The organism is Mycobacterium bohemicum DSM 44277, from assembly GCF_001053185.1.
GTDB classification, from domain to species: Bacteria; Actinomycetota; Actinomycetes; order Mycobacteriales; family Mycobacteriaceae; genus Mycobacterium; species Mycobacterium bohemicum.
Genome location: NZ_CSTD01000002.1, coordinates 294,830 through 351,547, shown reverse-complemented (window position 1 = coordinate 351,547; position 56,718 = coordinate 294,830). Strand labels below are relative to the sequence as shown.

Here is a 56,718-nt window from a genome sequence, read left to right as displayed (position 1 = left end):
GCATGCAGGCCGACACCGTGCACCCGTTCTTCGCGATCGCCAAAGAGATCAACGTGCAGTTCGTGCTGGCCTACAACCCGGAGGAGTTCGGCGAGTCGCTGCGCGCGCTGGCCGAGGGCGACATCGACGTCACCCCGCTGATCACCGGGGAGGTCGGGCTGGAGGGAGTCGGGCAGGCATTCGACGACCTCGCCGACCCCGAGCGGCACTGCAAGATCCTCGTCACGCCCTAGGCCGGCTGCGCGTGACCGCAATCCGTGGCGGGCGACGGGCCCTTGTCGGGTGGTCCGTTTCTTGTCGGTGGTCGGTGTGATGATGCGGGCATGTCTTCGTCGACCGCATCTACTGCCGCTGTGGGGGTGAGCCCCAGCGAGCGTCTGGAGGTGTTGTTTCAGGAGTTGGCGCAGTTGTGCGGTCAGCGCAATGCGATTGACGGGCGCATCGTGGAGATCGTGGCCGAGATCGACCGCGACCAACTGTGCGGGATGACCGGGGCCCGGTCGGTGCCGGCGCTGGTGGCGTGGAAGACCGGCTGTTCACCGGCCAACGCCCACACGATCACCGCCGTCGCCGGCCGGCGCGAGGAGTTCCCGCGCTGCATCGACCTTCTGCGGGAGGGCCGGGTGTCGCTGGATCAGCTCGGGGTGATCGCCGCGCGCGCCGGGCAGGGCTCCGATGAGCATTACGCGCAGCTGGCCCCCTATGCGACGGTCACGCAGTTGCGCACCGCGGTCAACCTCGAACCGCGATCCGAACCCGACCCTTCGCCAAAACCACAGCCGTCGCTGACCAAGACCAGCACCCAGGCGGGCAGCTGCTATCGGATCACCCTGGACCCCCTGGACGCCGCGACATTCGACGCCGCGCTGGCCTCGCATCGCGAGGCGCTGATCGCCGACTGGAAGCGCGATCACGGTGACGGTGCGGACCCCTGCGATCAGCGGCCCCCGTATCCGGGCAGCCTCGAGGCCTTCGTGCGCCTGATCGAGGCCGGATGGGACGCCGAGGCCGCGCGCCGGCCCCACGGGCAGCACACCACCGTGGTGGTGCACCTCGACGTCGAGCAGCGCGCCGCCGCCCTGCATCTGGGTCCACTGCTCACCGACGCCGAACGCCGCTACCTGACCTGTGATGCCACCGCCGAGGTCTGGCTTGAACGTCACGGCCAGCCCATTGGCGCCGGGCGGACCACCCGGCTGATCAACCGCCGCCTTCGCCGCGCCCTGGAACACCGCGACCGCGCGTGCGTCGTCCCCGGGTGCGGCGCCACCCGGGGGCTGCACGCCCATCACCTGCGGCACTGGGAAGACGGCGGCCCCACCGAACTAGCCAACCTCGTCCTGGTCTGCCCCCCCCACCATCGGCTGCACCCCCGCGGCCTGCTCACCCTCACCGGACCCGCCGACGCCCTCACCGTCACCGACGGCGCCGGCCAACCGCTGCGCCCGGGATCGTTGGCCCGCCCACCCAGCGAACCCCCGCCCGCCGTGCCGCCCTGCCCGGGACCCACCGGCGAACGCGCCCAATGGTGATGGTACCAACCCTTCCAACCCCAACCACCGCCGCCACCCAACTAGCTCCGGTGACCGGTGCCGGTGACGGCCGACACCGGATCGAACCCGAACCACGCTGCGGCATAAGGAAATTCGACTACAGGCCCTTCGCAGCCGGGGTGGTCGGGGCACCCGGGGACCAGCGCGCTACTGCTGATAGACCCTGGGGTCCAGGGTGCCGATGTACGACAGGTCGCGGTAGCGCTCGTCGTAGTCCAGGCCGTAGCCCACGACGAAGTCGTTGGGAATGTCGAAGCCCACGAAGGCGATGTCGACGTTGGCGCCCCTCGCGTCGGGCTTGCGCAGCAGCGTGCATACCCGCAAAGAGCGGGGGTGCCGGCTGGTCAGGTTCCGCAGCAACCACGACAAGGTCAGGCCGGAGTCGACGACGTCCTCGACGATCAGCACGTCGCGTCCCTCGATGTCGCGGTCGAGGTCCTTCAGGATCCGGACGACGCCGGACGACGACGTTGACGTGCCGTAGGAGCTGACGGCCATGAACTCGAACTGCGTCGGCAGCGGTATGGCGCGGGCCAGGTCGGTGACGAAGATCACGGCGCCCTTGAGCACCGTGATCAGCAGCAGGTCCTGACCGGTCTCGACCGCGGAGTCGTGGTAGTGGGTGCCGATTTCCTCGCCCAGCTCGGCGATGCGGGCCTGGATCCGCTCCTCGGTGAGCAGCACCGACTTGATGTCACCCGGGTACAGCTCCACGGCTCTAGCGGAACCGGTCGCCGACGGGATCTGGGCCACGCCCACAGCGTGCCACGCCGACGGGCGAAGAACCAACGGCAGCCCCGAAATTGACGCTATCCGCCCGCACCGCGAACCGGCTCCCGCCACAGCGTGAGGACGCCGTCGCGCCGGCCCGCGATCAACCGCTCGGCGCGCAACGGCGACCCGACCGCCACCCCGCCCTGCCCACGCCACGCGGTCACCAGCGCGTCGACGCCGCGGATCTGCTTGTCGGTCAGGCCCGTCGCGCCACCGGCCAGCAGCCAGCCGCGAATCACGCGGCGACGAACCGGGCCTGCCAGCGCCGCCAGCGCGTCGGCTTGCAGCCCCGAGTCGACCCTGATCCCGGGCAGCGCCCGCGCGGCCAGCGCGTCGATCAGCTCGGTGTCCTCGCGCAGCGCGGTCGCGGTGCGGGCCAGCGCCTCGGCCACCCCGCCGCCCAGGACGTCCTCCAGCAGCGGCAGCACCTCCAGGCGCAGCCGCGCCCGGGTGAAACGGCGGTCGGAATTGTGCGGGTCGGACCACGCGGTCAGCCCGAGTTCCTGGCAGGCGGCGTGGGTGACGGCGCGTCGCACGCCCAACAGCGGCCGGCACCACGGCGAATCGTGCGGCCGCATCCCGGCGATCGAACGCACCCCGGACCCGCGGCCCAGACCCAGCAACACGGTCTCGGCCTGGTCGTCGAGCGTATGGCCCAGCAGCACCGGGCCGTCGCGGTAGGCGCCCAGGGCGGCATAGCGGGCGGCGCGCGCCGCCGCCTCGGGGCCGCCCTCATTGCCCACCCGCACGCAAACCACCCGAGCGTCGACGCAGCCCAGGGAAATCGCTTGGCCCCGTGCGGTTTCGGCGACCGCGGACGAATCGGGCTGCAGGCCGTGGTCCACGATCAGCGCGGTGGTGGGCCGCAGCCCGGCCGCGACCGCGGTGAGCGCCAGCGAATCCGGGCCGCCGGACAGCGCCACGCACCACCGTTCGGCGGAGGGGACGTGGGTCGTGGCGAACGACTCGACAGCTTTGCGCAGCTGCCCTACAGCACCCTGTCGATCCATCGCTGGGGTTCTTCGATCTCGGCGGGCAGCGGCAGCGTCTCGGGACCCGACCAGACAGTGTTGAACCGCTGCATCCCGACCCGGCCGACGACGTGGTCGACGAACGCCTTGCCGCGGGTGTACTGGCTCAGCTTGGCGTCCAGCCCCAGCAGGGCGCGCAGCAGCCGCTGCAGCGGGGGTTGCTTGCGGTGACGACGCTCGTCGAACCGCCGGCGGATGGTGGCCACCGACGGCACCACCCTGGGCCCGACCGCGTCCATGACGTGGTCGGCGTGGCCCTCGAGCAGCGTGCCGAGCACCAGCAGCCGGTCCAGGGCGTGGCGCTGCGGCTCGGACTGCACCGCGCGCACCAGGCCCAGGATTCCCGACGAGCTGCCGTCCTCCGCGGGCGGCTGGGCGCCGCGGCTGCGGACGTACTCCGCGAGCCGGGTCGCGACCTTGCCGACGTCCTCCCCCGCGTCACGGGTCAGCAGCCCCAGCGCCTCCGACATGTAGCCGGTCAGCCACCGGTTGGCGGTGAACTGCACCCGGTGCGTCACCTCGTGCAGGCACACCCACAACCGGAAGTCGGACGGGTCCACCCGGAGCTGGCGCTCGACGGCGATCACGTTGGGATAGACCAGCAGCAGGCAGCCCTCCCTCGCGGCGGCGAAGGGGTCGTACTGGCCGAGGATGCCCGAGGACACGAAGGCCAGCACGGCTCCCGTCTGCGCTCCGGTCAGGCGGCCGGTCAGGTACCCCTTGGGCTTTTCACTTCCGTTCATCATCAGCCGCATCGACTCGGCCGCCGCGCCGATCCACTCCGGGCGATCGACGATGCGGGCCGCGGGCACCGCACCCTCGGTGACCAGCCCGGTGACGTCGCGCACCGGGGGTTCGGCCTGGGCGGACGCGGCCGTCAGCTCGTCGATCGCCTGGCGGCGGGTGTAGTCGCTGGACGGCGGTCCGGGGCGGGCCAGCCGCTGGCCTACGGTGGCGGCGAAGCGCCAGTCGACGGCGGTCCCCAGGGTCAACTCCGACGGCGGCGTCATGCGCACCCGCATGACCACAGCCTGGTGGCCAGGGCGTCCATGGCGTTGCGGCCGTTCGGACCGGCGTCGTTGGACAGGAACGCGAAGGTGAGCACCCGGCCGCTGCGGTCGGTGAGCACACCCGCCAGGGCGTTCGTGGCGGTCAGCGAGCCCGTCTTGGCGCGCAACCAGCCCGCCGGGCCCTGATTGGTGGCCGCATCGAGGAAGCGGTCGGCCAGGGTGCCGCTGCCGCCGGCGATCGGCAGCAGGTCGAGCAGCGCCCGCAGCGCCGGCTGGTCCGGGCCCGCGGCCGCCTGCACCACGCCGTCGAGCGTCTTGGCGGTCAGGCGGTCGTCCACCGAGAGCCCACTGGAGTCCAGCAGCGCGGCGCCGGTGAGGTCGACGTGTGCGGTGGACAACCGGTTGGCGACCGCGTCGGCCGCGCCGGCGAAGCTCTGCGGCCGGTTGATCGCCGCCGCCACCTCGCGGGCGATGCACTCGGCCATCACGTTGTCGGAGTGGTCCATCATCTCGCCCAGCCGCTGCACCAGCGGCGCCGACTGCACGACCGCCAGCTGCCGCGCGCCCGACGGCGCCTTGGCGATGGTCACCGCGCCGGGATCGAGCCCCAGCGCCTTGGCCAGCTCCCGTCCGGCGTCCAGCGCCGGCGTACGGGACCGCCGCGAGTTGACCGTGGACGGCTGGATGCGCCCGGCGTCGATCATCACCGACTCGATCGGCGCGATGTCACCGTTGTCGACGTCGGCCGGATCCCAGCCCTGGGCCATCGTGGGACCGCTGAACGCGGACGTGTCCACCTGCACGGCGGTCGGCGTCATACCGCTGCGGCGGACCTGTTCGACGAGGTCGCTGATCCGCGCCGAACCCTTGTACCAGGTGTCCACGCCCGGCGGCGCCGCCGACAACGCCGGGTCGCCCGCGCCGACCAGCACGACCGGGCCCTGGGCGTTCTGGCTGCCGGCCACCACCCGCGTGCTGATCCGGGCCTGGTGGTCGAGGGTCAACAGGGCCGCGGCGGCGGTCAGCACCTTGTTGGTCGACGCCGGGATCTGTGGCAGGTCGTCCGCGACCTGCCACAGCTCTTTGCCGGTCATCGCGTCGGTCACGCGACCGCCCAGCCGGCCCAGGTTGGGATCGGCCGCCACGGCCGCCAGCGCGGCCGCCACGCCACCGGGGCTAGCCATTTCGGCGGTGTCGCTGACCGGCACGACTCCCGGCTTGAGCGTCGGCGCGTGCGGCGGCGGTATCGGCGCCCGGGCACCACCGGAGTTATGGCCACCGGTGGTGAAGAACACCGCCGCCGCCACCACCGCAGCCACGAACGCCAGAACGGCCAACCCGATGAACACCTGGGTGGATTTCCGCCGGCGAGTAGGACCCATCACTCTCCTGAATGTTTGAACCCCATTCTGCCGAAGGATCCACGATGCGCTTGACTAGGGTGTAACAGAGCAAAGTTGACCTAGCTAACCCGAAAAGGAGCCGACGCGGTGGAATTCGACGTGACCATCGAGATCCCGAAAGGCCAGCGGAACAAGTACGAGGTCGATCACGAGACCGGGCGCCTGCGCCTGGACCGCTACCTGTACACCGCGATGGCCTACCCCACTGACTACGGGTTCATCGAGGACACCCTCGGTGAGGACGGCGACCCGCTGGACGCGATGGTCCTGCTGCCGCAGTCGGTGTTCCCCGGCGTCATCGTGGAAGCGCGCCCGGTGGGCATGTTCCGGATGACCGACGAGAAGGGCGGCGACGACAAGGTGCTGTGCGTACCGGCCGGCGACCATCGCTGGGACCACATCCAGGACATCGGCGACGTTCCGGAGTACGAACTGGAAGCGATCAAGCACTTCTTCGTGCACTACAAGGACCTCGAGCCCGGCAAGTTCGTCAAGGCGGCCGACTGGGTAGGCAGGGCGGACGCCGAAGCCGAGATTCAGCGCTCGGTGGACCGGTTCAAGGCCGGGGCGCACTAGCGGCGGCCGCGGCGCGCCGGTTGCGCAGCACGCTCCAGCCCAGCGCCGCCGCGATGAAAACCACCCCGACGGACGCAGTGACGGCCTCGGGGACCTGGTAACGCGGTTCGATGGAAACCAGCATGATCACCGCCAGCACGCCGATCGCCCAGTGCGCCCCGTGCTCCAGGTACACGTACCGGTCCAGCGCCTCCTGCTGCACCAGGTAGATCGTGATCGACCGGACGAACATCGAGCCGATGAGCCCGAGGCCGAGCGCGATGAGGATCGGGTCCGAGGTGATCGCGAAGGCGCCGGTGACCCCGTCGAAGGAGAAGGCGGCGTCGAGCACCTCGAGATAGAGGAACAGCATCAGCCCGGCCTTGCCGACGGCCTGGCCCGCCCCGTTCCCCGACGCCTGAGCGACGTCCGACGGCCGAAACGCGCGGCTCAACCCGTTGACCACAAGGTAGGTGACCAGCCCCAGCAGGCCGGCGGTGAGCACCGTCGCGCGCTCCTCGGTGGAATGCGTCAGCCGCGTCGCGACCACCATGAGCACCACGCCGACCACGGCCACCGACACGTGACCCAGCCGGCCGATGCGCGCGAACGGGATCTCGATCCACTTGAGCCACTTGATGTCTCGGTCGTAGAAGACGAAGTCGAGGAACAGCATCAGCAGGAAGACCCCGCCGAACGCAGCGATCTGCGGGTGCGCGGCCACGAGCAGCTTCTCGTAGCTGGGCGACCCGTCCGGGAATTCGGCGGCGCCGTTCGGCGGCGGGTGCAGCGCCAAATCCATCGCGCGCAGCGGGGCCAGCCCCGCGGTCACCCACACGATGACCAACGGGAACAGCAACCGCATCCCGAATACCGCGACGAGGATCCCCACGGTCAGGAACATCTGCCGCCAGAACGGGCTCATCCGCTGCAGCACCGCGGCATTGATGATGGCGTTGTCGAACGACAGCGAAACCTCGAGCACGGCCAGGACCACCAACAGGAAGAGGTCCTTGACGCCGCCCAGGGCGTACCCGGCGGCGAGGGCGCCGGCGGTGACGATCAGCGACACCCCGAAGGTGCGAAACGCAGCCATGGATCCTTCCCCGACAGCCGCCGACGATAGCGAACCGACCCGCGTGCGCGGGGCCTCGGAGCCGACGCACCTACTATTTTCAAATGTGACGACGCTGGCGGTGCACCGGGGCAGTCGGACGGAAGCGCCGTCCGGGTGACCGAGGTCGGAGCCTCCAGGGGGCCGGTCGCCCGCGGCAGCATGGCCCGGGTCGGCGCCGCGACCGCGTTGACCGCCCTGTGCGGCTACGCGGTGATCTACCTGGCGGCCCGGGACCTGGCCCCGAGCGGCTTTTCCATCTTCGGGGTTTTCTGGGGCGCTTTCGGTCTGGTCACCGGCGCCGCCAACGGCCTGTTGCAGGAAACCACCCGGGAGGTCCGCTCGACGCGGTATGTCACCGACGTGGCGGCCACGGGACGCACCCAGCCCATGCGGGTGGCCGCGCTGATCGGCGTGGCGGCCGCGGTCGCGATCGGCGGCAGCTCGCCGCTGTGGAGCGGCCGGGTGTTCGTCGAGTCGCGCTGGTTGTCGGTGGCGCTGCTCAGCGTCGGGCTGGCCGGCTTCTGCCTGCACGCCACCCTGCTGGGCATGCTGGCCGGCACCGACCAGTGGTCGAGGTACGGCGGGTTGATGGTGACCGACGCGGTGACCCGGGTGGCGGTCGCGGCGGCGACGTTCGTCCTCGGCTGGGGCCTGGTCGGATTCCTGTGGGCCACGGTCGGCGGGGCGGCGGCCTGGCTGATCATGCTGGTGGCCTCGCCCGCCGCGCGGGCCACCGCCCGCCTGCCGACACCCGGCGGACCCGCGACGTTCCTGCGCGGCGCCGCCCACTCGGTCACCGCCGCCGGCGCCAGCGCGATCCTGGTGATGGGCTTTCCGGTGCTGCTGAAGCTGACCAGCGCGCAACTGGGCGCCGAGGGCGGCGTCGTCATCCTGGCCGTCACCCTGACCCGCGCGCCGCTGCTGGTGCCGCTGACGGCCATGCAGGGCAACCTCATCGCCCACTTCGTCGACGCGCGCGGCGACCGGGTCCGGGCGCTGCTGGCGCCCGCGGGAATCATCGCCGGCATCGGCGCGATCGGCGTGCTGGCGGCCGGCCTGGTGGGCCCGTGGCTGCTGCGGGTGGCGTTCGGGCCGCAGTACCAGGCCGGCGGCGCCCTGCTGGCGTGGCTGACGGCGGCCGCGCTGGCGATCGCGATGCTGACCCTGACCGGCGCCGCCGCCGTCGCCGCCGCGCTGCACCGCGCGTACTCGCTGGGGTGGGTGGGCGCCACCGTCGCCTCGGGCCTGTTGCTGGCGTTGCCGCTGCCGCTGCAGACGCGCACCGTCATCGCGCTGCTGTGCGGTCCCCTGGTGGGTATCGGCGTCCATCTGCTGGCGCTGTCGCGCGCCGGGCGCCTATCCGGCCGATCCTGACTAACCTGGTGGGCTAAATGGCCACAGACATTGATCACCGCGGGGTCTGGATCGTCATTCCCGCCTACAACGAAGCCTCCGTCATCGGCGAGGTGATCGCCGACCTGCGGGCGGCCTTCGACCACGTCGTCTGCGTGGACGACGGCAGCACCGACGGCACCGGCGAGATCGCCCGGCGGGCCGGCGCGCACCTGGTGCGCCATCCGGTCAACCTCGGCCAGGGCGCGGCCATCCAGACCGGGGTCGAGTACGCGCGCAGGCAGCCCGGCGCGCGGGTGTTCGCCACGTTCGACGCCGACGGCCAGCACCGCGTCAAGGACGTGGCCGCGATGATCGAGCGGCTCGCCGCCGGCGACGTGGACATCGTCATCGGGACCCGGTTCGGCGGCGGGGAGACCAGCCGCCCGCCGCTGGTGAAGCGGCTCGTGCTGCAGACGGCCGCGCGCCTGAGCCCGCGCGGCCGCCGACTCGGCCTGACCGACACCAACAACGGCCTGCGGGTCTTCAACAAGAAGGTCGCCGACGGCCTCAACATCACCATGAGCGGCATGAGCCACGCCAACGAATTCATCGCGCTGATCGCCGAAAACGATTGGCGGGTGGCCGAATACCCGGTCGAGGTGCTCTACACCGAATACTCGAGGTCCAAGGGCCAGCCACTGCTCAACGGCGTCAACATCATCTTCGACGGGCTGCTGCGAGGAAGGATTCACCGATGAACTGGATCCAGGTGCTGCTGATCGCCTCGATCGTCGCCCTGCTCGTCTATCTGCTGCGCTCCCGCCGGAACGCGCGGTCGCGGGCCTGGGTGAAGGTGGGCTACATCGTGTTCGTGCTGGCCGGCGTCTATGCCGTGCTGCGGCCCGACGACACCACCGTGGTCGCGCACTGGTTCGGCGTGCGCCGCGGCACCGACCTGATGCTCTACGCGCTGATCATGGCGTTCAGTTTCACCACGCTGAGCACCTACATGCGGTTCAAGGACCTGGAGCTGCGCTATGCGAGGCTCGCGCGGGCCGTGGCGCTGGAGACCGCGCTGGCGCCCGAGGGGCCCTAGCCCGTCCGGGCGTGCCGGAAGTACTCGACGGTGCGCCGTATCCCCTCGTCCAGCTGCACTCGCGGGTTCCAACCCAAAACCCTTGCGGCCAAACGGATGTCGAGGCAGGAACGTTTGAGGTCGCCCAGGCGATCCGGATGGAACTCGGGGTCGTCGGGGCCCCCGACGGCCGCGGCGACCGCCGAATGCAGCTGCCGGTCCGAGGTTTCGACCCCCGTGCCGATGTTGAACCGCATCCCGCCGCCGGCGTCGCCCGCGGCCCTGACGAACGCGTCGACGACGTCGTCGACGAAGACGTAGTCGCGCGTCTTGGTGCCGTCGCCGAACACCTTCGTCGGCTTACCGGCCAGCAGCGCCTGCGCGAAGATCGCCACCACACCGGCCTCACCGTGCGGGTCCTGGCGCGGGCCGTAGACGTTGGCGGGCGCGATGTGCGAGCAGTCCAGCCCGTAGAGGTGGCGGAACGTGTTGAGGTAGATCTCGCCCGCGACCTTGCCCGCCGCATACGGCGACGCCGGGTCGGTCCGCACGGTTTCGGGGGTCGGGTAGTGCGGCGGGGTGCCGTAGATCGAGCCGCCCGACGACGTGTGCACGACCTTGCGGACCTGGGCGCGGCGGGCCGCCTCGGCCAGCCGCACGGTGCCGATGACGTTGACCGACGCGTCGAACTGGGGGTCGGCCACGGACTGCCGGACATCGATCTGCGCGGCGAGGTGGAACACCACCTCCGGCCGGTGCTCGGCGAGGATTCCGCCCAGGTCGGCATCGACGATGTCGGCCTCGACGAAGACGAGCGACGGGTCGTCGGCCAGGTGCTCGAGGTTGGTCGCGCGCCCGGTGGCGAAGTTGTCCAGGCCCACCACCGTGTGGCCGTCGGCCACCAGGCGGTCGACTAGCGTCGAGCCGATGAATCCGGCTGCCCCGGTTACCAGTGCGCGCACCGGCCCACCATACCTAGCCGTGGCCGCGGCCCTGCTCGTCGCGGCGCAGCTGGGGGTGCGCGCGGCGCTCGCCTTCGGCGGCTACTTCTATTGGGACGACCTGATTCTCATCGGCAAGGCCGGCACCCACCCCCTGCTGTCGCCGTCGTACCTGTTCGACGATCACGACGGGCACGTGATGCCCGGCGCCTTCCTGCTCGCCGGCGCCATCATCCGGCTGGCGCCGCTGGACTGGACGTGGCCCGCGATCAGCCTGCTGGTGCTGCAGCTGCCAGCGTCGCTGGCCCTGCTGCGCGCGTTGCACGTCATCCTGGGCTGGCGGCCGGTGATGCTGATTCCCCTGACGTTCGCGCTGTTCACCCCGCTTGCCGTGCCGGGGTTCGCGTGGTGGGCGGCGGCGCTGAACTCGCTGCCGATGCTGGCGGCGCTGGCCTGGGTCTGCGCCGACGCGGTACTTCTGCTGCGCACGGGGAACCGGCGCTACGCGGTGACCGGCACGCTGGCGTACCTCGGGGGGCTGCTGTTCTTCGAGAAGGCCGCGGTGATTCCGTTCGTCGCCTTCGCGATGGCCGCCCTGCTGGGGCACGTGCGGGGGGATCGCGCCGCCGTGGCGACCGCGTGGCGGGACGGCAGGCGGCTGTGGATTCCGGCGCTGGCGCTGACCCTCGGCTGGGTCGCGGTCTACCTAGCGGTGGTCAATCAGCGGCGGTGGAGCTTCGACCTGGCGATGACCGGCGACCTGCTCTGGCGATCGATCACGCACGGCATCGTGCCGGCTCTGGCCGGCGGGCCGTGGCACTGGGACCGCTGGGCTCCGGCGTCGCCGTGGGCCACGCCCCCGCCCGCGGTGATGGCGCTCGGCTGGCTGGTGCTCGCCGGTGCGCTGGCGGTGTCGTTGGCGCGCAAGGAACGCATCGGTGCGGTGTGGCTGACCGCGGCCGGTTACGCCGTCGCCTGCCAGGTGCCGATCTACCTCATGCGCTCGTCGAAGCAGACCGCGCTGGAACTCGCCCAGACCCTGCGGTATCTGCCCGACCTGGCCATCGTGCTGGCGCTATTGGCCGCCGTCGCGTTGAGCGCCCCGAACCGCCCGGCCGGCCCGCGGTGGCTGTCGGCCTCGCCGAAGCGCGGCGCGACGACGCTCGCCCTGGCGGCGCTGTTCGTGGCCAGCAGCCTGTACTCGACGGCGACCTTCCTGACCAGTTGGCGCGACGACCCCGCCCGGGCCTACCTGCACAACGCCCGGGCCGCTCTGGCCGCCGCGCGCGCGGCGTCGAGCGCCCCGCTGCTGGACCAGGAGGTGGACCCGCTGGTGTTGCAGCGGGTGGCCGCGCCGGAGAACCTGGCCAGCCACATGTTCGGCCTGCTCCGCGACCGTCCCGAATTCGCCTCGGCGACAACGCAATTGCGGATGTTCGACAGCTCGGGGCGGTTGATCCCCGCGCGGGTGACGTGGCTCCGCACCATCGTGCCCGGTCCGATGCCGCGCTGCGGGTACTTCGCGCAGCCCGACCACCCGGCGCGGTTGATCCTCGACGGTCCGCTGCTGCCCGCCGACTGGACCGTCGAACTGAACTACCTGGCCAACAGCGACGGGTCGATGACGTTGTCGCTGACTCAGGGGCCCGAGGTCAAGGTGCCGGTGCGGCCGGGCCTCAACCGCGTCTTCGTCCGATTGCCGGGCGCCGGCGACGCGATCACCGTCCGCGCCAACACGATTGCGCTGTCGTTGTGCCTGGCGTCGGGGCCGGTAGGGCTGCTGGCGCCGGCTTGACCGTCCGGCGCCCGCCGAGTGTGCGGCTGGCTTCACGCTCGGCGGAGGGAATTGGAGCCGCCTGGGGGAATCGAACCCCCGACCTATTCATTACGAGTGAATCGCTCTACCGACTGAGCTAAGGCGGCACGGCGGCACGAGTCTACGGCAGGCGGACCGGGTCACCCAAGTTCCTGCCCGATGGTCGCGACCATCGCATCGACGGCGAACTTGGGCTTGACGTTGATCGCCAGCGCGTCGCGGCACTCGAGCACCGCCTCCATGCAGCGCAGCAGCCGATCGGGCGAGCCGTGGGCCGCCAGGGCGGCCACCCGCTCGGCCATGTCGGGGTGGTTGGCGCGCACCCCGGCGCCGGCCGACACCACCAGCGCGTCCCGGAAATAGGTGGCCAGGTCGATCAGCGCCCGGTCCAGCGCGTCGCGCGACGCCCGCGTCTGGCGGGACTTCTGCCGCCGCTCCAGGTCCTTGATCGCGCCCGCCGCACCGCGCATCGCGCCCGCGGTGCCCTTGCCGGTGCCGCCGGCCCCCAGGGCCGTCCTGAGTTCCTCGGTCTCGGCCTCGGCGCGGCCGGCGGTCAGCACCACCGCCTCGGCCTCGGCGGCGGCCACCAGTTCCTCGGCGGCCGCGTAGGCCCGAGACGGGGTGGCGGCGTCGCGGACCAACCCCAGCGCGCGCTCGCGCCGCTGCCGGGCCTCGGGGTCGGTGGCCAGCGCCCACTCGGCCACGTCCGGGGCCAGGCCGTCGCGGTCGACCAGCACCCGCGCGATCGCCTCCGTCGGCGGCGTCACCAGCGCGACGTGCCGGCACCGCGAGCGCAGGGTCACCGCGATGTCCTCGGGATCCACCGACGGCGCGCACAGCAGGAACACCGTCGACGGCGGCGGCTCCTCGACGACCTTCAGCAGGGCGTTGGCCGCGCCCTCGGTCAGGCGGTCGGCGTCCTCGACCACCACGATCTGGCGGTGCCCGGTGCTCGGGCGCCTCGACGCGATCTGCACGATGGCGCGCATCTCGTCGACCCCGATGGACAGGCCTTCGGGGATCACCCGGCGGACGTCGGCGTGGGTGCCGGCCATGGTCGTCGTGCAGGCCCGGCAGCGGCCGCAACCCGGGGCCCCGTCTTCGACGGACCCGGTGCACTGCAGCGCGGCCGCAAAGCACAGCGCCGCGACCGAGCGCCCGGACCCGGGGGGACCGGTGATAAGCCAGGCGTGTGTCATAGTCCCGTCCGGGGCGCCGCTGTGAATCGAATCACCGCGGGCCGCCCTGGCCGCGGCCAGCAGCTCGGCCTCGACCGCCGCCTGGCCTACCAGGCGCGTAAACACACCGGACATCACCGGCAACACTAGTAGTCCATACCGACAGATACCGACCGGCCACCGGATCGCGACAATCCCGTTACATTTGCCCCCGTTTGGGCGGTATGGAACGACTTGCCGATGCCGTTGTAAGTTTCCGACAAGGCCATGCCGACCGATACGGTGGATTGATGGCAACAGCGGCGGCACTTCCCGGACGGATCAGCGCATTCGTCCGGTGGGTGGTGCGCACGCCCTGGCCGCTCTTCTCGTTGAGCATGCTGCAGGCCGACATCATCGGCGCCCTGTTCGTGCTGGGCTTCCTGCGCTACGCGCTGCCTCCCCAGGACCGGGTGCAACTGCAGGATCTGCCGGCGATGAACCTGGCGATCTTCGGCACCGCGCTGGTCGTCTTGTTCCTCGCCGGATGGCTGGTCAACCTGAGACTGCTGATGCCGGTGTTCCGGTGGCAGCGCCGCGACAACCTGCTGGCCGAGGCGGACCCGGCGGCGACGGAACTGGCCCGCACCCGCGCGCTGCGGATGCCGTTCTACCGGACGGTGACCAGCATGGTCGCGTGGTGCATCGGCGGGGTGGTGTTCATCATCGCCAGCTGGTCGGTGGCGCGGTACTCCGCCCCCGTCGTGGCCGTCTCCACCGGCCTCGGTGCCGCGGCGACGGCAATCATCGGCTACCTGCAGTCCGAGCGGGTGCTGCGGCCGGTGGCCGTGGCCGCCCTGCGCAGCGGCGTGCCGGAGAACGTCAAGGCGCCCGGCGTCATCCTGCGCCAGATGCTGACGTGGATGCTGTCCACCGCCGTGCCGGTGCTGGCCATCGTGCTGGCGGTGGTGGCCGACAAGGCCTCGCTGCTGCACGCCACGCCCGAGAAGCTGTTCACCCCCATCCTGTTGCTCGCCGCGGCGGCGCTGGGCATCGGCGGGGTCAGCACGCTGCTGGTGGCCATGTCGATCGCCGACCCGCTGCGCCAGCTCCGCTGGGCGCTGAGCGAGGTGCAGCGCGGAAACTACAACGCCCACATGCAGATCTACGACGCCAGCGAGCTCGGCCTGCTGCAGGCCGGGTTCAACGACATGGTGCGCGACCTGTCCGAGCGGCAGCGGCTGCGGGACCTGTTCGGCCGCTACGTGGGCGAGGACGTGGCCCGCCGCGCCCTGGAGCGGGGCACCGAGCTGGGTGGCCAGGAGCGCGACGTCGCCGTCCTGTTCGTCGACCTGGTCGGCTCCACCAAGCTGGCCGCGACCCGCCCGCCCGCGGAAGTGGTCCATCTGCTCAACGAGTTCTTCCGGGTCGTCGTGGACACCGTCGGCAAGCACGGCGGCTTCGTCAACAAGTTCCAGGGCGACGCCGCGCTGGCCATCTTCGGCGCGCCCATCGAGCACCCGGACGCCTCCGGGGGGGCGCTCGCCGCCGCCCGTGAGCTGCACGACGCCATCCTGCCGGTGATCGGCTCGGCGGAGTTCGGGATCGGCGTGTCGGCCGGCCGGGCCATCGCAGGCCACATCGGCGCCCAGGCGCGCTTCGAGTACACGGTGATCGGCGACCCGGTCAACGAGGCCGCGCGCCTGACGGAGCTGGCCAAACTCGAGCCGGGCCACGTGCTGGCGTCGGCGATCGCGGTCAGCGGCGCGCTGGACGCCGAGGCCCTGTGCTGGGACGTCGGCGAGGTCGTCGAGCTACGCGGTCGCACCGCCCCCACCCAGCTGGCCCGGCCGGTGCATCTGGCCAGACCCGCGGCGGACTCGGCGCCCGCCCAAGCACCCCAGGCACGCGAAGCATCCGAAGGACACCGTGCGCCCGAAACACACCGGGCACGCGAGGCGCCCAGGGTCCCCAGCCGGGCGCGCCGCTAGCTCTTCTTGGCGGCCCGCCTGGCCCCCGATTTGGCCGGCGCCTTGCGGGCGGCGGTCTTGCGCGCGGTCCGCTTCACCGGGCCGCGGGCGCGCCGGTCGGCCAGCAGCTCGGCCGCGCGCTCGTCGGTGATCGACATGACGTCGTCGCCCTTACGCAGGCTCGCGTTGGTCTCGCCGTCGGTGACGTAGGGCCCGAACCGGCCGTCCTTGATCACCATCGGCTTGCCCGACGCCGGGTCGTTCCCCAGCTCGCGCAGCGGCGGCGCGGCGGCGCTTTGCCGGCCGCGACGCTTGGGTTCGGCGTAGATCTTCAGCGCTTCCTCGAGCGAGATCTCGAAGATCTGCTCTTCGGTCGCCAGCGAGCGAGAGTCGTTGCCGCGCTTTAAGTATGGGCCGTAGCGACCGTTCTGCGCGGTGATCTCCTCGCCGGTCGACGGGTCGACGCCGACCACCCGCGGCAGCGACAGCAGCTTCAGCGCGTCCTCGAGCGTCACCGTCTGCAGGTCCATGCTGCGGAGCAGGGAGCCGGTCCGCGGCTTGGGACCGGTGGGCTTCTTGCCCTTCTTTGCCGGCGCACCGCCCTCGTCCTCCTCCGGCGGTGGCGGCAGCACCTCGGTCACGTACGGCCCGTACCGGCCGTCCTTGGCGACGATCTCGTGCCCGGTCGCGGGATCGGTGCCCAGGCTGCGTCCCTCCTGCGGGGTGGCGAACAGCTCCTCGGCCACCTCGAGCGTGAGCTCATCGGGGGTCAGCGAGTCGCTGAGGTTGGCCCGCTGCGGGGTCAGCTCCCCGCCGGGATTGTCGGGGTCGCCGGCCACCATCCGCTCCAGGTAGGGCCCGTTCTTGCCGACGCGGACGTAGACGGGGCGACCCTGCGCGTCGTCAAACAGCTTGATGGAGTTCACTTCTCGCGCGTCGATGCCCTCGAGGTTGACGCCGACGAGCTTCTTCAGCCCGCCGGAGCGGGCCACCGAGTCCGGCACCCCGTGCTCGCCGCCGAAGTAGAAGTTGTTCAGCCAGTCGGTGCGCCGCTCCTGGCCCGAGGCGATCGCGTCGAGCTCGTCCTCCATGGCCGCGGTGAAGTCGTAGTCCACCAGCCGGCCGAAGTGCTGCTCGAGCAGCCCCGTGACGGCGAACGCCACCCACGACGGCACCAGGGCGCTGCCCTTCTTGTGCACGTAGCCGCGGTCCTGAATGGTCTTGATGATCGACGAGTACGTCGACGGGCGGCCGATGCCCAGCTCCTCGAGCGCCTTCACCAGCGACGCCTCGGTGTAGCGCGCCGGCGGGTTGGTGGCGTGGCCGTCGGGGGTGAGTTCCAGGACGGCCAGCCGCTGCCCCTCGGTCAGCTGCGGCAGCCGGCTTTCGGCGTCGTCGGCCTCGCCGCCGACCAGCTCGTCCACCGTCTCGACGTAGGCCTTGAGGAAGCCGGCGAACGTGATGGTGCGCCCGCTGGCGGAGAACATGACCTCCCTGTCCCCCGACCTGCCGCCGATCCGCAGGCTCAGCGTGGTCCCGCGCGCGTCGGCCATCTGCGAGGCCACCGTGCGCTGCCAGATGAGCTCGTAGAGCCGGAAGTCGTCGCCGGCCAGCTCGCGGCGCACCGCGTCCGGGGTCGCGAAGGTGTCGCCGGCGGGCCGGATCGCCTCGTGCGCCTCCTGGGCGTTCTTCACCTTGCGGGTGTACTGCCGCGGCGACGGGGAGACGTACTCCGCGCCGTAGAGCTGGCGCGCCTGGGTGCGCGCGGCGTTGATCGCCGACTCCGACAGCGTGGTCGAGTCGGTCCGCATATAAGTGATGTAGCCGTTCTCATACAGGCGCTGGGCGATGCTCATCGTGCGCTCGGAGGAGAACCGCAGCTTGCGGCCGGCCTCCTGCTGCAGCGTCGACGTCATGAACGGCGGGTACGGGCGACGGGTGTAGGGCTTCTCCTCCACCGACGCCACGCTCAGCTGCGCGCCCTGCAGGGAAGTGGCCAGCGAGGTCGCGCCCGCCTCGTCGAGGATCACCACCTCGTCGGCCTTGCGCAGCCGGCCCAGCGAGTCGAAGTCGCGGCCGGTCGCCACGCGGCGCCCGTCGACGCTGGTCAGCCGGGCGGTGAAGGTGGGCGGGGCGGCCTGCGGATCGGAGATGCTGGCGTCGAGTTGGGCGACGATGTCCCAGTAGGAGGCGCTACGGAACGCCATCCGGTCGCGTTCGCGCTGGACGATGATCCGGGTGGCCACCGACTGGACCCGGCCCGCGGACAGCCGGGGTGCGACCTTCTTCCACAGCACCGGGCTGACCTCGTAGCCGTACAGCCGGTCCAGGATGCGGCGGGTCTCCTGCGCGTCGACCAGGTCGATGTCGAGGTCGCGGGGGTTCTCGGCGGCCTCCAGGATCGCCGGCTCGGTGATCTCGTGGAAGACCATCCGCTTGACGGGGATGCTCGGCTTGAGGGTCTCCAGCAGGTGCCAGGCGATGGCCTCGCCCTCGCGGTCGCCATCCGTGGCCAGGTAGAGCTCGTCGACGCCCTTGAGCAGGCCCCTCAGCTCGGTGACGGTGCTCTTCTTCTCGGGGCTGATGATGTAGAGCGGCTCGAAGTCGTGGTCGACGTTGACCCCCAGCCTGGCCCACGGCTCGGACTTGTACTTGGCGGGCACGTCGGCCGCGGCACGGGGCAGGTCGCGGATGTGTCCGCGGGACGACTCGACGATGTACGTGGGGCCCAGGTAACCGGCCAGTTTGCGCGCCTTGGTCGGCGACTCGACGATGACGAGTCGCCGGCGGCTACCGTTAGGGCCGCTGCCAGCGCCTTGAGAGCCCTTCAGCTTCGGGTCAGCCAACTACGCTTACGCTCCATCTCTTCACCGGCCCCCCTGCGGGACCGCCCTGCAGGAAGAATGACAGGCCTGCACCGAAAATTCCGAGGAAATTTCATGTACGCCAGCGTTCCTTCGCCGTCGGGCACCTGACAATTTCGCACCCTCGGGCGGGCCTGCGCAAACCGGCTGCCGGAAACGAGGATCCTATCCGGCCGTCATACCCGCGGCCACAGCGGCAGCGCGTCGACGGCCGCCGGGGGCTCTCCCACGTTCTCTACCAGCCGCGATAGCCTGCGGCGCCCGCTGATCCGAAGCGCGGGCCGGCCGCCGCGGGTGCCGATGAGGGTGGGTGCGATCCCGACCCGCATCAGGGCCGACGCCAGCGGGGAGTGGGTGTCGGGCGCGTGCGGATCCAACCCGAGCAGATAGTGGTCGCCCTCCGGGCTGCCGGCCGCCAGGGCCCACGCCCGCAGCTCGCGCGGGCCGGGCAGCCAGCGCGGCGGAACCGTCTTGACCGCCCCCCGCGTCCATTCGGCCGCGATGCTGACCAGCGCGGGGTGCACCGCCGTGCGCACCAGCGGGCTGTCTTCGTCGGTGCGGCCGATCTCGGGAACCAGGCCGGCCTCGCGGATCATCTCGGCCAGCGCGTCGGCGCGCCAGGGCATGTCCACCACCACCGAGATCCGCGCGCCGGAGGGCCGGCCTTCCTGCGAGGTCCCGACCAGGACGATCTGGCCGGACGCCGCCAGCACCCCGGAGAGGTCGGCGACCGCGGGGGGCACCGACTCCGCCGTGAAGAAGGACAGCTGGCTCACGCCAACGACAGTAGGCCAGTTCGTCCATGCGCGTCTTGAGGTTTCCGGCGCGCCGACGGGTTATCGCGCGGCGCCCGGAGCGACAACTGAAAACCCCCCGGCCGGCCCGCGGGGCGGGACTGCACGGGGGGTTTCCGTGAGGATCTGCTCGCCTTTAGACGGAGCGGACTCCGGTGGCCTGGGGGCCCTTAGGGCTGTGGCCGATCTCGAACTCGACCTTCTGGTTTTCTTCAAGGGTGCGGAAGCCCGAACCCTGGATCTCCGTGTAGTGGACAAACACATCAGCGGAACCGTCTTCAGGCGCAATGAACCCGAAACCCTTCTCCGCGTTGAACCACTTCACAGTTCCCTGTGGCATCTCTCGATCTTTCCTTTTCTTCTGGGTGCGGGACACCGCCTTTCGGTGCCCCGGGCCTGCTAACGACCGCCATACCTCGCTGAGTCGCCGGAACTTCACCCGACCGATTAACCTCGCAGGAACCGCGGCCGCAACGATAGATCCTGCGAAAGTGTGACACGAACACAGAAGCTGCGACCGCAATCATCCAATCACGGCGCGCCGCGGAGTTGACCGCGCTCGGCGCGCAGGCGCGGCTGGCCGACATCGCGCCGGATCTTTCGGACCAGGTGGCGTCGTACCGGGCCGGCTACCTCTCCGAGGACCGCACCGCGCTGGAACGCGCGCTGGCCGAGGGCCGGCTGCGCGGCCTGGCCACCACCAACGCCCTGGAGCTCGGCGTCGACATCGCCGGGCTGGACGCGGTGGTGCTCGCCGGGTTCCCCGGTACGGTCGCGTCGTTCTGGCAGCAGGCCGGCCGCTCGGGCCGCCGCGGCCAGGGTGCGCTGGTGGTGCTGGTCGCCCGCGACGACCCCCTGGACACCTACCTGGTGCACAATCCCGCCGCGCTGCTGGACAAGCCGGTCGAGCGGGTCGTCATCGATCCGGCCAACCCCTACCTGCTGGGTCCGCAACTGCTCTGCGCCGCAACGGAATTGCCGTTGGACGAGGCCGAGGTCCGCGAGTTCGGCGCCACCGAGGTGGCGGCCGGCTTGGTCGACGACGGCCTGCTGCGGCGGCGCAACGGCAAGTACTTTCCCGCGCCGGGCCTGCAGCCGCACGGGGCGGTGGACATCCGGGGGTCGACGGGCGGGCAGGTCGTCATCGTGGAGGCCGACACCGGGCGAATGCTGGGCAGCGCCGACATCGGCCAGGCGCCGGCCTGCGTGCATCCGGGAGCGGTCTACCTGCACCGGGGCGAGACCTACGTCGTCGACTCCCTGGACCTCGAGGCCGGCATCGCCTTCGTCCACGCCGACGATCCCGGCTACTCGACCTTCGCGCGCGAACTGACCGACATCGCGGTCACCGGAGCCGGGGAGCGTCTGGCGTTCGGACCGGTCACCCTGGGTGCGGTGCCGGTGACGGTCACCCATCAGGTGGTCGGCTACCTGCGGCGCCGGTTGAACGGCGAGGTGATCGACTTCGTCGAGCTCGACATGCCCGCCAATACCCTGCCCACCACCGCGGTGATGTACACCGTCACGCAGGAAGCGTTGCAGCGCAACGGGATAGACGCACCGCGTATCCCCGGGTCGTTGCACGCCGCCGAGCACGCGGCCATCGGCCTGCTGCCGCTGGTGGCCAGCTGCGACCGCGGCGACATCGGCGGCATGTCCACCGCCATCGGACCCGACGGGTTGCCCAGCGTCTTCGTCTACGACGGCTACCCGGGCGGCGCGGGATTCGCCGAGCGCGGCTTCCGTCAGGCCCGGACCTGGCTGGGCGCGACGGCCGCCGCCATCGAGGCATGCGAATGCCCCGCGGGCTGCCCGTCGTGCGTGCAGTCCCCCAAGTGTGGCAACGGCAACGACCCGCTGGACAAGGCGGGCGCGGTGCGGGTATTGCGGCTGGTACTGGCCGAGCTGGGCTGACCGCCGACCCCGGGTGACGAGCGCGGGTACGGTCCACACACCGGGCTGCCGTCACGCCAGATCGCGCCAAGTCCCTTGTCGCGGATCACGCCGATCGACCCCTCGACGACCGCGTGACTGCGTCGTGCACACATCATGGCGTATCGCTGCGGCGTCTACGCGGCTTTTCGGCACAAAACCGCTCGCTGAAAACCGCCGAATTCGGATTCCCATATCCCACGGCCAACTCTGGCATACTCGCCGCCATCCAAATCCGAATAGTTCGGTCGCCCAGGATGATTGACGCGTTGCGGAACTGATTCCAGTCTCGGGCGCGCCCGCGGCCACCGCCACGCGAGTCCCTGGCTGCGGAAGGGCGTCCCCACCGTAAGATCTCCCCATGGCCCACGACTGGCTGCTCGTGGAAACGTTGGGGGGCGATCCGGCTGTCGTGGCGCAGGGACAGCAACTGAAGAATCTCGTCCCCATCACCACGTTCATGCGCCGCAGCCCGTACCTCGCGGCGGTGCGGACGGCGATCGCCGAGTCGGTGCAGACCGGCCAGAGCCTGACCAGCATCACCCCCAAACGCGACCGCGTCATCCGGACCGAACCGGTGGTGATGTCCGACGGACGCATTCACGGCGTGCACGTATGGACCGGTCCCGCCGACGCCGAACCCCCGGAACGGCCCACGCCGGGGCCGCTGAAGTGGGATCTGACCCTCGGTGTGGCCACCGACACCCGCGAGTCACTGAACAACACGGGCAAGAACCCGGAGGTAGAAGTCACCTTCGGCAGGGCGTTCGCCGAAGACCTCCCGTCGCGCGAGCTCAACCCCAACGAAACCAAGGTGCTGGCCATGGCGGTCAAGGCCAAGCCCGACCAAACACTCTGCAGCACCTGGGATTTGACCGACTGGCAGGGCCACCCGATCCGAATCGGTTTCGTCGCCCGCACGGGGCTGGAGCCGGGTCCCGACGGCGGCGACCATCTGGTCGCCAGGGCGATCAACTGGCGTTGCGAGCTCAAGGGCCCACCGGTGTCGACCGATGACCTGGCGCAGCGGATCCTCAGCGGGCTCGCCCAGGCGGGGGTGCACCGCGCGCTGGTCGACCTCAACAACTGGCACCTGCTCAAGTGGCTGGACGAGCCCTGCAATTTTTACGACTGGCGCAGCAGCGGCACCGACCGGCCGTGGGTGCATCCCGACGACGAGCACCTGACGGACGCCATGACAACGGAATTCACCCAGGGCGCCACCAGCCGGGTGCTGCGCCTGCGCGGGCACGGCGTCGACTGGGTGCCGGTGCACGTCACGGTCCGCAGTGCCGCGCCGCGCCCTCGTCGAGCACGACGGCCGCCGCCGCGGACCAGGTCTTGCGGTTCACCGAAGACGGGTCGGCGGCATGCACCACGCGGACACCGACCGCGGCGGCCACCCGGTCCAGCTCGTCGCGCAGCGCGGCATCCGCCACCACCGCCAACACGCCGACCGGTCGGGCCGGCACGTCCGCCTCCGCTGTGCCCCTGTTCTGCGCCACCTGCCCACCCTGCGGGGCCGCGACCTTGGCACTCCAGTCCCAAAGCCGGATCTGTGGATGGGGAAGCAACTGTGCACAACGGCGCGGTCAGCAAGATGTGGGAGAGGGGGCCCGGCGCGCACTCGGCGCTGTCCGGCAACATTGGCAGACCGTCTACATACCGGCTGACAGGTAATTGCCTCGGGAAACTTTACCCCAGAAAAGGGACGACCCCCGCCAGGGGGGGAGGAGGCGAGGGTCGTCGTGTATCAGCCCCGGGGGGTCGGGCTGATACACCCTCGGCTCAAGGCCGAGTGATGCTTACTATACACATGACAGTACGGAGTTGCGCAAGAGTCTTTTAATTCAAAAGACAGCGTGAGAAGCGGAAACACTGCCGCCGGCAACGGTTGCACACGCACTGAGCGGCCCGTTCGGGGCAAGTGACCCGGCCAGGCGCCGGCGCCGACCTATGCTGGGTTGGTGACCGTCCCCGACCCGGCCGCGCCGCAGCAAGAGGCGGCCGAAGCCGCCGAAACCGGTGCTCTCGGCGCCCGCACCGCCGCGTTCTTCGACCTGGACAAAACGATCATCGCGAAGTCCAGCACGCTGGCGTTCAGCAAACCGTTTTTCAACCAGGGGCTGCTCAGCCGCCGCGCGGTGCTCAAGTCGAGCTATGCACAGTTCATCTTCCTGCTCTCCGGCGCCGATCATGACCAAATGGACCGGATGCGCATCCACCTCACCAACATGTGCACCGGTTGGGACGTGGAACAGGTCAAGTCGATCGTCAACGAGACGCTGCACGAGATCGTCACGCCGCTGGTCTTCGCCGAGGCCGCCGACCTGATCGCCGCCCACAAACTCTGCGGCCGCGACGTCGTGGTGGTCTCGGCCTCGGGGGAGGAGATCGTCGCCCCGATCGCCCGCGCGCTGGGTGCCACGCACGCGATGGCGACCCGCATGGTCGTGCAGGACGGCAAGTACACCGGCGAGGTCGGGTTCTACTGCTACGGCGAGGGCAAGGTCCAGGCGATTCGTGAGCTGGCCGCCCGCGAGGGCTACCCGCTCGAGTACTGCTACGCCTACTCCGACTCGATCACCGACCTGCCGATGCTCGAGGCCGTCGGCCACCCCAGCGTGGTCAACCCGGACCGCGCGTTGCGCAGGGAAGCCAACGAGCGCGATTGGCCGATTCTGACGTTCTCGCGCCCGGTCTCGCTGCGGGACCGGATTCCCGCGCCGTCGGGCGCGGCGATCGCGACGACGGCGGCGGTGGGAGTCAGCGCGCTGGCCGCCGGCGCGATCACCTACTCGCTGCTGCGCCGCTTCGCGTTCTAGTTCCCGCCGGCCCCAGACGGCAACGCCAGCAAACGCCAGCAAACGTCATGGCGCCGCACTGGATCTTGCTTCGCAATTGGGCCTTGCTGTGCTCAGGGTCGAGGAGTACAAAGGTAACCACGGAAGCCCGGCGAGGCCTAGGTCGATCCGGAAGAGAAGGGTCGATCTCCCGACCCGGGCACCCAGCACGGTCCCCGGTACCCACGCGGAGTCATAGCCGCGATATGGCAGAAGTGTTGCGGGCCTGCGTAATTGCGAAAAGCGGACGGCGCCGACGGCCCTTTGGGTGGGGTCGCAACCGGAAGCATCGCAAGATCGCCGAGGCCACCCACGCAGCCCAAGAAGTGCACGCATGGTAACCGGGTTCCGTGTTAGCGGGCGGCGGGCCGAACATCTCGGAACGCCGCCCGCTTTACCTTGTGTCCCCGCGTGTTCCGCCCCTTGGGCCGGGGCGGTTGGCTAACCGCCCGCCAGCGCATCGGCGATCGTAATCGCCTCCTGCGCACCGGCTCGCATCCCCCGACAGCACAGCACCAGCCAGGACGCCACGCCCCCGGGCGTGCCCGCCGCGAACCCGCCGGCGGCGTCGCGATATGCCGCGGGTTGCCGCATCCAGCTGACCTCGGGCACACCCAACCCGTGCGGGTCCAGCCCGCTGGCGATCGTCACCAGCCGCGACACCGCCCGGGCCACCACACCGTCGGCGCTGCCGAACGGCTTGAGCGTCAGCAACTCCCCGTGCGCGACGGCGGCGACCACCGGAGCGGGCGCCCGCGTGGGACCGGTCACCAGGCCCGCGAGCAACTCCAGACGCGGTGCGCGCGGCCCAGCGCATCGCGCGCCCGGTCGCTGGCCTCCGCGACGCCGGGGAGGTCCAGCAGCGGGGCGAGCGGGTCAGCCGTCACAGGTTGCCAACCTATCGGGACGGCCGCGGGGCGTCAGACCGGCCTGGGAATGGCCTCCAGCAGTTGGCGGGTGTACTCGTGGCGGGGGCGGGTGAACAGTTCTTCGGTGGCGGCGTGTTCGACCACCCGCCCGGCTTGCATCACCAGCACCTCGTCGGCGATCTGGCGGATCACGGCCAGGTCGTGGCTGATGAACAGGTAGGTCAGCCCCAACTCGGCCTGCAGATCGGCGAGCAGGTCCAGGATCTGGGCCTGCACCAGGACGTCGAGCGCCGAGACCGCCTCGTCGAAGACGAGCACTTCCGGGCGCAGCGCCAGCGCCCGGGCGATCGCGACCCGTTGCCGCTGGCCCCCCGAGAGCTCACGCGGCAGTCGCCCCAGCACCGACGACGGCAGCGCCACCTGGTCGATCAGGCGGTGCACCGCCCGCGCGCGCGCCGCGCGATCACCGATGTGGTGAATGCGCAACGGCTCCTCGATGCTGCGAAACACCGAGTACATGGGATCCAGGCTGCTGTACGGGTTCTGGAAGACCGGCTGCATGCGCCGGCGGAAGGCCATCTCCTGGTCCCGCCGCAACCGTGCGTCGATCCTGGTGCCGTCGAAAACCACCGTTCCCGAGGTGGGCCGAAGCAGGCCGAGGACCATGCGCGCCAGGGTCGACTTCCCCGAGCCCGACCCGCCGGCTATCGCCAGGGTGCCGGCGCGACGGAGGCGAAACGACACAGCGTCGACGGCGCGAAACTCCTTTCGCCGCAGGCCTTTCCAGCGGCCGCCCCCGCCCGGCTCGCGATAGGCCTTGGTCAGCTCCGAGGCGACGAGGATGTCAGCGGGGGGTTCGGGTGCCGCCGTGGCGCGGTCCCGGGTCCGCACCGTCAGCGACGGGGCCGCCGCCACCAGCCGCCGGGTGTAGTCGCGCTGCGGCCGGCGCAGGATCGCCCGCGCCTCGCCCGATTCCACCACCTCGCCCCGGTGCACGACGACGACGGATTCGGCCCGTTCGGCGGCCAGCGCGAGGTCGTGGGTGATCAACAGCAGCGCGGTGCCGAGTTCGTCGGTGAGGCGCTGCAGGTGGTCGAGCACCTGGCGTTGCACCGTGACGTCGAGCGCGGAGGTCGGCTCGTCGGCGATCAGCAGCTTGGGCCGGCCCGCCAGGCCGATGGCGATCAGCGCGCGCTGGCACATGCCGCCGGACAGCTGATGCGGGTAGCGGGCGGCGGCCGCCGCCGGGTCGGCCATGCCCGCCTCGGCGAGCAGTTCGACCGCGCGCCGCCGCGCGCCTTTCCCGTCGGTGTTGGCCCGCAACGCTTCCCGGACCTGGAAACCGACCTTCCAGACCGGGTTGAGGTTGGTCATCGGGTCCTGGGGCACGTAGCCGATGGAGCGGCCCCTGATCGAGCGCATCGTCCGGGGGTCCGCGCCGGTGATGTCCCGCCCGTCGAAGATGACGCGCCCGGCGGTGACCCGTCCGCCGGGCGGCAGCAGCCCGAGAACCGCGGCGGCCGTGGTGGATTTACCCGAACCGGATTCGCCCACCACGGCGACGGTCTGGCCGGGCTGCACGGTGAGGTCGACGCCGCACACGACCGGGGCGCCCGCGCCGAATGTGACCTCGAGGCCCTCGACGGACAGCAGCGGGGCGCTCATGCGCGCCACGCCCGCGAGGCCGGGTCCAGCGCGTCGCGCAGGGCGTCCCCCATCATCATGAAGGACAACACCGTGATCGCCAGCGCCCCTGCGGGATAGAACAATATCGGCGAGCCCGACCGCAGCCGGCTCTGCGCCAGGTTGATGTCGCCGCCCCACGACACCACCGACGCCGGCAGCCCCACACCGAGATAGGACAACGAGGCCTCGGTGACGATGAAGACGCCCAGGGCGATGGTGGCGACCGCCAGGACCGGTCCCAGCGCGTTGGGCAGCGCGTGCCGCAGCAGGATCTGGAAGTCGCTGAGCCCCAGCGCCTTCGATGCGAGCACGTAGTCGCCGGCCCGGACCTCCAGCACCGCGCCGCGGGCGATCCTGGCCACCTGCGGCCAGCCGAACAGGGCCAGCACGGTGATCACCGTCCACACCGTCCGGTGCCGCATCACCCCCATGATGACGATGGCGGCCAGCAGCAGCGGCAACCCGAAGAACACGTCGGCGACGCGCGAGACCAGCCCGTCGAGCCACCCCCCGTAAAAGCCCGCGAGCGCGCCCAGCGCCCCGCCCACGACGAATACCACGAGCGTGGCGCCCAGCCCGACGGTGACCGAGGCGCGCGCCCCGTAGACGGTGCGCGCATAGATGTCGTGGCCCTGCAGGTCGGTGCCGAACCAGTGCGCCGCCGACGGCGGGAGCAGGCTCTGGCCGGGGTCGGCGTAGCGGGGATCGATTCCGGTGAACCACGACGGGAACAGCGCGACCACGACGATGCCCAAGATCAGCGACGCGGCCAGCAGGAACTTCGGGCGCCGGCGCAGCTCGCGCCAGGTCTCCCGCCAGAAGCCGTGCGGGGATGGGATGTCTTCAGCCATAACGAATCCGGGGATCGAGGGCGGCGTACAGCAGGTCCACCGCCAGGTTCGTCACCAAATAGATCAGCACCAGCACGGTCACGATGGACACCACGGTCGGCGCCTCCTGCCGGGTCACGGCTTGATACAGCACGCCGCCGACGCCGTGGATGTTGAAAATGCCCTCGGTGACGATGGCTCCCCCCATCAGCGCGCCCAGGTCCGCGCCGAGGAAGGTGACCACCGGGATCAGCGAGTTGCGCAGGATGTGCACCGTCACCACCCGCGGCCGCGAAATCCCTTTGGCGGTTGCGGTTCGCACGTGGTCGGCGTGGGCGTTGGCGGCCACCGCCGAGCGGGTCAGCCGCACCACGTACGCGAACGAGACCGAGCCCAGCACGATCCCGGGCAGCAGCAGGCGCCCGAAAGTGGCCCGCTCGCCGACGGTGACGGGTGCGATTCCCAGCCGGACACCGAACAGGAATTGCGCCAGGAACCCCAGCACGAAGATCGGGATCGCGATGATCACCAGGCCGGCGATGAGAACCGTCGCGTCGAAGATCCCGCCCTGACGCAGGCCGGCGATCACCCCGAAGCTCACGCCCAGCACCGCCTCCACGGCCACCGCGATCAGCGCGAGCCGCAGGGTGACCGGAAAGGCATGCGCCAGAACGAGACTGACCGGCAATCCGGAATAGGAGCGGCCGAGGTCGCCGCGCAGAATGCCGCCGAGGTAGCGCAGGTATTGCACGAGGAAGGGGTCGTCGAGGTGATAGCGGGCCCGCAGCGCCGCGGCCACCGCGGGCGTCAGCGGCCGGTCCCCGGCCATCGCCGCGACCGGGTCGCCGGGCAGCAGGAAGACCATGCCGTAGATCAGCAGGGTGGCGCCGAGGAACACCGGGACCATGACGGCGATCCGGCGCACGACGTAGGAGAGCATCTCAGGCCTTCACGATGTTCTCGTAGTCGGGCAGCCCGTTCCAGGTGACCGTCACACCCTTGATCTGGGGTGACCATCCCACCACGCTGATGTTGTCCCACAACGGGACAACGGGCATGTCGCGCAGCAGGATCTGCTGGGCGGCGTTGGCCAGCGCATCGGACTCCCGCATCGTGGGCGCGGCCTCCGCGGCGGCCAGCGCCGCATCGAACGCCGCGTCGGAGTAGCCGACGTCGTTCGAACCGGCGCCGGTGCCGAACAGGGGTGCCAGGAACTCCAGCAGCGACGGGTAGTCGCCCTGCCAGGCGGCGCGGAACGCGGTGCCGATGGTGTGGTTGGTGATCTGGGTGCGGAATCCGGCGAACGTCGGCTGCGGCGCCCCCACGGCGTCGATGCCCAGGACGTTCTTGATGCTGTTGGCCACCGCGTCGACCCATTCCTGGTTCCCGGCGTCGGCGTTGTAGGCGATCGCGTACTGGCCGCCCCAGGCCGAGATCTGGTTGGCCTGCCCCCAAAGTTGGCGCGCCCGTTGGGGGTTGAAGTTGAGCACGTCGTTGCCGGGCAGGTTCGGGTCGAAGCCGGGCAGCGATTGGGCGGTGAAATCGCGTGACGGGCTCCGGGTGCCCAGAAAGATCTGCTTACAGATCTGCGCGCGGTCGACGGCGGCCGACAGCGCGAGCCGGCGCAGCCGGCCCTCCTCGCCGCCGAAGTGCGGCAGCCGCAGCGGGGTGTCGAGGCTGTGCTTGACGGCGACGGGGCCGGTGGCGACGTTGTTGCCCAGGTCGCGTTTGTAGATGGGCAGCGCGCTGGGCGGAATCGTGTCCAGCACATCGAGATTGCCGGACAGCAGGTCCGCGTAGGCGGTGTCGAGGTTGGCGTAGAACTCGAACCGCAGGCCCTTGTTGTGGGGTGTCCGGTTGCCCCGATAGCCGGGATTGGGCTTCAGGTCGATCCGGACGTTATGTTCCCAGGCCGGCCCGTCGGGGCCGTCGGCGAGCTCGTAGGGGCCGTTGCCGACCGGGTTTCGGCCGAACGCCGCCATGTCGCGAAAGGCAATGCCCGGCAACGGGTAGAAGGCGCTGTGGCCCAACCGCAGGACGAAGTCGATGGTCGGCGCCTTCAGCCGCACGGTGAACTCGAGATCGTTGACCACCTGCAGGCCCGACATCCCGGTGCGCGCGGGTTTCGCGCCACCGCTCGGGCCGGCGACGTCGTCGAAGCCGTCGATCGGGCTGAAGAAGCTCTGCTGCAGTTGGGCGTTGCTGCTCAGCGCGCCGTAGTTCCAGGCGTCGACGAAAGAGCGGGCGGTCACCGGTGATCCGTCGGTGAACTTCCAGTCCGGCTTGAGCACGATGCGGTAGTTGACGTTGTCGGTGCTCTCGATCGACTTGGCGACCTCGTTCGAGGGTGTGCCCGCCGCGTCATAGGACACCAGGCCCGCGAACAGCCGGTCCAGGATCCGGCCGCCGTTGCTGTCGTTGGTGCTGGTCGGAACGAGCGGGTAGGGCGGCTCTCCGCCGTTGACCAGCACCAGGTCCGGGCTCAGCGCCCCGCCACCGCAGGCGGTCAGCGCGGCCACCGGCACCAGAGCGGCGAGCATCACGACGGCGGTCGCCACCGACAGCGAGACCGGCATCCGATGCATGACAAGAGACCCTAGGGCCTCGCGACGCGGCACGCGGGAACCGCGGACGCGGTGCCCGGCCTCAGCCGGTCGGGGTGATCGGATGCACCTGTAGCCGGCAGGCCTCGATGCCGGTCGGCACGGTGTAGACCTGCGAGGTGTCCGGCGGGTTGACCAGCAGGGCCGTGTAGGTAGGGCACGGGTTGCCGTCGTCGTCGATGGCGATGCTCTCCACGATCGCCTGCGCCTGGGTCGCTATCGACAGGATGACGGTGGGTGGCTCCTGGGTGTCGGCGGGCAGGCCGCCCATGTAGCCCCGCGGCGTCGGTTCGGCGTGGATCAGCGGGCCGCCCGCGCCCGAGTCGATCCCGGGATAGCCGGTGAGGGTACAGGGTTCGGCGCCGCCGGCCAGGCTGAAGAGCAGGATCACCGATCGGTGCCCGACGGCCGCCTCGACCGGGGAGGCGCCCACCGCGATCTGATCCGACCAGCACGGCGTCGGCTCGTCGGCCGTGTCGGGAGGGGCCGCCCACGCCGGTGCGCCGAGCGTCGCGGCGGCGGCGTAACCGGCCGAGGCCGCGGCCATCGCGCCCAGGGAGCGGACGAGTCCGCGGGCGGGCCGCCAGTCGGTTGCCGACACTCCGTGATTATGGGGGACGAGTGCATTTTTCACCCAGGATTGGGAGGCCGATCTTCATCTGGCGGCGTTAGGCTCACAGACGGTTTTGCGCCCCGACCTAGGAGAACCAGTGACCGCCAGCAACACCGAAGGACCGTCGTCGTATGCGCCACCGGCCGAGTTCGTCGAGCGGGCCAACGCCGGCGAGGAGCTGTACCGCGAGGCCGAAGACGACCGGCTGGCGTTCTGGGCCAAGCAGGCAAATCGGTTGACGTGGTCGACGCCGTTCAGCGAGGTGCTGGACTGGTCGGGGGCGCCGTTCGCGAAGTGGTTCGCCGACGGCGAGCTCAACGTGGCCTACAACTGCGTCGACCGGCACGTGGAGGCCGGGCTCGGCGACCGGGTCGCGATCCACTGGGAGGGCGAGCCGGGCGACAGCCGCAGCCTCACCTACGCGGACCTGAAAACCGAAGTGTGCAAGGCGGCCAACGCGCTGACCGGCCTCGGGCTGGTGGCGGGCGACCGCGTCGCGATCTACCTGCCGCTGATCCCCGAGGCGGTGATCGCGATGCTGGCCTGCGCGCGGCTGGGCATCATGCACAGCGTGGTGTTCGCCGGGTTCACCGCCAAGGCGCTGCGCGCCCGGATCGCCGACGCCCGGGCCAAGCTGCTGATCACCAGTGACGGGCAGTTCCGCCGCGGCAAGCCCGCGCCCCTGAAGGACGCGGCCGACGAAGCTGTCGAAAAGGGCGATACGCCCGGCGAGGACGGGGACAGTCCCGTCGAGCACATGCTGGTGGTGCGGCGCACCGGCATGGACGTGTCCTGGAACGACGAGCGCGACCTGTGGTGGCACGACGTCGTCGACAACGCCCCGCCGGAACACACGCCCACGCCGTTCGGCGCCGAGCAGCCGCTGTTCCTGCTGTACACCTCGGGTACCACCGGCAAGCCCAAGGGCATCATGCACACCAGCGGCGGCTACCTGACCCAGGCTTCCTACACGCACCACTACATGTTCGACATCAAGCCCGAAACCGACGTGTTCTGGTGCACGGCCGACATCGGCTGGGTCACCGGACACACGTACGGCGTCTACGGCCCGCTGTCCAACGGGGTGACCGAGGTGCTCTACGAGGGCACACCGGACAGCCCGACCCAGCACCGGCACTTCGAGATCATCGAAAAGTACGGTGTGACAATCTATTACACGGCGCCCACGCTGATTCGCACGTTCATGAAGTGGGGGCGCGAGATCCCCGACGCGCATGACCTGTCCAGCCTGCGGCTGCTGGGCTCGGTCGGCGAACCGATCAACCCCGAGGCGTGGCGCTGGTACCGCAAGGTGATCGGCGCGGACCGCACCCCGGTCATCGACACGTGGTGGCAGACCGAGACGGGGGCGGCCATGATCACGCCGCTGCCGGGGGTGGCCGCGGCCAAACCCGGTTCGGCGATGAGGCCGCTGCCGGGCGTCTCGGCCAGGATCGTCGACGACCACGGCGACAACCTGCCGAACGGCAGCAAGGAGGGTGAGCACATCACCGGCTACCTGGTCCTGGACCAGCCGTGGCCGTCCATGCTCCGCGGCATCTGGGGTGACCCGGAGCGCTATGTCGAGACGTACTGGTCCCGGTTCGCCGAGCAGGGTTGGTACTTCGCCGGCGACAGCGCCTGGTACGACCCCGACGGCGACATCTGGGTGGTGGGCCGCATCGACGACGTGATGAACGTGTCCGGCCACCGGCTGTCCACGGCGGAGGTGGAGTCGGCGCTCGTCGGGCACGCCGGGGTGGCCGAGGCGGCGGTCGTCGGGGCGACCGACGAGACCACCGGCCAGGCCATCTGCGCGTTCGTCGTGCTGTGCGCCGACTATCAGGTGCACGACGGGATCGTCGACGAGTTGCGCATCGAGGTCGCCCGCGAGATCTCCCCGATCGCCAAGCCCCGCGAGGTGCACGTGGTGCCCGAGTTGCCCAAGACCCGCAGCGGCAAGATCATGCGCAGGCTGCTGCGCGACGTCGCCGAGAACCGCGAGCTCGGGGACACCTCGACGCTGCTGGACCCCAGCGTGTTCGAGGCGATCCAGCCCTCGAAGTAGCTCAGGCCGGCTCAGGCCGGCAGTGGCGCGAATCCCGCGCCGGGCCGGTGCCTGGCGTTGACGTCGGCCAGGATCGCGCTGAACGACTGGACCACCGCCGGCGTGTGCAGCGGGATGTACTTGATGATGCACGTCGGCAGGTTGTCGCTGAACGCGCCGTGGATCATGCCGACCAGCAGGCCGTTGACGGTCACCGGCGCCCCGGAGTCGCCGGGCTGGCCGCACACCTGCATGACGATGGTGCCCGGGTCCTGGCCCGGCCCCCAGGTGACGCCGCACGAGTTGCCGGTCGTGCGGCCCTGCTTGCAGGCGATCTGCCCGAAGGCGGGGTCCGGGCCGACCCCGTTGATGGGAAAGCCGTTGTAGTTGGCCGTCGGTGTCACCTTGCCCGGATCGAACTTGATGACCGCATAGTCGAGGTTGTCGTTCCCGGCGACCATGGTGCCCAGGATGCCCGCGCTTTCGGCGCCCTCGGCGGCGACCTGCGCGCCGGGGCCCCCGCAGTGCGCGGAGGTGAAGCCGATCAGATCGCCGGCGGCGTCGTTGCCGATGGTGGTCAGGGTGCACATCGTGTCCCCGTTGATGACGATGCCCGCACCGCCGCCCATCGGGATCCGCACGTCGGCCGCCGCCGCCCGGGCGGGCATTCCCGCGATGGCCAACAGCAAGGTCACCATCGCCGCAACGACGTACCGCTGCGCCGTCTGCACAGCACCCTCCCATCGACCGGCCGGGCAAATCGCAACCGGCTTTGTCAGTCTATGGTCACAGCGCCGTCCCCCGCCTGAAACGGACGCTCTTCGGCTGGCCTCGTTGGGGGCGCACCGGCATGGCAACATAAACCGCGACGAGCGCGAGCCGGGGCGAGAAACGAAAGAGGTCCGTCAGTGAGCAGAGCCGATGCCAAGAACGGTGTGCCGAGCACACTGACCACGATTCCGCTGACCGACCCGCATGCCCGGGCAGCCGAGCCGTCGATCGGTGACCTGATCAAGGACGCGACCGCGCAGGTCTCCACGCTGGTGCGCGCCGAGGTCGAACTGGCCCGCGCCGAGATAACCCGCGACGTCAAGAAGGGCCTCACCGGCAGCGTCTACTTCATCGCCGCGCTGGTGGTGCTGTTCTACTCGACGTTCTTTTTCTTCTTCTTCCTCGCCGAACTGCTCGACACCTGGCTTTGGCGCTGGGCCTCGTACCTAATCGTCTTCGGCAGCATGGTGGTGGTCGGGGCGGTCCTGGCGCTGCTGGGCTTCCTGAAGGTGCGCCGCATCCGGGGGCCGCGGGAGACGATCGCGTCGGTCAAGGAGACGCGGACGGCGCTGACCCCGGGCCACGACAAGGCTTCTTCTTTTACCAAGGCCCCCAGCACGGCCCCCGCCGAGCTGCGCGGCAGGCATGAAAAGCCCGACAACGCCCCGGCCGACCCGTCGGGCTGGTAGATGGCGGCACCGGATCCGTCGGTAACCCGGATCGACGGGCCGTGGCGCCATCTGGACGTGCACGCCAACGGCATCCGATTCCATGTCGTCGAGGCGGTGGCCGCCGAGGGTACGGGGCCGGCCACGGCGCGCCCGCTGGTGATGCTGCTGCACGGATTCGGCTCGTTCTGGTGGTCCTGGCGTCATCAGCTGCGCGGCCTGACCGGGGCGCGCGTGGTCGCCGTCGACCTGCGCGGCTACGGGGGCAGTGACAAACCGCCGCGCGGCTACGACGGCTGGACGCTGGCCGGCGACACGGCCGGGCTGATCCGCGCGCTGGGCCATTCCTCGGCCACGCTGGTCGGCCACGCCGACGGCGGGCTGGCCTGCTGGGCCACCGCCCTGCTGCACTCGCGGCTGGTGCGGGCCATCGCCGTGATCAGCTCGCCGCACCCGGCCGCCCTGCGGCGATCGACGCTGACCCGCCGCGATCAGGGGCGCGCGCTGTTGCCGACGCTGCTGCGCTACCAGGTCCCCCTCTGGCCGGAGCGCCTGCTGACCCGCGACAACGCGGCCGAGATCGAGCGCCTCGTGCGCGCCCGCAGTGGCGCGAAATGGATTGCATCCGAAGATTTTTCGGAAGCGATCCGGTTGTTCCGGCTGGCGATCCAGATCCCGGGGGCCGCCCACTGCGCGCTGGAATATCAGCGCTGGGCGGCGCGCAGCCAGCTGCGCGACGAAGGCCACCGATTCATCCGGTCGGTGTCCCGGCAGCTCGGCATGCCGCTGCTACACGTGCGCGGCGACGAAGACCCCTACGTGCTGGCCGACCCGGTCGACCGCACCCGGCGCTACGCGCCGCAGGGCCGCTACGTATCCATGGCCGGCGCGGGGCATTTCAGCCACGAGGAGGCGCCGGAGGAAGTCAACCGGCACCTGAGGAGGTTCCTCGAGCAGGTGCACGGCCACCAGCTCAGCTGACGCAGGCCCCGGTGCCCACCGGTTGGCTGTCACCGATCCTGGAGAGCTGACCGGACACCTCGTCGGCGGTCAACACGAAACCGGTGTCGGGGTCGTCGACCGCCGCGCCGAACACCACACCCAGCACGTGCCCATTGAGGTCGATCAGCGGACCGCCCGAATTGCCTTGCTCCACATTGGCTCTGATGGTGTATACGTCACGGGTGACCGGCGCCGGGTCCCGGTAGATGTCGGGCCCGCTGAGTTTGATGGACTCGCGGATCCTGGCCGGCGTCGCGGTGAAATTGCCGCCGCCGGGATAGCCCAGCACCACGACGCTCGCCCCGGATTTCGCCTCGGCCTCGGCGAACGTCAACGGTGGCGGCGGCAGGTTGGGGACGGCGAGGATCGCGATGTCCACCGACGGGTCATAGGAGACCACGGTGGCGTCCAGCGGGTTGCCACTGGCGTACACCTGGACGCTGGCGGAGCCGGCGACCACGTGCGCGTTGGTCATCACCCGGTCCGGCGCGATCACGAATCCGCTGCCCTCCAAGACCTTCTGGCACCCCGGCGCCAGGCTGCGGACCTTGACCACGCTGGGTGCGGTCGCCAGCACCACCGGATTGTTGGCCAGGGCGGGGTCAGGCGACGCGACCGGTATCACCGGCGTGCGGCTGAACGGCTCGAGCACGGCGGGCAGGCCGGAGGTGTTCAGCAGCGCCGAGAGGCGCTTGGGCACCGTTTTCAGCCACGGCGGCGCAATCTCGTTGACGTGGGCCAACACTCGCGAGCCCCTGACCGCGGAGGCCAGTTCGGGTTGATCCTTGGACTGCGTCAGCGGGGTCGCCAGCAGCCAGGCCGCGGTCAGGACGACGATGAGCTGCACCCCCACCCCGATCACCGAGTCGACCGTCCGCACGGTGCGGCTGCGGATCGCGCTCCGGACGGCCCTGCCCAGCACCACGCCGGCCACCTCGCCGACGACGACCAGCGCAAGGATCAAGAACAGCGCCGCGAACAGCTTGGCGCGCGGGGCGGCGATGTGGCTGACGATGTGCGGGGCCAGCAGCACGCCGGCGATCGCGCCGAGCAACACACCGACGAACGACAGCAGCGAGCCCAGCGCGCCCGAACGCCAGCCCGAGATCGCCGCGATGAACGCGACCGCGAGCACGGCGACATCCAGCCACTGCGACGGCGTCATCGAGTTTACGTTCATCGGGGCGACCCGCCCTGCTCGCCGACAAGCGCCATCGCCGCGTCCAATTCGCGGACGTCGGCGGTGTCCCAGGGCTGCGCCCAGCCGGCGACGTCGAGGACCGCGGAGATCACCTGGCCAGTGAAGCCCCAAACCAGCATCTCGTTCAGCAGAAACGCCGGACCCGCCCAGCGGCGGCCCAGGTCGCCGCGATACACCATCAGGCGATTGTCTGGATTGATGAAGGCGCGCAATGGAACTCGTGCGACGATCGCCGTCTCGGCCTCGTTGACGACGGTCACCGGCCCCGGGTCGGGCGAGTAGGCCAGCACCGGCACGACGTGGAACTGCGACGGCGCGATGAAGGTCCGCTCCATGGTGGCCAGCGGGTGCAGCCTGGACGGGTCGATCCCGGTTTCCTCCTTCGCCTCGCGCAGCGCGGTGGCCACCGGGCCGTCGTCGGTGGGGTCGGCGGCGCCGCCCGGGAACGCCGCCTGGCCGGCGTGGTGGCGCAACGTCGAGGACCGCACCGTCAGCAGCAGGTCGGCGTCGTCGGGGACGTCACCGGTCCTGGAGTCGGGGCCGGAGAACAACACCAGCACGGCGGCCTCGCGGTCGGCGCGCCGGCCGCGCGACGTGATCGCCGACGCGGCCTTGCTCACCATCGCCAACACGTCGGCGGGCAGCCGGCGCCGGTATGCGTCGGGGATCGCGTCGACGTTGTCGACCAGCGGCCGCAGCCAGGGTGGGCAGACTTCAGGTCGCAGCGCCAGCATTCCCGAGGTTCCCGGCGGGCGGGCGGGACCACCAGCACTCACCGGCGCCTCCCTTTGGTACTTACTTACCCCGCGTCGTTTCCGACCGCGGCCGCGATCTCGTCGGCACTGGCGAAGGCTCGTGGCAGCGTCTGGGCAACGCTACCGTCTGGCCGCAGGACCACCGTCGCTGGCATCACATTCACCACGCGCAACGCGGCCGCGATCCGGCGCCGGCCGTCCTGCAGGGTCGGCAGCCGAACGCCCAACTCGGCCAACCGCAGCAACGCGGCCGTCTCGTTCTCGTCCTGGTGCACGGTCACCACCGTCACGCCCGGGCCGACTCGCCGTTGGTAGTCGGCCATCGCCGGCAGTTCGGCCGCGCACGGCGCGCACCAGTAAGCCCAGAAATTGAGGACGACCCGGCGCCCGGCCAGCGCGCGCGCGACGTCGACGAGCGAACCGTCCGCCGCGCACTGGACGACCGAGGCCGAACGAGGGGCAGTCCTTGGCGACCAGGCACACGCCGCACGCCGGCTTGCGGGCGTGGCAGACCCGGCGCCCATGGAAGATCACGCGATGGCTCAGGTCCGTCCACTGACTGCGCTCGATCAGCTCGCCGACCGCGTGCTCGACCTTGACCGGGTCCTCCTCGGCCGTCCAGCGCCACCTTCGGACCAGGCGCCCGAAGTGGGTGTCGACCGTGATGCCCGGGATGCCGAAGGCGTTGCCCAGGATGACGTTCGCGGTCTTGCGGCCCACGCCGGGCAGGGTGACCAACTCGGCCATGGTTGAGGGCACCTCGCCGTCGAACCGCTCGATCAGGGCCTGCCCGAGGCTGATCAGCGCGGCCGCCTTATTGCGGAAAAAGCCGGTGGGACGGATGAGCTCTTCCAATTCGGCGCGATCGGCTTGCGCATAATCCAGCGCGCTGCGGTAACGCGCGAAAAGCGTTGGCGTGGTCAGGTTGACCCGCTTGTCGGTGCTTTGGGCGGACAGAATGGTGGCCACCGTCAGCTCCAGCGGTGTGGTGAAGTCCAGCTCGCAGTGGGCGTCCGGAAAGGCCACGGCCAGCGCCCGATTCATCCGCCGGGCCCGGCGCACCAAGCCATTTCGGGATTCCTGCGCCCAGCGCCGGGCCAGTGCGCCGCCCGATGCCGCCGATGCTGCCGCCGATGTCGACTTCGTGCGGCCGGACGACTTCGCCACTGTCACCTACGACAGAGTACTGATTTCGTGATCTCGCCGAGACCTCGTGTTGATTCAAGGCCCTGTTTACTCTCCTCATGTCATGGTTGCTGGTGGCCTGCGTTCCGGGGCTGCTGATGCTCGTCGCCCTCGGCCTGGGGCGACTGGAGAAAGACCTTGTCCATCACCCGGTCGCCCGCTCCGAGGCGTTCGTCGTGCACGCGGAGGCCGTCGACGTGCACACCCTGGCCACCGAGGGCATACCCGAAGCCGTGGAATACCTGCACCTTCGGCAGGCCCGGCGGCTGCCGGGCACGCTGCCGGCCGGCCGGCACGCGTTGCCGACCCACGCGGCGCCGCTTTTTGCGGTGGACCTGCCCGACAGTGCGCAAATCGGGGTATCCGTGCGAATTCACGCCCATTCACGCATCAATCAGCAGGTTAAGCTAACTCGACACGTCAATCGTGTGTAGCGTTTGGCACGTTGGACATAATTGGCCAACCTCTAGACTTGCCTCGCGGGCAAGAGGTTAGCCTGCCCATTAACACATCGTTGGAAAGCTGAAGAGGCAACGTGGACGAGATCCTGGCAAGGGCAGGAATCTTCCAAGGGGTTGAGCCCAGCGCAGTCACCGCGCTGACCAAGCAGCTGCAACCCGTCGACTTTCCGCGCGGACACACCGTTTTCGCCGAGGGCGAGCCGGGCGACAGGCTCTACATCATCGTCTCCGGCAAGGTGAAGATCGGTCGCCGCTCGCCGGATGGTCGGGAGAATCTGCTGACGATCATGGGCCCGTCGGACATGTTCGGCGAGTTGTCGATCTTCGACCCCGGCCCGCGGACGTCCAGCGCGACCACCATCACCGAGGTGCGGGCGGTGTCGATGGACCGCGACGCGCTGCGGGCGTGGATCGCCGACCGGCCCGAGATCGCCGAGCAGCTGCTGCGGGTGCTGGCGCGGCGCCTGCGCCGGACCAACAACAACCTCGCCGACCTGATCTTCACCGACGTGCCGGGCCGGGTGGCCAAGCAGCTGCTGCAGCTGGCCCAGCGTTTCGGCACCCAGGAGGGCGGCGCGATGCGCGTCACCCATGACCTGACGCAGGAGGAGATCGCGCAGCTGGTGGGCGCGTCGCGGGAGACCGTGAACAAGGCGCTCGCCGACTTCGCCCACCGCGGCTGGATCCGCCTGGAGGGCAAGAGCGTGCTGATCTCGGACTCCGAGCGGCTGGCCCGCCGAGCGCGGTAAGCGCAGGTTTCTGCGGCCGCCTGCCCGGAACCCGCCGGGACTGCGTTCAGGGCTCCGAAATGGGCGCCTGACGCGCCCTGTGCGCGGATTCGATGCCGCCAGCGCAGGCTCAGCCCGCCCGCTCAGCCGCGCAGGTACTCCAGCTGCGCCTGCACCGACCATTCGGCGGCGTCCCACAGTTTCTCGTCGACGTCGACGTAGACGTGCTCGACGACCTGGCGGGTGGTGGCATCCTCGCCGATCTCGCGGAGCGCGGCGCGCACCTGCTCCAGCCGTTCGTGCCGGTGCCTCAGATAACCCGAGGCGGCGGCTTCCAGGTCGGGCAGATCCGGCCCGTGCCCGGGCAACACCGTGCGCCGGCCCAGTCCGCGCAGGCGGCGCAGAGAGTCCAGGTAGGCGGCCAGGCTGCCGTCTTCCTTATCGATGACGGTGGTGCCGCGGCCGAGCACGCTGTCGGCGGTCAGCACCGCGTCATCGAGGACGAACGACAGCGAGTCGGCGGTGTGGCCCGGGGTGGACATGACCGTGATGGTCAGGCCGGCCGCGTCGATAACCTCGCCGTCCGTCAGCTCGCCGACGAGCCCGCGCAGGAATCCGCTGCCCGCCGACCGCACCGGGGCGCCGGTCAGCTCGACGAGCTTGTCGATGCCTTCGGTGTGGTCTCCGTGGCGGTGACTGATCAGCACCAGCGCGATCCGGCCAAGCGCGGCAATGCGTTCGATGTGCTCGTCGTCGTCGGGCCCCGGGTCGACGATCACCACCTCGGCGCTGCCCGGGCCCCGCAGGACCCAGGTGTTCGTGCCGTCGAGCGTGAGCAGTCCGGGGTTGTCGGCCAACAGCACCGACGCCGTCCCGGTGACCGCGCGCAACCGGCGGTAGGCGGGATGGGTCGGCGACTCGGCGGGCTCGGTCACTGCGGCTGGCCGACCTCCACGATCAGCTCGACCTCCACCGGCGCGTCCAGCGGCAGCTCGGAGACGCCGACGGCCGAACGGGCGTGCGCGCCCGCGTCCCCGAAGACCTCGCCCAGCAGTTCGGAGGCCCCGTTGACCACGGCGGGCTGGCCGTTGAAACCGGGCGCCGAGGCGACGAAGCCGACGACCTTGACGACCCGGGTGACCGAGTCGAGGCCGGTGACGGAGTCCACCGCGGCCAGCGCGTTGAGCGCGCACAGGCGGGCCATGGCGTTGGCCTCTTCGGGTGTGACCCCGGCGCCGACCTTCCCGGTCCCGACCAGCGCTCCGCCCTGCATTGGCAGCTGCCCGGAGGTGTAGACGAGGTTGCCGGTCCGCACCGCCGGCACATACGCGGCCAGGGGCGCGACGACCTCCGGGAGTGCGAGGCCGAGCCGTTCCAGCCGCGCCTTCCAGGAAGACTCGGCGCTCATCTATTTCGGTCGCTTCAGATACGCAACGTGTTGCTCACCGGTGGGCCCGGGCAGCACCGCCACCAATTCCCACCCGTCGGCACCCCACTGGTCGAGGATCTGCTTGGTGGCGTGCGTCAGCAGCGGGACCGTGGCGTACTCCCACGCGGTCGGTTGGCTCATGACGCGAGCTTATCGGGCGGAGGTGAAGGGTTCTGGCCTGCCCGGGCGCGGTCTGGCGGCCGGGCTAGCATGCGAAGGTGGCAACCACACCTAGCAACGCCGCTAGTCCCGTCGGCTGGCCGGCTCGCCTGACCAAGGCCCGCCTACATTTCGTGACCGGCAAAGGCGGAACGGGCAAGTCGACGATCGCGGCCGCGCTGGCCCTGACCCTGGCGGCCGGGGGCCGCAAAGTCCTGTTGGTCGAGGTCGAGGGCCGGCAGGGAATCGCCCAGCTCTTCGACGTGCCGCCGCTGCCCTACCAGGAGCTGAAGATCGCCACGGCCGAGCGCGGCGGCGAGGTCAACGCGCTGGCAATCGACATCGAGGCCGCCTTCCTGGAGTACCTCGACATGTTCTACAATTTGGGCATCGCGGGGCGGGCGATGCGCCGCATCGGCGCCATCGAGTTCGCGACCACGATCGCGCCGGGCCTGCGCGACGTGCTGCTCACCGGGAAGATCAAGGAGTCGGTGGTCCGCATGAACCCGGGGACCAAGAACAGGAGCCCGGTCTACGACTCGGTCGTCGTCGACGCGCCACCGACCGGCCGGATCGCGCGTTTCCTGGACGTCACCAAGGCCGTGTCCGACCTGGCCAAGGGCGGGCCCGTGCACTCGCAGGCCGAAGGGGTGGTGAAACTGCTGCACTCCGAGCAGACGGCCATTCACCTGGTCACGCTGCTGGAGGCCCTGCCCGTTCAGGAGACCATGGAAGCCATCGAGGAACTGGCCGAGATGAAACTGCCGATCGGCAGCGTGATCGTAAACCGCAACATCCCGTCGTACCTGGACCCGAACGACCTGGCGAAGGCCGCCGAGGGCGACATCGACGCGGACTCTGTGCAGGCCGGCCTCAAGATGGCGGGAATCACTCTGGACGACAACGACTTTGCCGGACTGCTGACCGAGACCATCGAGCACGCAACGAGAATCACCGCGCGCGCCGAGGTCGCTCAGCAGCTGGACGCGCTGAAGGTGCCGCGACTGGAACTACCGACGATATCCGACGGTGTGGACCTCGGCAGCCTGTACGAGCTGTCGGAATCGCTTGCGCAGCAGGGAGTTCGATGAGTATCACGCCCGCGACACTGGACATGCGGACAATCCTGGCCGACAAATCCAACCGGGTGGTGGTGTGCTGCGGCGCCGGCGGAGTGGGAAAGACCACCAGCGCGGCCGCGATGGCGTTGCGCGCCGCCGAATACGGCCGCAAAGTCTGCGTATTGACGATCGACCCGGCCAAGCGGCTGGCACAGGCGCTGGGTGTCAACGACCTCGGCAACACCCCGCAGCGGGTTCCGTTGGCGCCCGAGGTGCCCGGGGAACTGCACGCGATGATGCTCGACATGCGCCGAACCTTCGACGAGATGGTGGTCCAGTACTCGGGACCCGGTCGCGCGCAAGCGATTCTGGACAACCAGTTCTATCAGACGGTGGCCAGCTCGCTGGCCGGCACGCAGGAATACATGGCGATGGAGAAGCTCGGCCAACTGCTGGCCGAGGACCGCTGGGACCTGGTCGTGGTGGACACCCCCCCGTCCCGCAACGCCCTGGACTTCCTCGACGCGCCGAAACGACTGGGCAGCTTCATGGACAGCCGGCTGTGGCGGCTGCTGCTTGCGCCCGGCCGCGGCATCGGCCGGCTGGTGACCGGCGCGATGGGGCTGGCGATGAAGGCGATGTCGACGGTGCTGGGTTCGAAGATGCTGGGCGACGCGGCGGCCTTCGTTCAGTCGCTGGACGCCACGTTCGGCGGGTTCCGCGAGAAGGCCGACCGGACGTACGCCCTGCTCAAGCGGCGCGGCACGCAGTTCGTCGTGGTGTCGGCGGCCGAGCCGGATGCGTTGCGCGAGGCGGCATTCTTCGTCGATCGGCTGTCCCAGGAAGGCATGCCGCTGGCCGGGCTGGTGTTGAACCGCACCCACCCGCCGCTGTGTTCCCTGCCGGTCGAGCGCGCCATCGACGGAAGCGAGACGCTGGAGGACGACAAGGACTCCGAGGTCGCGGCGCTGGCCGCGGGCGTTTTGAAGATCCACGCCGATCGCGCGCAAACCGCGAAGCGTGAGATCCGGCTGCTTTCCCGCTTCACCAGCGCCCATCCGCACGTGCCGGTGATCGGGGTCCCGTCGCTTCCGTTCGACGTCTCGGACCTCGAGGCGCTGCGGGCGCTCGCCGATCAGATGACCGGCGACGATCAGCGGCGCGCAGCGGCCCGCTGAGGAGACCGCCCGGGCCGTCAACGCTATTTGTCACGGGCCGGACGCTATTCGGCACGTGCCAGTTGTAGCTGTCCAAACACTATTGGGCACAAGTTAGTTCGTATTGAACGCGAATCAATACGCTATTTGACACGGACCCGAACTAGGCGCGCACGCGCCGCCGTAACAAAAAAGTAATCATGAAAACAAATGCTTTTCAGGACCTGCCGCACGAAGGGCGGGAAGCTGGAGGGGTGCCAGTCCTGAGGATGCCGTCAGCCGACGCTGCGGTTCCGCCGCTTGTCGAAGTAGTCGGCCCAGGAAACGACCTCCGGGTGCTGCTTGAGCAGGGCCCGGCGCTGACGCTCGGTCATTCCGCCCCACACACCGAACTCGACCTTGTTGTCGAGCGCGTCGGCTCCGCACTCCTGCATCACCGGGCAGTGCCGACAGATCACCGCGGCCTTGCGCTGAGCTGCACCGCGTACGAAGAGTTCGTCGGGATCGGTGGTCCGACACAACGCTTTTGACACCCAGGTGATCCGCTCCTCGGCGTCGACGCTCCGGAGCACCCCTTGTGCAGCCGCGATGTTGGTCCTCCGCGCGGCGGGCCGTGTACCTGACACGAGCTGTTTCCCTTCTCCCGGCCGCTCCTCGCGACCGCCCTCCTGCGTGTGTAGACCCTGTTGCGATCCACGCCACACTGTGCAATTCGGTGTTATGCGAATCTCACCGTGTGTCTAAGTTAGGTGGTCAAGTGGCGATTGCGCAACAGTCCGATAACCTTTTTTTGGGACGCGCGTGCAGTCTTGGCCTAAAACGCTAGCTCCGGAGGGCCGACGAGCAGGTTCCTCCGGGCGACCGATCAGTGACGCCGAGGAAAATTTTGCCATCACCTCATACTAAGTTCGCTGGTCAACGGGTGGGTTAATTTTTGCAGAATCGGCGCCCGGCGGCGAGTCGGGGGGCCGCTACGCTAGTACGCATGTCAGACCGGCCGCCGGTAGCGCTCACCGTTCTCAAGCTCGCGGGGTGCTGCCTGTTGGCCAGCGTGGTGGCCACCGCGCTGATGTTCCCGCTGGCCGGCGGCCTGGGGCTGATGTCGAACCGGGCGTCGGAAGTGGTCGCCAACGGCTCGGCGCAGCTCCTGCAGGGCGAAATCCCGGCGGTGTCGACGATGGTCGACGCGAAGGGCAACACCATCGCCTGGCTGTACTCGCAGCGCCGCTTCGAGGTGCCCGGCGACAAGATCGCCAACACGATGAAGCTGGCCATCGTCTCCATCGAGGACAAGCGGTTCGCCGACCACAACGGCGTGGACTGGAAGGGCACCCTGACCGGCCTGGCCGGATACGCCCGCGGTGACGTCGACACCCGCGGCGGCTCGACCATCGAGCAGCAGTACATCAAGAACTATCAGCTGCTGGTGACCGCCAAGACCGACGCCGAGAAGCGCGCGGCCGTGGAAACCACCCCGGCGCGCAAGCTGCGCGAGATCCGGATGGCCCTCACGCTGGACAAGACGTTCAGCAAGCCCGAGATCCTGACCCGGTACCTGAACCTGGTGTCGTTCGGCAACGGCTCGTTCGGCGTGCAGGACGCGGCCCAGACGTACTTCGGCATCAACGCCTCCGACCTGAACTGGCAGCAGGCGGCCCTGCTGGCCGGGATGGTGCAGTCGACCAGCGCGCTCAATCCGTACACCAATCCCGACGGCGCCCTGGCCCGGCGCAACGTCGTGCTGGACACCATGATCGAGAACCTGCCGGCCGAGGCCGACGCCCTGCGCGCCGCCAAGGCCACCCCGCTGGGGATATTGCCGCAGCCCAACGAGCTGCCGCGGGGCTGCATCGCCGCCGGTGACCGCGCCTTCTTCTGCGACTACGTTCAGGAGTACCTGTCGCGCGCGGGGATCAGCAAGGAACAGGTGGCCCGCGGCGGCTACCTGATCCGCACCACGCTGAACCCGGACGTGCAGATCCCCGTCAAGGCGGCCATCGACAAGTTCGCCAGCCCGACCTTGCCCGGCATCTCTAGCGTGATGAGCGTGATCCAGCCGGGCAAGGATTCGCACAAGGTGATGGCGATGGCCAGCAACCGCACCTACGGGCTGAACACCGACGCCGGCGAGACAATGCGGCCGCAGCCGTTCTCCCTGGTTGGCGATGGCGCCGGCTCCATCTTCAAGATTTTCACCACCGCGGCCGCGCTGGACATGGGCATGGGCATCAACGCCACGTTGGAAGCGCCACCGCGGTTCCAGGCCAAGGGCTTCGGAAGCGGCGGCGCCAAGGGCTGCCCGAAGGACACCTGGTGCGTGGTCAACGCCGGCAACTACCGCGGCTCGATGAGCGTCACCGACGCCCTGGCCACCTCCCCCAACACCGCCTTCGCCAAGCTGATCACCCAGATCGGGGTGGCGCGTGCGGTGGACATGGCCGTCAAGCTCGGCCTGCGGTCCTACGCGGACCCGGGCACGGCGCGGACCTACAACCCGGACAGCAACGAAAGCCTGGCCGACTTCGTCAAGCGCCAGAACATCGGGTCCTTCACCCTGGGGCCCATCGAGGTGAACGCGCTGGAGCTGTCCAACGTCGCGGCGACGCTGGCCTCGGGCGGGGTGTGGTGCCCGCCGAACCCGATCGACAAGCTCATCGACCGCAACGGCAACGAGGTCGCCGTGACCACCGAGACCTGCGACCAGGTGGTCCCCGAGGGGCTGGCGAACACCCTGGCGAACGCGATGAGCAAGGACGCGGTGGGCGGCGGCACGGCGGCGGGTTCGGCCGGGGCGGCGGGCTGGGACCTGCCGGTGTCCGGCAAGACGGGCACCACCGAAGCGCACCGCTCGTCGGGCTTCGTGGGATTCACCAGCCACTACGCGGCGGCGAACTACATCTACGACGACTCGACGCACCCGACGGACCTGTGCTCGTCCCCGCTGCGCCACTGCGGTGAGGGCGACCTGTACGGGGGCAACGAGCCGGCCCGAACCTGGTTCACCGCGATGAAGCCGATCGCGACGGCCTTCGGGCCGGTGGCGTTGCCGCCCACCGATCCCCGCTACGTCGACGGCTCACCGGCCTCGCGCGTCCCGAGCGTCGCCGGGCTGAAGGTGGACGCCGCCCGCCAACGGCTCAAGGACGCCGGGTTCCAGGTGGCCGATCAGACCAATCCCGTCAACAGCAGCGCGGAGCTCGGTGAGGTGGTCGGGACCTCGCCCAGCGGCCAGACGATCCCGGGCTCCATCGTCACGATTCAGGTGAGCAACGGGATCCCGCCGGCGCCTCCCCCGCCGCCGGAGGGCGCCCCCGGCGCGCCCCCGCCGGTCGGCTCGCAGGTGGTGGAGATCCCGGGGCTGCCGCCGATCACCATTCCGCTGCTGGCGCCACCGCCGCCGCCCGGGCAGCCGCCGCCGTAAGCACCGGGCCGCCACCGCCCGCTGTGGCGCAGTTAATGACGCGGCCAATCCGCGACCGGCAGTACGCTTTTTGCATGGCTGACGTTTTACCCGTGTTGATTCGCGCCGGTGCCGCCGCGCTCGGTTCGGCCGTGGCCGGCCTGGGCTACGCGGCGGTCGTCGAGCGCAACGCCTTCGTCCTGCGCGAGATCACGATGCCGGTGCTGACGCCGGGGTCCAAGCCGCTGCGGGTGCTGCACATCAGCGACCTCCACATGACGCCCGAACAGCGCCGCAAGCAGGCCTGGCTGCGCGAGCTGGCCGCCTGGGAGCCCGACCTGGTGGTCAACACCGGCGACAACCTGGCCCACCCCAAGGCGGTCCCCGCCGTCATCCAGGCCCTCGGTGACCTCCTCGGGCGGCCCGGCGTGTTCGTCTTCGGCAGCAACGACTACTTCGGGCCGCGCCTGAAGAACCCGCTGAACTACGTGACCAACCCGTCGCACCGCACCCGCGGCGAGCCGCTGCCCTGGCAGGATCTGCGCGCGGCGTTCACCGAGCGGGGCTGGCTGGACCTCACCCACACCCGACGCGAGTTCGAGGTGGCCGGGCTGCACGTCGCCGCCGCGGGCGTCGACGACCCCCACCTCGACCGCGACCGGTACGACACGATCGCGGGCCCGGCCAGCCCGGCCGCCAACCTGCGGCTGGGCCTGGTGCATTCCCCCGAGCCGAGGGTGCTGGATCGGTTCGCGGCCGACGGGTACCAGCTGGTGATGGCCGGGCACACCCACGGCGGACAGGTGTGTCTGCCGTTCTACGGGGCGCTGGTGACCAACTGCGGCCTGGACCGGTCGCGGGCGAAGGGTCCGTCGCGCTGGGGCGCCAACATGCACTTGCACGTGTCCGCCGGGATAGGGACCTCGCCTTTCGCGCCGGTGCGGTTCTGCTGCAGGCCCGAGGCCACCCTGCTGACGCTGATCGCCGCCCCGATGGGTGGCCGGGAGACGGCCAGCGACCTGGGCCGCTCGCAGCCCACCGCCTCGGTGCGTTGAACGATCCCACCCGGATCGCCGCGCGCACCCGCGCGCGGGGCTGGGTGGACAACGCCATCCGGTTGCTTCAGGCCGACGCGCGCCGCAGCGCCGACACGCACCTGCTGCGGTATCCGTTGCCGTCCTGGTCCGCCGACGCCGGTGTCGCGCTCTACCTCAAGGACGAGTCGACGCACATCACGGGCAGCCTCAAACACCGCCTGGCGCGGTCGTTGTTTCTCTATGCGCTGTGCAACGGCTGGGTCGACGAGGGCACCACGATCGTCGAGGCCTCGTCCGGTTCGACGGCCGTGTCCGAGGCCTACTTCGCGGCCCTGCTGGGCCTGCCCTTCGTCGCCGTGATGCCGGCGAACACCAGCCCCGCGAAGGTGGCACTCATCCAATCACAAGGCGGCCGTTGCCATTTCGTGCAAGACTCTAGCCAGGTGTACGCCGAGGCTCAGCGGGTCGCCGACGAGGCCGGGGGGCACTACCTCGACCAGTTCACCAACGCCGAGCGCGCCACCGACTGGCGGGGCAACAACAACATCGCCGAGTCCATCTACGAGCAGATGCGCGACGAGCTCCACCCCGTCCCCGAGTGGATCGTGGTCGGCGCCGGCACCGGCGGAACCAGCGCGACCATCGGCCGCTACATCCGCTACCGGCGCCACGCCACCCGGTTGTGCGTGGTCGACCCGGAGAACTCCGCGTTCTTCCCCGCGTATTCGGGGCACCGGGACGACGCCGTGATGCCGAAGTCGTCGCGGATCGAGGGCATCGGCAGGCCGCGGGTGGAGCCGTCCTTCCTGCCCGGCGTCGTCGACCTCATGGTCGCCGTCCCCGACGCGGCCTCCGTCGCCGCCGCGCACCACGCCAGTGCCGTCCTGGGACGCCGGGTCGGGCCGTCGACCGGCACCAACCTGTGGGGCGCCTTCGGCCTGCTGGCCGAGATGGTCGCCGAGGGCCGCGGCGGCTCGGTGGTCACCCTGCTCGCCGACAGCGGCGACCGCTACCGCGACACCTATTTCAACGACGACTGGGTCACCGCGCAGGGGCTCGATCCGGCCTGCCACGCCGGGGCGCTGGCGCAATTCGAGCGCAACGGCGCGTGGAAATGAGGAGACTGCCTGCGGTTTGGCGGGTCGCTGGGCCGGTGCGATAGGCTGTCGGAGCTTCACGCGGGGTGTGGCGCAGCTTGGTAGCGCGCTTCGTTCGGGACGAAGAGGCCGTGGGTTCAAATCCCGCCACCCCGACCCTGTCGTCGGCAACCCGGCGGAATCGGCGTTGGCCATCGGACGGCGCCGCGGCGGCTCACGGTGCGGCGAACCCGCAGTCGTCGAGGATGGCCTGGCCGGGCTGACTGGTCACCATGTCGATGAATTTTCGCGCCAGCTCGGGGTTCTTCGATCCCTTCAGGACCGCGATGGGATAGGTGACGACCACGCCGGCGGCCTCGGGAAATGGCACTCGCGTGAGACTGGCACCGCCGGCCGTCGCGTCGCTGGCGTAGACCACGCCGGCGTCGACGTCGCGGTCGATCACTTTCTGCAGGACGTCCTCGCTGCGGTTGACCTCGGTGGCGTGAGCCAGCCGTACGCCGGAGGCCTGCTCCACCTTGTCCAGAGCCACGCCGCAGGGTAGGCCGGCGGCGGACCCGGCACCGGGTTCTTGCACCTGCGTTGCGCAGACGGCGACCTTGAGGTCCGGCCGATTCAGGTCGCCGAAGGAGGCGACCTTCTTCGGATTGCCCGGGGCGACGACGATCGCCAGCGTGTTGGAAGCAAACGCGACGGGGGCTCCGGCCAGCAGGCCGGCCCGCGCGACTTGGTCCATGTCGTTGGTGTTGCCCGCCGCGAACACGTCGCCGGACGCACCCTGGGTGAGTTGAGTGACCAGGTACGGCGAGAAGCCGAAGGTGAATTGCACACTGCTGAACGGGTTGTAGGTGTGAAACTCGTCGCCGATCCGCGTGAAGGCCACCTGGAGAGCCTGTGCGGTGAAGACGGTGATCACCCCCTCGCCCGAGGCCGACGGCGCCCGATGTGGCGTGCCGCACCCGCTGATCGACGCGGCCACCAGTTGGGCGGCCAGCAGCGCACGGGTCAATCGGGTGGCTGCGGTGCTGCCGATCACCGGCCACCCACCCCGTCGCGGATCGGATTCGGCTCGCCGACCATAGACGCTGACACTAGTTCCCGGCATGGACTTCCACTCGTCCAGTCCATTCGTCAGTTAGCGAGCCCCGCACCGAAACCGCGCCTTCACCGTCGGAGATCACCACCGACCCAGATGTGCAACTGCTCCCGTCCGACCAGGCGGCAACCATGGGTGGCGGCCAATTGCTTGGCCGCCTTTGTGAACGCCTGGTTCGTCACCACGACGGCGCGACGGCAACGGTGGTGTGCCGCACCGGAAACCACCTGTTGAACCGCCGCGACGCCAACGGTCTTCGCCTGCCTCTTGCACTGCACGGCCATGCGGGTGCCGTCCTTCTGGGCGACGAGATCCACCCCGTAGTCACCCGTGCTGGCGGTGTGCTCGACGCTCCAGCCGCGCATCCTGAGCTGGGCCGCCACGAATTCTTCGAACTGCACACCCGACATCTCGTCGATGTCCGGGAGATCGGATCTCAGGTTCTGAAGATCGCGCCTGCGCTGCCGTCCGGCCCGGTAGCGGTCGCGCCGGACGGACAGCCACAACAGGATGACCACCGTCGCCAGCAGCCCGCCCAAGCCGGCCGAGCAGCCCGCCACGACGCTGCCGGTCGCCCGCTGCGTGAAATACCAAGGGAGGGCGAGCCCAAACACGAGAAGGGACCCGAAGATTTTGTCCATGGCGCCGATGAAGCTACTAGACGGCTATGACACGCCGGGACACCCTTTGGGCGACACTCCGGGCGCACTGGGCGACCGCGCCGCAGCGGCCCGCACCGTCACGAGGGCCGCCGATCCAAACGGTCACTCGGTCGTGTGCTCACCCGCCGGTGCCCGGGGCGAAGTCGTCAAGCAGGCCGCGATCGCTGATGTCCAGGACCTCCACGTCGTATCTCTCCGACAACTCCTGGCCGAACGCCACCGCCTCCGGTCCCCCGTCGGTGTCCAGGAGGCCGAGCTCGAGGATGCCGCCCAAGCGTGCCCGGTACTCGGCACGCGGGCTGATCACCATCGTGGGCGGCGGCCGGAACGGCAGCACGTCGAACAATTGAACCTTGCCGACAACCAGATACGACCACGGCGGATCCACCACCCCCAGTCGCGCCACGTCCCGCGCCACCCTGGGGAATCCGCGCGCCCGCGCGATCAAATCTGCGACCTCGATATCGGCGTACCAGCCACACTCGCACCCCGGCGCCGGCGGTACGTGCTCGGGGTTGGCGCACTCGGCATGGGACCATTTGGTCGGCCACGTGATGTGCGAAAGGTAGGGGGATCTCAGCACATCGCCGGACGCGCCCGTCCAGAAGCGAAAGCCCACGGCAGTTTCCAAGCGGCCGAAGCCCGGCTCGGTCAGGCGCCCGTCGAGCCACTCATGCAGCCCGGGCATGGCCGCGTCGATAGCGTCGAACGCCTGCTCGAAATCGGCGCCGAAGATCGGGTTTCGGACGTCGACGCACGCAAGCCGGTCGTCCTCGACGCCGCACACCTGCAACACCCCGACGTGCTCGCGACCCAGCGCGACCACCAAATCGGCTCCGATGTGCTCATCGCCGAGCAGCGCAGCCCGATGATCCACCGGCTCCGGACAACCACGTTCTCGCAGTACCGCGCACGCCTGCTCGTCGGCGTGATCACCCGGGCAGGCGGCGGTGCCCGCACTGGTCACGCGCACCAGATCGCTCAGACCACGCTCACGAAGCTGGTCGGCGAAGATCGCGGCGGCCATCACCGACCGGGCGCGATTGAAACTGCACACGAACGCGACGTGCAGCCGAGGACTGCTCACAATCGGTACCGCATTCGCACTCTGCGCGGCGCACTCATCGGTCCTCCCATCGATGTCCACGAACGTTTGTACCCCGGTTTCAGAAATGATTCGAGTTGGTGCCGGAGGGTGAACGCCATGCCAACGATTGGTGTCGGGATGGGGCCCAGCAGGTTTCGGACGGCCCGGGCGAATACCCCGGCCGGGGCCAGTTCCCTCGCCGCGCCGGCGTCCGGTCAGAGCGAGGGCTTGACCGGACGGAATCGCACCCGGGTGCCGTTGCGGGGCGCGAGCATAATCGAGCGCCGCACGATCTTCTCGAGCTTGTCGTCGACGGCGCGAAACTCGCCCTCGCGCAGCAGCGTGTGCAGCACGGTGAGCAGCTCCTGCATGGAAAAGCTCGCGCCCAGACAGCGTTTGACGCCACCGCCGAACGGAACCCACGCATACGTTTGGGGATGGGCGCCGAGGAATCGCTGCGGCCGGAACTCGTTCGGACATTCGTACGTGCCCGGGTTGCGGTTGATCGCGATGATGTGGACGACGATCCGTGTGCCGGGGTCGACGCGGTACCCCCCGATCTCGAACGGTCGGGCCGCCACGCGGGCGGTCAGCGGTGCCGGGGGCCGGATCCGGAGCGTCTCGTTGATCACGGCGGTCGTGTAGGCCTGTTCGCCGCTCAGCGCTTCGGACTGCACGCGCCGCAGCGCGTCGGGATGGTGCAACAGCAGGTCGAAGACCCAGGCCAGCGTCGTCGCCGTGGTTTCGTGGCCGGCCAGCATGAGGGTGATGACATCGTCGCGAATCTCGTTGTCGGACAACGATTCACCGCCGTCGCCACGCGCGCGTATCAACAGCGAGAGGATGTCGGTCCGATCGTCGAGGGCCGGGTCGCGTCGGCGGCGCGCGACGAGCGGCATGACGACGTCGTCGATCCCCTTTCTGGCCCGCTCCCGCTGCGGCCAGAACCGCAACGCCCCCGTGTGGCGCAGCGCGTAGCGCACCGTCAACTGTTCTGACACACCAAGATTCAGCAGACGCTCGAAGGGCCGGCCCAGTCGCCGCACGTCGTCGGGATCGTCGACCCCGAACATCACCCGGACGATCACGTCGAGCATCAGCGCCCGCGCCGCCCCCAGCATCTCGAACGGCCGGTCGACGGGCCAGCCGTGCATCGCCGCACGGGCCGCGCTCTCCATGACCGGCACGTAGCCGCTCAGCGCGACGCCGTGCAGGGACGGGGTCAGCAGCCTGCGTCGCCGCTGATGCTCCGGCTCCTCCTGCACAAACATCGATCCCGACCCATAGATCGCCGCGGCGGGTCCCACGCCCTCCCCGCCGAGCAGAACGTCGGTTGGCGCGGTGAACACCTGCTTGGCCAATTCGGGGTCGGACACGATCGCGACGTCACCCAGGCTGAGGATCGGCATCGTCATGATCGGCCCGTAACGCCGGATCAACCGCAGCATCCGGCGCTCGCCGCCGACCAGGTAGGCGAGCGCGTAGGCGGCGGCGCAGCCCGAACGGAGTGGGCGTGGCGCGGGCAGCCCGGGGGGACGGGTCAGGTCATCCGCCGCGTTCGCCCGGCGAACAGCCAATCCTGCCACGCAGACGACACAAGCATGGGGTTTCCGGTTTGGTCAAGGCTCCGGTGCCCCCACCTGCCGATGCGCTGTCAGGCGCAGTCTGCGCAGATCAGCGGTCCGGGCCCGGTGTTGCGCAGCCGGCTGCGGTGCTGCACCAGGAAACAACTCGAGCAGGTGAACTCGTCGGCCTGCTGCGGGATGACGGTGATCGAGAGTTCTTCGCCGGACAAGTCGGCGCCGGGCAGCTCGAAGAAGTGCACGTCATTGGGGTCCTCGTCGACCACCGCGGTGGTCGACGACGGCAGGGTGGTCGCCAGTTCGCGTATCGCGGCACCGTCCTGCGCCTCGATATCGGATACACGGCGTGCGTCATAGTCGCTTGCAATCGCCATGAGATTTCCTTTCCTGCAAAGTCGTGGGTTGACGCACGTGGCTGTACTCACCCTTGGCGCAGGCAGTACCCCATTTCGATGCGGTCCACACCGGCCGAAGAAAAAATTTCTACATGCGACAAATGGGGCCGCGGCGCGGGCCCGGATCGTCAATCCTGGGGCGGGAGGGCGACGTTGAACGCCCCGCCCTGCGCGCGGGCCACCCAGGCCAGGCCCAGCCACGGGCCCGTCACGGCCACGATCAGCCCGACGATCGCCGCGGCGGCGTGGCCGGTCAGAAGGGCAAGCACACCGATCGCCAAACCCGCCGCCCAGACCGCCGCGGCCGCCAGCCCGGGAGCGCTGAAATCTTCGTGCGGAAGCACAGACCCGGCCAAGGTGTCGGCGCTACCCAACGAACCGGAGGCATCGAGCATGCCGAACTGTTACCCCGCCGGCCGGCGATCAAACACCCGCCCGTGTGAGGCGACACCCGCGTGGGTATGCCGCGCAGATGATCTCGAAGCCCGGCCACGGCGCTCCGGCCGTCCTGTTCGACGTCGACGGAACGCTGGTTGACTCCAATTACCTGCACGTCTACGCGTGGCAACGCGCCTTCGACGCCGAGGACATGCCGGTGGCCGCGTGGCGGGTTCACCGCAGCATCGGTATGGACGGCGCGCGGCTGCTGCGCGAACTCACCGACGACGCCCCCGACGATGTGCGGGAGCGGCTGAGCGACGCGCACAGCCGCTACTACCGCGAGCTCATCCCGCTGCTGTCGCCGCTGCCCGGGGCGCGCGAACTGCTGCGGCGGGTCGCCGATATGGGACTGCAGGTGGTGCTGGCCAGTTCCGCGCCCGAGGACGAACTCGAAGCCCTGCTCAAGGTGCTGGACTGCGACGACGTCATCTCCGAGACGACGTCGTCGGGCGACGTGGACACGGCCAAGCCCGAACCCGGCATCGTCGAAGTGGCGTTGGAGCGGGCCGGCGTGCACGCCGACCAGGCGGTTTTCGTCGGCGACGCCGTGTGGGACGCGCACGCCGCCCAGCGCGCGCGCGTGCCGTGCATCGGGCTGCTGAGCGGCGGCACCGGGGAGGCGGAACTGCAGTCGGCGGGGGCCTCGCCGGTGTTCGCCGATCCGCGGGACCTGCTCGAGCACCTGTCGTCCACCCGCATCGCGGCGCTGGCGCCCGGCGCCTGAGCGGACACCGGCCCCGGCGTCGCGGCCACCGAATCGTGGCGGCGAAGTTACCCTTCGCGCACCCCGCTCAACGCCTCGTCCAGCGCCGGGTACAGCGGAAACGTCTTGTCCAGACCGGTCAGGTGGATGGGCCGCCTGGTCGCGGGGCCGTGCGCGACCACCCCGAACCGGGTCTCGACGGCGTCGAGTTGTTCGTAGGTGGCGGCCAGGATCTTCAGCCCGACCGAACCGAGGAACTCCACCCCGGACAGATCGATCACCAGCGCCGCGGGACCCTGGGCAACCACCCCGCCGATCGCCTGTTCCAGCGCCGGCGCGGTGACCAGGTCGATTTCACCGCTGACACGGACCACGGACACTCCGTCGTGGTCCTCGACCAGCGTGGTGATCGAATCAGGAGCTGACAATGGCACGATCCTTTTCCCCCGGGCGCGGATGTGCTGCAAGCCTAGCCTGCCGCGCAAACTCCGAGAAGAATAAGCCTCGGCACCGGCCTCTCGTTCAACCAGGCTAGTCTCCCCCTAGGACTCGCATTGCGGCGGCCGGAAGGTCACTCGGGAGGGCAAATGTCAGATTCCTCGTCGGATTTCAGCAGCTCCGGGACCGCCGTCCCGACCGTGAGTATCTCCAGTGAGGGCCTGCTGCCCCAGCTGGTCCAGCACCTGAGACAGAACAGAACCGTGCTGCGCGAGGAGTGGGCCCGCCGGATCACCGAGGCGCAGTTGCTCACCGCGATGACCCCCGAGGAGCTGTTCTCCGAGGCGACCGCCGTCTACGACAACTACGTGGAGGTGCTCGAGACGGGCAGCGTCGAGGCACTGCAGGCCTACGCGCGCGACCTGTCGGAACGCATCATTCCGCGGGGCGTGGAAACCGACGAGGTGGTCGGCATCGTGCTGCTGCTGCGCGACGTGCTGGCGCGCTCGCTGTTCGAGAAGTACCAGACCGACTTCGAGATGCTCAACCGCGTGCTGGACGCCTACGAGCCGGCGGCCAACCGGATCGCCAACACCGTGGCCGTCAGCTTCGTGCAGGAGCGCGAGCGCATCATCCGCCAGCAGCAGGAGGCCATCCGGGAGCTGTCCACGCCGGTGCTGCAGGTGCGCGAACAGCTGCTGATCCTGCCGATCATCGGCGTGCTCGATTCCCAGCGCGCGCGCCAGGTCACCGAGCAGTTGCTGCGAGCCATCCGCGCCAACCGCGCGAAAGTCGTGGTCATCGACATCACCGGTGTGCCCACCATCGACTCGACGGTGGCCAACCACCTGGTGCAGACGGTCGACGCGTCGGGCTTGATGGGCGCCAGCGTGATCATCACGGGCCTGTCCTCGGAGATCGCCCTGACGCTGGTGACGATCGGACTCGACCTGTCGAAGATGAACGCCGTCGGCGACCTGCAGGGCGGCATCGAGGAAGCCGAACGATTGCTCGGCTATGAGGTCAGCCGCACCGGCGAGTTAACCGGCTGACCGCACACAGCACGGGCACCCCATGCCAGTCCCCATCCTGAAACAGGGATCGATCCTGATCGCCTCGGTGCAGGCCGCCCTGACCGACTCCGACGCCGAACGCCTGCGCTACGACCTGATGGAACGGGTCAGCCAGTTCCGCGCCCAGGGCATCATCGTCGACGTCACCGCCATCGACGTGATGGATTCGTTCGCGGCCCGGTCGCTGCGCACGATCGCGCACATGACGAGGCTGCGCGGCGCGGAAACGGTGATCGTGGGTCTGCAGCCCGAGGTGGCATTCGCGATGGTCCAGCTGGGTTTGGCGTTCGACGACATGAACACCGCCCTGG

51 protein-coding genes, 2 tRNA genes and 5 pseudogenes (2 of these 58 only partly in view) are annotated in these 56,718 nt (G+C 69.9%); 25 read left to right on the top strand and 33 right to left on the bottom strand.

Annotation, left to right across the window (positions count from 1 at the left end; translation table 11 throughout):
* Together BN971_RS11755 and BN971_RS11750 are read left to right on the top strand one after the other, a co-directional pair.
* On the top strand, positions 1 to 233 hold the end of the coding sequence (locus tag BN971_RS11755; RefSeq protein ID WP_085182824.1) for a zinc-binding dehydrogenase. The gene continues 781 nt to the left of window position 1, outside the view; 233 of the gene's 1,014 nt are visible here — the last part of the coding sequence; its start codon lies beyond the left edge, outside the window; its stop codon occupies positions 231 to 233.
* 90 nt (positions 234 to 323) lie between these two features.
* The gene (locus tag BN971_RS11750; protein ID WP_090350120.1) at positions 324 to 1,532 is read left to right on the top strand and encodes an HNH endonuclease signature motif containing protein; all 1,209 of its coding nucleotides are present in this window, start codon (positions 324 to 326) and stop codon (positions 1,530 to 1,532) included.
* Positions 1,533 to 1,700: 168 nt separating this feature from the next.
* Here the strand turns inward: BN971_RS11750 and hpt are convergent, their stop codons facing one another.
* The 4 genes from hpt to dacB are packed head-to-tail and all read right to left on the bottom strand — an operon-like array spanning position 1,701 to position 5,750.
* Positions 1,701 to 2,312: a hypoxanthine phosphoribosyltransferase gene (hpt, locus tag BN971_RS11745; protein WP_085182359.1), complete on the bottom strand. Its 612-nt coding sequence runs from the start codon at positions 2,310 to 2,312 to the stop codon at positions 1,701 to 1,703.
* Positions 2,313 to 2,362: 50 nt separating this feature from the next.
* Positions 2,363 to 3,337 (bottom strand): tRNA lysidine(34) synthetase TilS, encoded by a 975-nt coding sequence (gene tilS, locus BN971_RS11740; protein ID WP_085182358.1) that lies wholly within the window; start codon positions 3,335 to 3,337, stop codon positions 2,363 to 2,365.
* Positions 3,316 to 4,368 (bottom strand): zinc-dependent metalloprotease, encoded by a 1,053-nt coding sequence (locus tag BN971_RS11735; protein WP_085182369.1) that lies wholly within the window; start codon positions 4,366 to 4,368, stop codon positions 3,316 to 3,318. The genes tilS and BN971_RS11735 overlap by 22 nt, the downstream gene beginning before the upstream one ends.
* The gene (gene dacB / locus BN971_RS11730; protein ID WP_090350119.1) at positions 4,365 to 5,750 is read right to left on the bottom strand and encodes a D-alanyl-D-alanine carboxypeptidase/D-alanyl-D-alanine endopeptidase; all 1,386 of its coding nucleotides are present in this window, start codon (positions 5,748 to 5,750) and stop codon (positions 4,365 to 4,367) included. The genes BN971_RS11735 and dacB overlap by 4 nt, the downstream gene beginning before the upstream one ends.
* Positions 5,751 to 5,858: 108 nt before the next feature.
* Between dacB and BN971_RS11725 the strand changes: the two genes are divergently transcribed.
* Entirely contained in the window at positions 5,859 to 6,347 is a 489-nt protein-coding gene (locus tag BN971_RS11725; RefSeq protein WP_085182356.1) for an inorganic diphosphatase, read from the top strand.
* Here BN971_RS11725 and BN971_RS11720 read toward each other — a convergent pair.
* Complete coding sequence (locus BN971_RS11720) at positions 6,328 to 7,422, bottom strand: DUF475 domain-containing protein (RefSeq protein ID WP_085182355.1); 1,095 nt, start codon at positions 7,420 to 7,422, stop codon at positions 6,328 to 6,330. The two genes, BN971_RS11725 and BN971_RS11720, sit on opposite strands and share 20 nt — an antisense overlap.
* Positions 7,423 to 7,602: 180 nt before the next feature.
* Here BN971_RS11720 and BN971_RS11715 point away from each other — a divergent pair, with 180 nt between their 5' ends.
* Genes BN971_RS11715 through BN971_RS11705 form a run of 3 tightly spaced genes read left to right on the top strand, consistent with a single transcriptional unit; the run spans position 7,603 to position 9,874 of the window.
* On the top strand, positions 7,603 to 8,817 hold the full coding sequence (locus BN971_RS11715; RefSeq protein ID WP_245836983.1) for a hypothetical protein: 1,215 nt from the start codon (positions 7,603 to 7,605) through the stop codon (positions 8,815 to 8,817).
* Positions 8,818 to 8,834: 17 nt separating this feature from the next.
* Positions 8,835 to 9,536, top strand: a complete 702-nt coding sequence (locus tag BN971_RS11710; RefSeq protein ID WP_085182353.1) for a glycosyltransferase family 2 protein — start codon at positions 8,835 to 8,837, stop codon at positions 9,534 to 9,536.
* Positions 9,533 to 9,874 carry a DUF2304 domain-containing protein gene (locus BN971_RS11705; protein WP_085182352.1) on the top strand — a complete coding sequence of 114 codons (342 nt, stop codon included), beginning with the start codon at positions 9,533 to 9,535 and terminating at the stop codon, positions 9,872 to 9,874. Before BN971_RS11710 ends, BN971_RS11705 begins: the two co-directional genes overlap by 4 nt.
* Here the strand turns inward: BN971_RS11705 and BN971_RS11700 are convergent.
* On the bottom strand, positions 9,871 to 10,815 hold the full coding sequence (locus tag BN971_RS11700; RefSeq protein ID WP_085182351.1) for a GDP-mannose 4,6-dehydratase: 945 nt from the start codon (positions 10,813 to 10,815) through the stop codon (positions 9,871 to 9,873). The genes BN971_RS11705 and BN971_RS11700 overlap by 4 nt on opposite strands.
* Between BN971_RS11700 and BN971_RS11695 the strand changes: the two genes are divergently transcribed.
* A complete protein-coding gene (locus BN971_RS11695) occupies positions 10,781 to 12,589 on the top strand; it encodes a hypothetical protein (protein ID WP_090350117.1) in 1,809 nt (602 codons plus the stop codon). The genes BN971_RS11700 and BN971_RS11695 overlap by 35 nt on opposite strands.
* A gap of 52 nt (positions 12,590 to 12,641) precedes the next feature.
* Here the strand turns inward: BN971_RS11695 and BN971_RS11690 are convergent.
* Positions 12,642 to 12,717: transfer RNA gene (locus BN971_RS11690), tRNA-Thr, on the bottom strand.
* A gap of 33 nt (positions 12,718 to 12,750) precedes the next feature.
* The gene (locus BN971_RS11685) at positions 12,751 to 13,923 is read right to left on the bottom strand and encodes a DNA polymerase III subunit delta' (protein WP_090350204.1); all 1,173 of its coding nucleotides are present in this window, start codon (positions 13,921 to 13,923) and stop codon (positions 12,751 to 12,753) included.
* Between the two features lie 89 nt (positions 13,924 to 14,012).
* Here BN971_RS11685 and BN971_RS11680 point away from each other — a divergent pair, with 89 nt between their 5' ends.
* Positions 14,013 to 15,758, top strand: a complete 1,746-nt coding sequence (locus BN971_RS11680) for an adenylate/guanylate cyclase domain-containing protein (RefSeq protein WP_245836971.1) — start codon at positions 14,013 to 14,015, stop codon at positions 15,756 to 15,758.
* On the opposite strand, the gene topA is transcribed toward BN971_RS11680, so the two are convergent.
* From topA to cspA, 3 genes are all read right to left on the bottom strand, one after another.
* On the bottom strand, positions 15,755 to 18,583 hold the full coding sequence (gene topA / locus BN971_RS11675) for a type I DNA topoisomerase (protein ID WP_085182349.1): 2,829 nt from the start codon (positions 18,581 to 18,583) through the stop codon (positions 15,755 to 15,757). The genes BN971_RS11680 and topA overlap by 4 nt on opposite strands.
* 194 nt (positions 18,584 to 18,777) lie before the next feature.
* Positions 18,778 to 19,377, bottom strand: coding sequence for a hypothetical protein (locus BN971_RS11670; RefSeq protein ID WP_085182348.1), 600 nt, complete (start codon positions 19,375 to 19,377; stop codon positions 18,778 to 18,780).
* A 154-nt stretch (positions 19,378 to 19,531) separates the two neighbouring features.
* Positions 19,532 to 19,735, bottom strand: a complete 204-nt coding sequence (gene cspA / locus BN971_RS11665; RefSeq protein ID WP_007166602.1) for a cold shock protein CspA — start codon at positions 19,733 to 19,735, stop codon at positions 19,532 to 19,534.
* A 185-nt stretch (positions 19,736 to 19,920) separates the two neighbouring features.
* Between cspA and BN971_RS11660 the strand changes: the two are divergent.
* The 3 genes and pseudogenes from BN971_RS11660 to BN971_RS11645 all read left to right on the top strand — a co-directional run.
* A pseudogene (locus tag BN971_RS11660) lies at positions 19,921 to 21,309 on the top strand (Zn-binding domain-containing protein); the annotation flags it as partial.
* A 379-nt stretch (positions 21,310 to 21,688) separates the two neighbouring features.
* A pseudogene (locus BN971_RS11655) lies at positions 21,689 to 22,633 on the top strand (PAS domain-containing protein); the annotation flags it as partial.
* Positions 22,634 to 23,294: 661 nt separating this feature from the next.
* On the top strand, positions 23,295 to 24,152 hold the full coding sequence (locus BN971_RS11645; protein WP_085182342.1) for an HAD-IB family hydrolase: 858 nt from the start codon (positions 23,295 to 23,297) through the stop codon (positions 24,150 to 24,152).
* 459 nt (positions 24,153 to 24,611) lie between these two features.
* On the opposite strand, the pseudogene BN971_RS11635 reads toward BN971_RS11645, so the two are convergent.
* The 6 genes and pseudogenes from BN971_RS11635 to BN971_RS11610 all read right to left on the bottom strand — a co-directional run.
* Positions 24,612 to 24,968 (bottom strand): annotated as a pseudogene (locus BN971_RS11635) (oxidoreductase); the annotation flags it as partial.
* 122 nt (positions 24,969 to 25,090) lie between these two features.
* Positions 25,091 to 26,704, bottom strand: a complete 1,614-nt coding sequence (locus BN971_RS11630; RefSeq protein WP_372511891.1) for a dipeptide ABC transporter ATP-binding protein — start codon at positions 26,702 to 26,704, stop codon at positions 25,091 to 25,093.
* Positions 26,701 to 27,576 (bottom strand): ABC transporter permease, encoded by an 876-nt coding sequence (locus BN971_RS11625; RefSeq protein ID WP_085182339.1) that lies wholly within the window; start codon positions 27,574 to 27,576, stop codon positions 26,701 to 26,703. The genes BN971_RS11630 and BN971_RS11625 overlap by 4 nt, the downstream gene beginning before the upstream one ends.
* Positions 27,569 to 28,495, bottom strand: a complete 927-nt coding sequence (locus tag BN971_RS11620) for an ABC transporter permease (protein ID WP_085182338.1) — start codon at positions 28,493 to 28,495, stop codon at positions 27,569 to 27,571. Before BN971_RS11620 ends, BN971_RS11625 begins: the two co-directional genes overlap by 8 nt.
* 1 nt (position 28,496) lies before the next feature.
* Positions 28,497 to 30,095 (bottom strand): peptide ABC transporter substrate-binding protein, encoded by a 1,599-nt coding sequence (locus BN971_RS11615; RefSeq protein WP_372511893.1) that lies wholly within the window; start codon positions 30,093 to 30,095, stop codon positions 28,497 to 28,499.
* Positions 30,096 to 30,201: 106 nt separating this feature from the next.
* Positions 30,202 to 30,705, bottom strand: a complete 504-nt coding sequence (locus BN971_RS11610; protein WP_085182364.1) for a DUF4232 domain-containing protein — start codon at positions 30,703 to 30,705, stop codon at positions 30,202 to 30,204.
* A gap of 163 nt (positions 30,706 to 30,868) precedes the next feature.
* On the opposite strand from BN971_RS11610, the gene acs reads away from it, so the two are divergent.
* Positions 30,869 to 32,839 (top strand): acetate--CoA ligase, encoded by a 1,971-nt coding sequence (gene acs / locus BN971_RS11605; protein WP_085182336.1) that lies wholly within the window; start codon positions 30,869 to 30,871, stop codon positions 32,837 to 32,839.
* An 11-nt stretch (positions 32,840 to 32,850) separates the two neighbouring features.
* On the opposite strand, the gene BN971_RS11600 is transcribed toward acs, so the two are convergent.
* On the bottom strand, positions 32,851 to 33,549 hold the full coding sequence (locus BN971_RS11600; RefSeq protein WP_090350115.1) for a S1 family peptidase: 699 nt from the start codon (positions 33,547 to 33,549) through the stop codon (positions 32,851 to 32,853).
* A 177-nt stretch (positions 33,550 to 33,726) separates the two neighbouring features.
* Between BN971_RS11600 and BN971_RS11595 the strand changes: the two genes are divergently transcribed.
* Positions 33,727 to 34,278 (top strand): phage holin family protein, encoded by a 552-nt coding sequence (locus BN971_RS11595; RefSeq protein ID WP_085182335.1) that lies wholly within the window; start codon positions 33,727 to 33,729, stop codon positions 34,276 to 34,278.
* Positions 34,279 to 35,238 (top strand): alpha/beta fold hydrolase, encoded by a 960-nt coding sequence (locus BN971_RS11590; protein ID WP_085182334.1) that lies wholly within the window; start codon positions 34,279 to 34,281, stop codon positions 35,236 to 35,238.
* Here BN971_RS11590 and marP read toward each other — a convergent pair.
* The 4 genes and pseudogenes from marP to nth all read right to left on the bottom strand — a co-directional run.
* Complete coding sequence (gene marP / locus BN971_RS11585; protein ID WP_090350200.1) at positions 35,231 to 36,424, bottom strand: acid resistance serine protease MarP; 1,194 nt, start codon at positions 36,422 to 36,424, stop codon at positions 35,231 to 35,233. The two genes, BN971_RS11590 and marP, sit on opposite strands and share 8 nt — an antisense overlap.
* Before the next feature lie 11 nt (positions 36,425 to 36,435).
* The gene (locus tag BN971_RS11580; RefSeq protein ID WP_090350113.1) at positions 36,436 to 37,194 is read right to left on the bottom strand and encodes an NUDIX hydrolase; all 759 of its coding nucleotides are present in this window, start codon (positions 37,192 to 37,194) and stop codon (positions 36,436 to 36,438) included.
* Positions 37,195 to 37,259: 65 nt separating this feature from the next.
* Positions 37,260 to 37,658 (bottom strand): annotated as a pseudogene (locus BN971_RS11575) (TlpA family protein disulfide reductase); the annotation flags it as partial.
* A pseudogene (gene nth, locus BN971_RS11570) lies at positions 37,657 to 38,259 on the bottom strand (endonuclease III); the annotation flags it as partial. The pseudogenes nth and BN971_RS11575, both read right to left, overlap by 2 nt.
* A 200-nt stretch (positions 38,260 to 38,459) precedes the next feature.
* Between nth and BN971_RS11565 the strand changes: the two are divergent.
* Both BN971_RS11565 and crp read left to right on the top strand, forming a co-directional pair.
* Positions 38,460 to 38,834, top strand: a complete 375-nt coding sequence (locus BN971_RS11565; RefSeq protein ID WP_085182329.1) for a hypothetical protein — start codon at positions 38,460 to 38,462, stop codon at positions 38,832 to 38,834.
* A gap of 101 nt (positions 38,835 to 38,935) precedes the next feature.
* Positions 38,936 to 39,610 carry a cAMP-activated global transcriptional regulator CRP gene (gene crp, locus BN971_RS11560; protein ID WP_003877056.1) on the top strand — a complete coding sequence of 225 codons (675 nt, stop codon included), beginning with the start codon at positions 38,936 to 38,938 and terminating at the stop codon, positions 39,608 to 39,610.
* 122 nt (positions 39,611 to 39,732) lie between these two features.
* Here crp and BN971_RS11555 read toward each other — a convergent pair whose 3' ends face one another.
* Genes BN971_RS11555 through sp36 form a run of 3 tightly spaced genes read right to left on the bottom strand, consistent with a single transcriptional unit; the run spans position 39,733 to position 41,159 of the window.
* Positions 39,733 to 40,524 (bottom strand): MBL fold metallo-hydrolase, encoded by a 792-nt coding sequence (locus BN971_RS11555; RefSeq protein WP_085182328.1) that lies wholly within the window; start codon positions 40,522 to 40,524, stop codon positions 39,733 to 39,735.
* The gene (locus BN971_RS11550; protein WP_085182327.1) at positions 40,521 to 40,997 is read right to left on the bottom strand and encodes a RidA family protein; all 477 of its coding nucleotides are present in this window, start codon (positions 40,995 to 40,997) and stop codon (positions 40,521 to 40,523) included. Before BN971_RS11550 ends, BN971_RS11555 begins: the two co-directional genes overlap by 4 nt.
* Positions 40,998 to 41,159 (bottom strand): Sp36 family protein, encoded by a 162-nt coding sequence (gene sp36, locus BN971_RS11545; protein ID WP_090350112.1) that lies wholly within the window; start codon positions 41,157 to 41,159, stop codon positions 40,998 to 41,000. It abuts the gene before it with no gap.
* Between the two features lie 77 nt (positions 41,160 to 41,236).
* Between sp36 and bagA the strand changes: the two genes are divergently transcribed.
* Together bagA and bagB are read left to right on the top strand one after the other, a co-directional pair.
* On the top strand, positions 41,237 to 42,268 hold the full coding sequence (bagA, locus tag BN971_RS11540; RefSeq protein WP_085182326.1) for an ATPase BagA: 1,032 nt from the start codon (positions 41,237 to 41,239) through the stop codon (positions 42,266 to 42,268).
* Entirely contained in the window at positions 42,265 to 43,416 is a 1,152-nt protein-coding gene (gene bagB / locus BN971_RS11535; protein WP_085182325.1) for an ATPase BagB, read from the top strand. The genes bagA and bagB overlap by 4 nt, the downstream gene beginning before the upstream one ends.
* A 254-nt stretch (positions 43,417 to 43,670) precedes the next feature.
* Here the strand turns inward: bagB and BN971_RS11530 are convergent, their stop codons facing one another.
* Positions 43,671 to 44,021, bottom strand: coding sequence for a WhiB family transcriptional regulator (locus BN971_RS11530; protein WP_085182324.1), 351 nt, complete (start codon positions 44,019 to 44,021; stop codon positions 43,671 to 43,673).
* 359 nt (positions 44,022 to 44,380) lie between these two features.
* Here BN971_RS11530 and ponA2 point away from each other — a divergent pair, with 359 nt between their 5' ends.
* From ponA2 to BN971_RS11510, 4 genes are all read left to right on the top strand, one after another.
* Positions 44,381 to 46,816: a transglycosylase/D,D-transpeptidase PonA2 gene (ponA2, locus tag BN971_RS11525; RefSeq protein ID WP_085182323.1), complete on the top strand. Its 2,436-nt coding sequence runs from the start codon at positions 44,381 to 44,383 to the stop codon at positions 46,814 to 46,816.
* A gap of 74 nt (positions 46,817 to 46,890) precedes the next feature.
* Entirely contained in the window at positions 46,891 to 47,850 is a 960-nt protein-coding gene (locus BN971_RS11520) for a metallophosphoesterase (protein WP_085182322.1), read from the top strand.
* Positions 47,847 to 48,950, top strand: coding sequence for an L-cysteine desulfhydrase Cds1 (gene cds1 / locus BN971_RS11515; protein ID WP_085182321.1), 1,104 nt, complete (start codon positions 47,847 to 47,849; stop codon positions 48,948 to 48,950). Before BN971_RS11520 ends, cds1 begins: the two co-directional genes overlap by 4 nt.
* Positions 48,951 to 49,011: 61 nt before the next feature.
* A tRNA-Pro gene (locus BN971_RS11510) sits at positions 49,012 to 49,085 on the top strand.
* A gap of 58 nt (positions 49,086 to 49,143) precedes the next feature.
* Here BN971_RS11510 and modA read toward each other — a convergent pair.
* The 6 genes from modA to BN971_RS11480 all read right to left on the bottom strand — a co-directional run bounded on the left by modA (position 49,144) and on the right by BN971_RS11480 (position 54,147).
* Positions 49,144 to 49,965 carry a molybdate ABC transporter substrate-binding protein gene (gene modA, locus BN971_RS11505; protein ID WP_245836965.1) on the bottom strand — a complete coding sequence of 274 codons (822 nt, stop codon included), beginning with the start codon at positions 49,963 to 49,965 and terminating at the stop codon, positions 49,144 to 49,146.
* A gap of 128 nt (positions 49,966 to 50,093) precedes the next feature.
* Complete coding sequence (locus BN971_RS11500; RefSeq protein WP_085182320.1) at positions 50,094 to 50,666, bottom strand: restriction endonuclease; 573 nt, start codon at positions 50,664 to 50,666, stop codon at positions 50,094 to 50,096.
* A gap of 139 nt (positions 50,667 to 50,805) precedes the next feature.
* A complete protein-coding gene (locus tag BN971_RS26650) occupies positions 50,806 to 51,774 on the bottom strand; it encodes an arsenate-mycothiol transferase ArsC (RefSeq protein ID WP_085182319.1) in 969 nt (322 codons plus the stop codon).
* A gap of 215 nt (positions 51,775 to 51,989) precedes the next feature.
* Positions 51,990 to 53,360 carry a cytochrome P450 gene (locus BN971_RS11490; protein ID WP_090350109.1) on the bottom strand — a complete coding sequence of 457 codons (1,371 nt, stop codon included), beginning with the start codon at positions 53,358 to 53,360 and terminating at the stop codon, positions 51,990 to 51,992.
* A 68-nt stretch (positions 53,361 to 53,428) separates the two neighbouring features.
* Positions 53,429 to 53,725, bottom strand: coding sequence for a DUF4193 domain-containing protein (locus tag BN971_RS11485; RefSeq protein ID WP_245836980.1), 297 nt, complete (start codon positions 53,723 to 53,725; stop codon positions 53,429 to 53,431).
* Between the two features lie 155 nt (positions 53,726 to 53,880).
* A complete protein-coding gene (locus BN971_RS11480; RefSeq protein WP_085182317.1) occupies positions 53,881 to 54,147 on the bottom strand; it encodes a hypothetical protein in 267 nt (88 codons plus the stop codon).
* 77 nt (positions 54,148 to 54,224) lie between these two features.
* Here BN971_RS11480 and BN971_RS11475 point away from each other — a divergent pair, with 77 nt between their 5' ends.
* The gene (locus BN971_RS11475; protein ID WP_085182316.1) at positions 54,225 to 54,917 is read left to right on the top strand and encodes an HAD family hydrolase; all 693 of its coding nucleotides are present in this window, start codon (positions 54,225 to 54,227) and stop codon (positions 54,915 to 54,917) included.
* 47 nt (positions 54,918 to 54,964) lie between these two features.
* On the opposite strand, the gene BN971_RS11470 is transcribed toward BN971_RS11475, so the two are convergent.
* A complete protein-coding gene (locus BN971_RS11470) occupies positions 54,965 to 55,324 on the bottom strand; it encodes an STAS domain-containing protein (protein WP_245836963.1) in 360 nt (119 codons plus the stop codon).
* A 159-nt stretch (positions 55,325 to 55,483) separates the two neighbouring features.
* On the opposite strand from BN971_RS11470, the gene BN971_RS11465 reads away from it, so the two are divergent.
* Both BN971_RS11465 and BN971_RS11460 read left to right on the top strand, forming a co-directional pair.
* Positions 55,484 to 56,386, top strand: a complete 903-nt coding sequence (locus tag BN971_RS11465; RefSeq protein ID WP_085182315.1) for an STAS domain-containing protein — start codon at positions 55,484 to 55,486, stop codon at positions 56,384 to 56,386.
* 22 nt (positions 56,387 to 56,408) lie between these two features.
* Positions 56,409 to 56,718: the 5' portion of an STAS domain-containing protein gene (locus tag BN971_RS11460; protein ID WP_085182314.1), read on the top strand. It continues 80 nt past the right edge of the window; the window shows 310 of its 390 coding nt (coding positions 1-310); it begins with the start codon at positions 56,409 to 56,411; its stop codon lies off the right edge, out of view.

Excerpts from the sequence above, each read along its gene's own strand:
- BN971_RS11590 (WP_085182334.1), top strand. The coding sequence starts at position 34,279 with ATGGCGGCACCGGATCCGTCGGTAACCCGGATCGACGGGCCGTGGCGC.
- bagB (WP_085182325.1), top strand. The coding sequence starts at position 42,265 with ATGAGTATCACGCCCGCGACACTGGACATGCGGACAATCCTGGCCGAC.
- BN971_RS11680 (WP_245836971.1), top strand. The coding sequence starts at position 14,013 with ATGGAACGACTTGCCGATGCCGTTGTAAGTTTCCGACAAGGCCATGCC.
- BN971_RS11580 (WP_090350113.1), bottom strand. The coding sequence starts at position 37,194 with ATGCTGGCGCTGCGACCTGAAGTCTGCCCACCCTGGCTGCGGCCGCTG.
- BN971_RS11475 (WP_085182316.1), top strand. The coding sequence starts at position 54,225 with ATGATCTCGAAGCCCGGCCACGGCGCTCCGGCCGTCCTGTTCGACGTC.
- BN971_RS11465 (WP_085182315.1), top strand. The coding sequence starts at position 55,484 with ATGTCAGATTCCTCGTCGGATTTCAGCAGCTCCGGGACCGCCGTCCCG.
- BN971_RS11500 (WP_085182320.1), bottom strand. The coding sequence starts at position 50,666 with ATGGACAAAATCTTCGGGTCCCTTCTCGTGTTTGGGCTCGCCCTCCCT.
- BN971_RS11715 (WP_245836983.1), top strand. The coding sequence starts at position 7,603 with ATGGCCCGGGTCGGCGCCGCGACCGCGTTGACCGCCCTGTGCGGCTAC.
- cspA (WP_007166602.1), bottom strand. The coding sequence starts at position 19,735 with ATGCCACAGGGAACTGTGAAGTGGTTCAACGCGGAGAAGGGTTTCGGG.
- ponA2 (WP_085182323.1), top strand. The coding sequence starts at position 44,381 with ATGTCAGACCGGCCGCCGGTAGCGCTCACCGTTCTCAAGCTCGCGGGG.
- BN971_RS11630 (WP_372511891.1), bottom strand. The coding sequence starts at position 26,704 with ATGAGCGCCCCGCTGCTGTCCGTCGAGGGCCTCGAGGTCACATTCGGC.
- sp36 (WP_090350112.1), bottom strand. The coding sequence starts at position 41,159 with ATGAGCCAACCGACCGCGTGGGAGTACGCCACGGTCCCGCTGCTGACG.
- BN971_RS11520 (WP_085182322.1), top strand. The coding sequence starts at position 46,891 with ATGGCTGACGTTTTACCCGTGTTGATTCGCGCCGGTGCCGCCGCGCTC.
- BN971_RS11685 (WP_090350204.1), bottom strand. The coding sequence starts at position 13,923 with ATGTCCGGTGTGTTTACGCGCCTGGTAGGCCAGGCGGCGGTCGAGGCC.
- dacB (WP_090350119.1), bottom strand. The coding sequence starts at position 5,750 with ATGGGTCCTACTCGCCGGCGGAAATCCACCCAGGTGTTCATCGGGTTG.
- BN971_RS11610 (WP_085182364.1), bottom strand. The coding sequence starts at position 30,705 with ATGGCCGCGGCCTCGGCCGGTTACGCCGCCGCCGCGACGCTCGGCGCA.
- BN971_RS11750 (WP_090350120.1), top strand. The coding sequence starts at position 324 with ATGTCTTCGTCGACCGCATCTACTGCCGCTGTGGGGGTGAGCCCCAGC.
- BN971_RS11480 (WP_085182317.1), bottom strand. The coding sequence starts at position 54,147 with ATGCTCGATGCCTCCGGTTCGTTGGGTAGCGCCGACACCTTGGCCGGG.
- BN971_RS11625 (WP_085182339.1), bottom strand. The coding sequence starts at position 27,576 with ATGGCTGAAGACATCCCATCCCCGCACGGCTTCTGGCGGGAGACCTGG.
- BN971_RS11620 (WP_085182338.1), bottom strand. The coding sequence starts at position 28,495 with ATGCTCTCCTACGTCGTGCGCCGGATCGCCGTCATGGTCCCGGTGTTC.
- BN971_RS11720 (WP_085182355.1), bottom strand. The coding sequence starts at position 7,422 with ATGGCTGCGTTTCGCACCTTCGGGGTGTCGCTGATCGTCACCGCCGGC.
- BN971_RS11565 (WP_085182329.1), top strand. The coding sequence starts at position 38,460 with ATGTCATGGTTGCTGGTGGCCTGCGTTCCGGGGCTGCTGATGCTCGTC.
- BN971_RS11735 (WP_085182369.1), bottom strand. The coding sequence starts at position 4,368 with ATGACGCCGCCGTCGGAGTTGACCCTGGGGACCGCCGTCGACTGGCGC.
- BN971_RS11615 (WP_372511893.1), bottom strand. The coding sequence starts at position 30,095 with ATGCTCGCCGCTCTGGTGCCGGTGGCCGCGCTGACCGCCTGCGGTGGC.
- BN971_RS11695 (WP_090350117.1), top strand. The coding sequence starts at position 10,781 with ATGAATCCGGCTGCCCCGGTTACCAGTGCGCGCACCGGCCCACCATAC.
- tilS (WP_085182358.1), bottom strand. The coding sequence starts at position 3,337 with ATGGATCGACAGGGTGCTGTAGGGCAGCTGCGCAAAGCTGTCGAGTCG.
- marP (WP_090350200.1), bottom strand. The coding sequence starts at position 36,424 with ATGACGCCGTCGCAGTGGCTGGATGTCGCCGTGCTCGCGGTCGCGTTC.
- BN971_RS11550 (WP_085182327.1), bottom strand. The coding sequence starts at position 40,997 with ATGAGCGCCGAGTCTTCCTGGAAGGCGCGGCTGGAACGGCTCGGCCTC.
- BN971_RS11710 (WP_085182353.1), top strand. The coding sequence starts at position 8,835 with ATGGCCACAGACATTGATCACCGCGGGGTCTGGATCGTCATTCCCGCC.
- BN971_RS11705 (WP_085182352.1), top strand. The coding sequence starts at position 9,533 with ATGAACTGGATCCAGGTGCTGCTGATCGCCTCGATCGTCGCCCTGCTC.